The organism is Streptomyces sp. NPDC033136, from assembly GCF_055578235.1.
The window spans coordinates 111,724-169,394 of the sequence record NZ_JBVIPD010000005.1 but is presented as its reverse complement, the minus strand read 5'-3'; the positions used below and the strand labels follow the sequence as shown (position 1 = coordinate 169,394).

Below are 57,671 nucleotides of genomic sequence, written 5' to 3'. Positions count from 1 at the left end.
CACAGTTATTGAACTGTCACACCTTTACTTTCTCTTGACCAACGGGCGTACAACTTTCCGCGACTTCCCGGAACGATCTGGCGCCGGGGTGACCAGCGGTCCTTCAATGGTCGGCACGATGGCGATGCAGCTCCCGTTCATCCGCCCGAGCCGGATGACAAGGACCTCCCCCCACCTCGCCGGCGGCCCGTCCGCCGCCGACGACGAGGTGCTGCTCGACGCGCCCGACGCGCGGCTGAGTCCGGCACTGGTCGCCGCCGCCCGCGGCGACCACGGACCGGCCGCCGCACTGCTCCTCGCCACTCGGGCGGCCTCCGAGTGGGAGCGGCGCGACCGGTACGTGACCCGGCTGGCCGCCTTCGCGCACTCGCGCCCCGAGTGGCTGGACGCCTGGCTCGTCACCGCCCCGCAGGACCCCGACGCGCTGCTGGTCGGGGCCCAGCTGGCGGTGGACCGCGCCTGGCGGTCACCGGCCCGGGCCGAACTGCTGCGCGAGGTGAGCCCGCTGATCACGGCCGCGGCCCGGGGCGACCGGCGGGATCCGGTGCCGTGGCGGCTCGCGCTCGACCACGCCCGGGGCGCGCAGGCCGGGCACAAGTACTTCGAGGAGCTGTGGGCGGCAGCCGTACGCCGGGCCCCGCTCCACCACGGCTGCCATACGGCGGCCCTGCGCTACCTGGCCACCTACTGGCACGGTTCGCACCACGAGTGCTTCGACTTCGCCGACCGCGCCGCCCAGGACGCGCCCGCCGAGGCCCTCGTGCAGGCCCTGCCGCTACGGGCGGCCTTCGGCTACCTCACCGACGACTGCGGGCCCGAGGTGCCGCGCGAGCGGCTGGACACGGCCGCGGACCGGGCGATCGCACTGTCCCCGCTGCTGCCGGCGGCCGACCCCTGGCCTGCCCGGATGCGCAACCTGCTGCTCTTCGTCCTGGTCCGCCTGGAGCGCTGGGAGGATGCCCGGGACCAGCTGCGGCTGAACGGCCCGTACGCCACCTCGTTCCCGTGGGACCGGGTCTCGGACGACCCGCTCGGCCACTTCCTGCGGGTCCGCGCCGACATCCGGGCCGGGGCGGCCGGCACCCCCTCCCGGCATCCACGGAGTGAACGGGGCGGACGAGTCCGCTCCAGCGACCATTAGGCTTTTGCGTCGTGACCACCGTCCGGCTCCCCCTCTTCCCCCTGAACTCGGTGCTGTTCCCGGGGCTCGTGCTCCCGCTCAACGTCTTCGAGGAGCGGTATCGCGCCATGATGCGCGAACTGCTGAAGACGCCGGAGGACGAGCCGCGCCGGTTCGCCGTCGTGGCGATCCGTGACGGCCACGAAGTGGCCGCGACCGCGCCCGGCATGCCCGACCCGACGGCCGTGCCCGAGCGCGGGCCCGCGGCCGGTTTCGGCCCGGACCCGGCCAGGGCGTTCCACAAGGTGGGCTGCATCGCGGACGCGGCGACGGTCCGGGAGCGCACCGACGGCTCCTTCGAGGTGCTGGCGACGGGCACGACCCGGGTGAAACTGCTGTCGGTCGACGCGTCCGGGCCCTTCCTGACGGCCGAACTGGAGCCGCTGACGGAGGAACCCGGCGACGGGGCGGCGCCGTTGGCCGAGGGGGTGCTGCGGTCCTTCCGCCAGTACCAGAAGCGGCTGGCGGGCGCGCGGGAACGATCCCTGACGACCGGGGCCGATCTGCCCGACGAGCCGGGCGTGGTGTCGTACCTCGTCGCGGCGGCGATGATGCTGGACACCTCGGCCAAGCAGCGGCTGCTCCAGGCCCCCGACACGGCCTCCCGCCTGCGCGACGAGCTGAAACTCCTTCGCTCCGAGACGGCGATCATCCGTAGTCTGCCGTCGTTGCCGGCGTCGGACCTGACGCGCGGCCCGATGAGTCTCAACTGAGCGGATCGGCATGGCGAAGAAGGCGAAGAAGCAACAGCCGGGCGGCACGCCCGCGACGGTGGCCCTCACGGCGGCGGGCGCGGCGTACACGGTCCACTCCTACGACCACGACCCGGCGCACCCGTCCTACGGCGAGGAGGCGGCCGAGGCGATGGGTGTCTCCCCCGACCGTGTCTTCAAGACCCTGGTCGCGGACGTCGACGGCACTCTGACGGTCGCGGTGGTCCCGGTGGCGGGCCAACTGGATCTGAAGGCCCTGGCGGCGGCGGTGGGCGGCAAGCGCGCGACGATGGCCGACCCGACGCTGGCGGAACGCACGACGGGTTACGTCCGGGGCGGCATCTCCCCGCTGGGCCAGCGCAAGAAGCTCCCGACGGTCCTGGACGCCTCGGCGTCGGCCCACCCGACGATCTGCGTGTCGGCGGGGCGGCGGGGCCTGGAGGTGGAGCTCGCCCCGGAGGACCTGGCCACACTGACGGGAGCGGTGCTGGCTCCCATCGGGCGTGCTTAGCCTGCGGGCAGTGCTGTCGCACGCACCTGTCGGACACACTCATCCTGCGGGCAGTCATGCCGCCGGTGCGGCACGGGTGGGCGATGGGGGCACCCCCCTGCCCGAGCGAGGTCGAGAGCTGGAGGGCACCCCGCCGCGCCGGGCTGCGAAACCCCCGTCGCCAGCACCCAGCACCCACGCCGGGCACCAAGCGGTGCCAGGCCGCGCCCCCTAAGCAGCCGGCGGCGCCCCGTACGGCCCGTCGGCGAACTCCGGCTCCGGGTCCCGGGGCCCGAAGAGCGCCGTGAGCCCGAGATGCAGCACCAGCGCGGCGAGCGGCCAGGCCAGCAGCGCCCCCTTCGCCCCCAGCTTCAGCGGCGCGGAGAACGTCACGCCCCGCCCCACCTCCCGCGCGTGCGCGATGACGTCCTGCGGAGGCCCCAGCCACACCCCGACCCGCCAGGCGAGCAGCGAACCGAGCAGTCCCCCGACGGCCAGCCCCACTACCAGCGGCACACCCCCACGCCGCCGCAGCAGGAAGACCACCAGCGCGCTCACGGCGCCGAAACCCAGCCCGAGCAGCGTGAACGTGCCGTCCACGCCCACGGCCTGCTCGCCCTCGGTTTCCTTGAGGTAGACGACCCAGTTCCCCTCCGCCGCCTCCCCGACCAGCGGCACGTGCGGCGCGAGCCACCACCACAGCACTCCCAGCAGCACCCCGGCGAGCGCCATGGCCAGGGAGACCACACCGGCCTCCCGCACTTCCGTCTTCATGCCGGGGCCGTCCTGTCCGTACCAGCCGTACTCGGCGTACTCGGCCTGCTGGGACCCGGGAGCCGCAGCCCCGGACGCCGAGGCCGGCGGCTGCCACGAACCCTGTGCGGAACGTTCATGAGGTGGCGGTGGCGGAGTCAGTGGTGCGGTCACCCTGCCATCGTGCCAGGCCCGCCTGTGCGCCGCGTCACCGGACGACCCCTCCCCGCTGCTCACCGGACCGCCGCCCGGCGGTACGCCCAGGTCGCCACGGCCAGCGAGACGACGCCCACGACCCCGCACACGGCGAGGTCACCGAGCACGAAGGCCCAGTCGGGGTCCGCCCCGAACGTCCGCGCGAAGGCCTCCACGCCGTACGTCGACGGCAGCAGGTCCCGCGCGAACCGCACGGCCTCCGGCATCCGGTCCGCCGGCAGCACACCCAGCAGCAGCGCCGCCGACATGCCCAGCTGCCCGAGCAGCGTGGCCAGCTCCGGCCGGGGCGCGAGCAACCCCAGGGCCGCCCCGAGTCCGGCGAGCGCGGCGCCCGCGAGCGGGATCACGGCCATGAGGATCCACAGATGCGCCAGCGGCAGCCCGAACAGCACGCAGCCGAACACCGCCGTGACGACGGTCCCCGGCACGGTGAACGACGCGTACGCGCCCGCCGCGCCCAGCACCACCGCCGCCGGCGGCACCGGCAGGGTCGCGTAGTGGTCGAGCCCGCCGCTGGCCCGCAGCTGCCCGAAGTACTGCGCGAGCAGGTTCAGCGCGACGAAGGCGACCACCAGGACCGACGACCCGGCGACGACCGCCTGCGCCTCCGCCCCGTCGTCCACGACCCCGCGCATCAGGATCATGATCCCGACCGACTGGAAGGTCGCCACGAACAGCAGCGGGATCCGCGCGACCCGCGCCCGGGACAGCTGCGCCCGGTACACGGCCGCCAGCGAAGGCCACAGCCGCGCCCGAGGTCCGAGCTCGGCCGCGCCCGCGGCGGGCTCCTCAGCGGCCAGGGCACTGCCCGGCAGGACATCGGCGGGTACGACACTCACGTCGCGCTGCTCCCCTTCGTCGGGTCCACTGCGGCAGTCGCCCTGTTCGGTACGTATGTGACGGCCCGCGCACTCAAGGCCGGCGCGTTCCGGGCCGTCATGTTCCGGTCCCGCGCGTTCCGGGCCACCGCGTTCCGGGCCCGCCCACTCAAGGCCTGCGTGCCTCTCACGCCTTCACCAGCCCTTGCTGCGCGGCACCGCCCAGGGCCAGGTAGACGTCCTCCAGGCTCGGCGTGGTCAGGGTGAAGTCGTCCAGGGCGGCGAAGGCGGCCCCGCCGGTGACGGTCGCGACGACCGCCCGGGCCTCCTCGGGCCCGAGCCGCAGCGTCCAGCGGCGGCCCGACTCCGCGGCGCGGTCCCGCAGCGCGGCCACCTCCGGGACGTGCAGCGGAGCCGCGTCCCGCCACACCAGGTCGACCCGCACCTCACCGGCGACCTGCTCCTTGAGCCCGGCCGGGGTGTCGCAGGCGATCACCCGCCCCCGGTCCAGGACGGCCACCCGGTCCAGCACGGTCTCGGCCTCGATGACGTTGTGGGTGACGAGCAGCACGGTGGTCCCGTGCTCGGCCCGCCGCCGGTCGACCGCCGACCACACGGCCCGCCGCGCCACCGGGTCCATCCCGGAGGTCGGCTCGTCGAGCACCAGCAGCGGCCGCTCCCCCACCAGCGCCGCGGCGAAGCACGCCAGGCGCCGCTGGCCCCCGGAGAGCTTCTTCAGCGGCCGCCCGGCCAGTGGCGTGAGCCCCAGTTCGTCCAGGACGGCGTCCCGCTCGGCCCGCGCCCGGCGGATGTCCAGGCCGCGCAGCCGCCCGGTGGTCTCGGCGGCGAGCGACACGGTCAGCTCGTCGAGGGCGGTCGACTCCTGCCCGAGGTAGGCGAGGATCCGCGCGGCCCGCTCGGGGTGGCGCACGATGTCGTGCCCGAGGATCTCCACACTGCCGCGGTCGGGCCGCATCAGCCCGGTCAGCTGCCGTACGAGGGTGGACTTGCCGGCGCCGTTCGGCCCGAGCAGGCCGAAGATCTCGCCGCGGCGGATGTCCAGCCGTACGTCGTCCGTGGCCCGGACCTCGGGTGTTCCGGGCGCGCCGCGCCGGCTCCGGACCGCCGGATAGGTCTTGGTCAGCCCGCGCACGCACACGACGTCACCATCGTGCCGAAATGCCTGTGCCGCGCGCGTACTCACAAGGGACGAGACTACGGGGTCGGCGACCCCTGTCCGCTCTCGGGGCGGTCCAGGGCGGGAAATCCGTCGGCGACGTTCTCAGTCGCCGGCGGGGGCGTGCTCCACGCCCGTGCGGACGCCGATCTCCTTCCAGAACCCGGCCCGGATGGCGTAGCGGTCCCGTTCGTCGATCTGGTCGTCCTTGTGGGCGAGGAGGCCGAAGCGGGCGGCGTAGCGCAGCAGCTCGCCGTCGACGCGGTGCGGGATGCGCGGATACATCGCGGACAGTTTCGGCAGGTGGCTGTGGTCGCCGAGGCGTTCCACCCAGCGCCGTGCGAAGACCTGGCCCACCTCGGAGGGGTCGCCGCCGACCGTGGTGATGTCCTCCTCGCGGTCGGCCCACCGCTGCTCGGCGGTGGTCAGCTGGGCCAGCGTCGGCATCGAGGCGGCCTCGGGGGGCTCGGCCGTGGGCCGGTCGACCCAGCCTTTGTCGGAGGACCACCGGAGGGTGGCGGAGGCGGGGGGCTGGGCGGGCTGGGTGCCGGGGGTGCGCAGGGCGGCCAGGTCTTTGGGCGTGGGGACCCCTTTGGCGGCGGGCATCCGCTCCTCGGTGCCGTTCTGCCCGGGGCCGGCCGCCGGGTGCGGGGGCCGCGGGGCGGGCCGCTCGGCCGGGGCGGCGAGGGCGGAGTCGGGCAGCGGCGCGGAGAGGATCGCGGCGATCTCGGGCCGGGGCGCGGACTGCGGGGCGCACACCCCGGCGTGCTCCTTGGCGCGGACGGCCTTGGTGATCCAGGTCCGGTCCAGGACGCGCCGCTCGTCGGCCTCGGCGACGAGGTCCTCGGACTGGTTGTAGTCGCCGTCGGCGGCCTGCACGGCCCACAGGTGGACGGCGACGCCGTGCTCCTTGGCGGCCATCATGCCGGGCAGCAGATCACCGTCGCCGGTGACCAGGACGATGTCGGAGCAGGCGCGGTTGCGGGCCAGTTCGGTGAGCTCGGCGTGCATCGCGGCGTCCACGCCCTTCTGCGCCCAGCGGCCGTCGCTGCGGGTCAGGGCGCCGAGCCGGACGGTGACCCGGGGCATCACGCGCAGCCTGCGGTGCTCGGGCTGCGGGACGCGGTCGGGGGCGCCGTCGAACCAGTAGATACGCAGCAGCGGCTGCTGCGTATCGGACTCGGCGCGCTCGCGCAGCCCCTGGATGAGGGCGGCGTGGTCGACGGTGATGCGGGACCGCGAGGGCTCCCCGGCGAGGAGACTCGCCGCGGCTCCCAGCAGATACCCGGCGTCCACCAGGACGATGCAGCGGTCCACACGACTCACCCTCTTCCCAGGAGGCTTGCTTCAGGGCTCGCTTCGAGTCTGCCCGACGGCGCGGAGGTTAACGGCCGGAACTCGATCTTCGGCGTGGCGTTTCGCTCCGCCCTGCTCCGACTACCCCTGTCACGCAGGGTAATTGCCCGACATGCGATCGTTGTCGGCCTGTGTGAATCTGGTCCCGGCCCTGGCCCCTAGATCCCCCACAGGAGGCATCACCATGGCCAAGAACAAGAACCGTGACCGTAAGCAGCAGCGTCCGACCGAGCGCGGGCAGCGGGCGGACCGCAGCCCCGCGTCCGAGGCGGAGCCCCAGCCCGAGGTCGAGCTGACCCCCGGCGATGTGGCGTCCCGCAAGCGGAAGCGCAGCTTCGGCCACAACTGACATCTGTGTAACGGGTTGTTGAGACCCACGCACATGCGCGAGGGGCGTACCAGGTACCGGGTACGCCCCTCACGCGCGTCGAGAGCCCTCCGCGGCCTCGGTCATCCCGCCAGGCAGGACGGCCCGAGCAGCACCTTCAGGTCGCCGAAGAGCGCCGGGTCGGGCTTCACCCGGTGCCGGTCCAGGCGCAGCACGGTCGTCTTGGTCGGGCCCTGGAGCCTGATGCGGACCTCGCTGTCGCCCTTGTGGTGGCTGAGGACCTCGCCGAGGCGGCTGACCAGCGGCGGGGTGACCCGGGTGGCCGGGATGGTGAGGACCACGGGCGCGTTGGTGCCCGCGTTGGACAGGTCCGGCACCATCAGCTCCATCGCGACGAGCCGGGGAATGTCCTCGCGCTTGTCGAGGCGGCCCTTGACGAACACCACGGCGTCCTCGACGAGTTGGGTCGAGACGAGTTGGTAGGTCGCGGGGAAGAACATGCACTCGATCGAGCCGGCGAGGTCCTCGACGGTGGCGATGGCCCAGGCGTTGCCCTGCTTGGTCATCTTGCGCTGCAGGCCCGAGATGATGCCGCCGATGGTGACGACCGCGCCGTCGGAGTGCTCACCGCCGGTCAGCTGGGAGATGCCCGCGTCGGCCTTGTCGGACAGGATGTGCTCCAGGCCGAACAGCGGGTGGTCGGAGACGTACAGACCGAGCATTTCCCGCTCCTGGGCGAGCAGATAGGTCTTGTCCCACTCGTCGGGGGAGAACTCCACGTCGAGGCCGAAGCCCGGCTCGCTGGTCTCGGCCTCGCCCATGCCGCCGAAGAGGTCGAACTGCCCCTCGGCCTCCTTGCGCTTGACCGCGACCACGTTGTCGATCATCGGCTCGTAGTGCGCGGTGAGGCCCTTGCGGGTGTGGCCCATGGCGTCGAAGGCGCCGGCCTTGATCAGCGATTCGGTGGTGCGCTTGTTGCAGACCACCGCCTCCACCTTGTCGAGGTAGTCCGGGAAGGACGTGTACTTCCCCTTGGCCTTGCGGCACCGGATGATCGACTCGACCACGTTCGTACCGACGTTGCGGACGGCGGAGAGGCCGAAGAGGATCACGTCGTCGCCCTGGGCGGCGAAGTTGGACATCGACTCGTTGACGTCCGGCGGGAGCACCTTGATGCCCATGCGGCGGCACTCGTTGAGGTAGACGGCCGACTTGTCCTTGTCGTCCTTCACGGACGTGAGCAGCGCGGCCATGTACTCGGCGGGGTGGTTCGCCTTGAGGTACGCCGTCCAGTACGAGACGAGTCCGTACGCGGCGGAGTGGGCCTTGTTGAACGCGTAGCCGGCGAAGGGGACCAGCACGTCCCACAGCGCCTGGATGGCCTCGTCGCTGAAGCCCTTCTTGCGGGCGCCCTCCTGGAAGAGGACGAAGTTCTTCGCCAGTTCCTCGGGCTTCTTCTTGCCCATCACGCGGCGGAGGATGTCGGCCTCGCCGAGCGAGTACCCGGCGATGATCTGGGCGGCCTTCTGCACCTGCTCCTGGTAGACGATCAGGCCGTGGGTGACGTCCAGGACCTCCCTGAGCGGCTCCTCCAGCTCGGGGTGGATCGGCGTGATCTCCTGCTGCCCGTTCTTGCGGAGCGCGTAGTTCGTGTGGGAGTTCATGCCCATCGGACCCGGGCGGTACAGGGCCGACACGGCGGAGATGTCCTCGAAGTTGTCCGGCTTCATCAGCCGGAGCAGGGAGCGCATGGGGCCGCCGTCGAACTGGAAGACGCCGAGGGTGTCGCCGCGCTGGAGCAGTTCGAAGGTCGTGGGGTCGTCGAGCGGGAGGCTCAGGAGATCGATGTCGATCCCCTTGTTGGACTTCACCATCTTGACGGCGTCGTCCATGATCGTCAGGTTGCGCAGGCCGAGGAAGTCCATCTTCAGCAGGCCGAGCGACTCGCAGCTCGGGTAGTCCCACTGCGTGATGGTCACGCCGTCGGTGTGCCTGACCCAGACCGGGACGTGGTCGGTGATGGTCTCGCTGGACATGATCACGCCGGCGGCGTGCACGCCCATCTGCCGGACCAGGCCCTCGACACCCTTGGCGGTGTCGATGACCTTCTTCACGTCCGGCTCGTTCTCGTACATCGCCCGGATCTCGCCCGCCTCCGAGTAGCGGGGGTGCTCGGGGTTGGTGATGCCGTCGAGGTTGATGCCCTTGCCGAGGACGTCGGCGGGCATGGCCTTGGTGAGGCGGTCGCCCATGGCGTACGGGTAGCCCAGCACGCGCGCGGAGTCCTTGATCGCGTTCTTGGCCTTGATGGTGCCGTACGTGCCGATCATGGCGACCTTGTCGGCGCCGTACTTCTCCGTCACGTACCGGATCACCTCGACGCGCCGGCGCTCGTCGAAGTCGATGTCGACATCGGGCATGGAGATGCGCTCGGGGTTGAGGAACCGCTCGAAGATCAGGCCGTGCGGGATGGGGTCGAGGTCGGTGATGCCGAGAGCGTAGGCGACGATCGAGCCGGCCGCGGAGCCTCGGCCGGGGCCGACCGCGATGCCCTGCTTCTTGGCCCACATGATGAAGTCGGCGACCACGAGGAAGTAGCCGGGGAAGCCCATCGAGATGATGGTGTCCATCTCGTACTCGACCTGCTTCATGCGGTCGTCCGGGATGCCGTCCGGGAAGCGGCGGTGCATGCCGCGCAGGGTCTCCTCGCGGAACCAGCTGACCTCCGTGTACCCCTCGGGGATGTCGAACCTGGGCATCAGGTCGCGCTTCTCGAACATGCCGGTGGTGTCGACCATCTCCGCGATCAGGCGGGTGTTGGCGCAGCCCTCCTGCCAGGCGTCCGAGGAGTCGATGGCGTACATCTCGTCGGTGGACTTCAGGTAGTAGCCGGTGCCGTCGAACCTGAAGCGGTCGGGGTCGGAGAGGTTCTTGCCGGTCTGGATGCACAGCAGGGCGTCGTGGGCGACCGACTCGTGCGCGTACGTGTAGTGCGAGTCGTTGGTGACCAGCGGGGGGATGCCGAGCTTCTTGCCGATCTCCAGGAGGCCGTCGCGGACCCGGTGCTCGATCTCGATGCCGTGGTCCATCAGTTCCAGGAAGTAGCGGTCCTTGCCGAAGATGTCCTGGTAGTCGGCGGCGGCCTTGAGGGCCTCGTCGAAGTGGCCGAGGCGCAGCCGGGTCTGGACCTCGCCGGAGGGACAGCCGGTGGAGGCGACGATCCCCTCGGACCACTGGGCGATGGTCTCCTTGTCCATCCGGGGCCACTTCTGGAGCCAGCCCTCGGCGTAGGCGTCGGAGGACAGCCGGAAGAGGTTGTGCAGGCCCGTCTCGTTCACGGCCCACATCGTCTTGTGGGTGTAGCCACCGGAACCGGAGACGTCGTCCCGCTTCTGGTGCGGCTGGCCCCACTGGATCTTGCGCTTGTTGCGGCGCGACTCGGGCGCGACGTACGCCTCGATCCCGATGATCGGCGTGACCCCGGCCTTCTGCGCGGAGTGGAAGAAGTCGTACGCCCCGTGGAGGTTGCCGTGGTCGGACATGGCGATGTGCGTCATGCCCATCTCGTTGCACGCGTCGAACATGTCCTTCAGCCGCGCGGCACCGTCCAGCAGCGAGTACTGGGTGTGGACGTGCAGGTGCGTGAACGGCGGCTTTGACACGGCTGCGGCCTCCAGAGAAAACATGGATCGAATGGGGCCCGACAGGCTGCGGACAGTCTGGGGGACAGCGTCGAAGTCTATGCCTCGGCGGTGACACGCGGAGGGCTGACCCGCGTACCTTCGGGCGAGGATCGCGGGCACTCCCGCGGACCACCGCACGTTAGGCACAGGGCGGACCAGCCGTCCTGAGACGTCTGTACCAGGAGGCACCCAGCGATGTCGTTCCCGCAGCTCGACGACGAGCACCGCGGTGAGGAGATCCTCGCCGTCTTCGACACCGCCTTCGGCCGGCTGCTGGCCGCCGATCCGGCCGCGTTCCGGGTGAAGTTCCGGAAGATGGCGACCTCGGCCTTCGCCTTCTACCGGGGCACGGCGTGCCTCTTCTACCACGATCTCGACGAAGAGAAGCGAGGCGGGCCGTTCCTCGACGAGCGCACCTCGCGCGTGTGGATCCACGGCGACCTGCACGCGGAGAACTTCGGCACGTACATGGACGCCAACGGCCGCCTGGTCTTCAACGTCAACGACTTCGACGAGGCCTACGTCGGCCCCTTCACCTGGGACCTGAAGCGCTTCGCCGCCTCCATCGCCCTCATCGGATACGCGAAGGCGCTCAGCGACGAGCAGATCTCCGAGCTGGTGACGATCTACGCGGTCGCGTACCGCGAGCGGATCCACGCCCTGGCGACGGGCGCGAAGAGCGATGAGGTGCCGCCGTTCACGCTGGACACGGCGCAGGGCCCGCTGCTGGACGCGCTGCGTGACGCCCGCTCGCTGACCCGCTTCGGCCTGCTGGAGTCGATGACGGAGATCCGCGACTTCGAGCGCCGCTTCGCGCCCGGGGGCGGCTCCGTCGAGCTGGACGCGGCCACGCGCTACAAGGTCCTCGACGCCTTCGACGGCTATCTGGAGACGCTCCCGGACAGCTCGCTGGCCCGCCCGGACTCCTACCGGGTGAAGGACGTCGTCGGCCGGCGCGGCATCGGCATCGGCTCGGCGGGGCTGCCCTCGTACAACATTCTCCTGGAGGGCCACAGCGACGCCCTGGAGAACGATGTCGTGATCTACATCAAGCAGGCCCAGACCCCGGCGGTCTCGCGGCACCTCACGGACCGGGCGATCCGCGACTACTTCCAGCACGAGGGGCACCGCACGGTCATCTCCCAGCGTGCCCTCCAGGCGCACGCCGACCCGTGGCTGGGCTGGACCGAGCTGGACGGCGCGGGCCAGCTGGTCGCCGAGGTCTCGCCGTACGCGGTGGACCTGGACTGGGGCGACATCGACGACCCGGAGGAGATCGCCCAGGTGGTGGCCGACCTCGGCCGGGCCACGGCCACGATGCACTCGGCTGCGGACGACCAGTCCGGCGAGTCCCTGGTGCCGTTCTCCACGGAGCGTGCCATCGACGCGGCGATCGCGGCCGACGAGGAGGGCTTTGGGCCCGTGCTGGTCGACTTCGCGCACCGCTACGGCGCCCGCGCGCGGGCCGACCACCAGACCTTCGTGGACCTGTTCCGCAACGGCCGGATTCCGGGTCTGTGACGGAACCACCTCGCTCAGGCATCCTTTAGGGGTCCCTTACGGAACCTCATGACACACTCTCCTATCGCTATGGACATATCCGGGATCCAGCTCAGAGCCGTGCGCGCGGCGCTGTTCACGGCCGTGGTCGTGACGCTCAGCACCGCGTCGCACGTGCTGCTGTCCCGGGCCCCGTTGCCGTTGAACACGGTGGCCCTGCTCACGGCCGCTGTGTTCGCCCTCGCCTATGCCCTGGCCGGACGTGAGCGGACCTTCGGCCGGATCGCCGCCCTGCTGATCCCGCTGGAGCTGGCCGCCGACACGATCCTCACCACCGGCCAGCACGTCTGCTACGGCAAGGCGGGCGGTCCGGTCGCCGGCCCTCTGGCCTCGGTCGGCTGGGACGTGCTGTGCGGCGACGGGACGCCGGTGGGAATGCCGCTGGCGCAGGTCGTCGGCGCCGACCCCGACAGGCTCGGCGGTCTCCTGGCCCACGCCGGCCCGGGCGTGGCCTGGCTCCTGCTCGGCGCACACGTCGGCGTCGGCCTCATCGCGGCCGCGTGGCTGCGCCGGGGTGAGCGGGCGCTGGCCCAGGTGCTGCGCGCGGTAGCGGCGACCACCTTCCGTCCGCTGCTGCTGGCGGTCGCCGCGGTGGCCGTGCGCCGGACCGCTCCGGTCCGCCGCCTGCCCAGCCCCGCCCACCGTGCGACCTCCGTCCTCAGCCGCCTCTTCGTGCACTCCATGGGACAGCGTGGACCGCCGTGCTCGCCCGTCTTCGCCTGCGTGTGAACAGCACTGAGCACCACAGACCACCCCTACGTATCCCGCACACACAGGTGTGCGCCTCCCCATGGAGATTCTCAGCATGAGCAAGCGGAACAGCCAGGCGGCGAAGACAGCGGCCCGGGAGCGGCTGCGCGTGGAGCGCGAGCGCGAGGCGAAGCGGGCCAAGGCGAGGCGGCAGATCATCGTCGCCCTGTCGGTCGTCGGCGTCCTCGCGGCGGCAGGCGGCGTGGGTTACGCCATCGTCCAGGCCAACAAGCCCGACAGCTGGGAGGCCGCGAAGAACGCCAAGCTCGTCAAGCCGGCCAACACGTCGGGCAAGGACGGCACCACTGTCGTCATCGGCAAGGACAGCGCCAAGAAGACCCTCGTCATGTACGAGGACCCGCGCTGCCCGGCCTGCGCCCAGTTCGAGCAGACCGTCGGCTCGACCATCGACAAGGACGTCGAGGACGGCAAGTACAAGATCCAATTCGTCGGCGCGACGTTCATCGACCGCAATGCTCCGGGAGAGGGCTCCAAGAACGCCCTCAGCGCGCTGGGTGCCGCCCTGAACGTCAGCCCCGAGGCCTTCCTGGACTACAAGACCGCGCTGTACTCGGCGAAGTACCACCCCGAGGAGACGGACGACAAGTTCAAGGACGACGACTACCTGATCAAGGTGGCGAACTCTGTCGAGGCCCTGAAGGACAACAAGCAGTTCCAGACGGCGGTGAAGGACGGCACCTACGACAAGTGGGCGCTGGTCCTGAGCGAGAAGTTCGACACCGACGGCGACAAGTACGAATTCCAGGGCACGCCGACGCTCCTCATGGACGGCAAGAAGGTCACCGGCAGCAACGGCCAGAGCGCGCCGATGACCGTCCCGGACTACACCGCGGCGATCGACAAGGCCCTCAAGGGCTGAGTCCCCGGCCCTGGATTCCGGGCCGGTGAGGACTTGCCGACCCGCACCTTTCGTAGCGGCCCGCCAGGACTCAGGCGGGCCGTTCCGGTGTGAGCCCTCGAGGATCGCGGACGGCGACAGTCCGCTGAAGAACGGGCCAACTTTGCGGGTTCGCCCGCCTCTTGTTCATACCGATCAGTAACCTGATCGTCCGTGACCAGTCGATACAGATCATCGAATACGTCAGAGGACCTCAACTCCCTCACCCCGCGCCGCCGTACGGTCGTCAAGGCCGCGGCGGCGTCCGCTGTTCTGGCCGGGCCGCTGGCGGTAACCCTGCCCGCACGCGCCGTCGGCCAGGCGCCCGCCTTCCTGCACGGCGTCGCCTCCGGTGACCCGTTGCCGGACGGCATCCTGCTGTGGACCCGCGTGACCCCGGTCCCGGAGGCGATACCCGGCTCCGGGCTCGGTCCGGACACCGAGGTGAGCTGGATCGTCGCCAGGGACAAGGCGTTCGGCACCGTCGTCGCCAAGGGCTCCATCACCGCGACGGCCGCCTCCGACCACACCGTGAAGGCCGACATCCGCGGCCTGGAGCCGGGCACCGACTACTGGTTCCGCTTCTCCGCCGGCGGCACCGACTCCCCCGCCGCGCGCACCCGTACCGCCCCGGCGGCCGACGCGGCCGTCACGGGTCTCCGCTTCGGCGTGGTCTCCTGCGCCAACTGGGAGGCCGGCTACTTCTCCCCGTACCGTCACCTCGCCACCCGCGGCGACCTGGACGCCTGGCTGCACCTGGGCGACTACATCTACGAGTACGGCACCGGCGAGTACGGCACCCGCGGCACGGTCGTCCGCCCGCACGCCCCGGCCCACGAGATCGTCACGCTCGCCGACTACCGCGTCCGGCACGCGCGGTACAAGACCGACCCGGACCTCCAGGCGCTGCACGCGGCGGCCCCGGTCGTGGCGATCTGGGACGACCACGAGGTCGCCAACGACGCCTGGTCGGGCGGCGCGGAGAACCACACCGAGGGCGCGGAGGGTGCCTGGTCCGCCCGCCAGGCCGCCGCCAAGCAGGCCTACTTCGAGTGGATGCCGGTGCGCCCGGCGCTCGCGGGTACCACCTACCGCCGGCTGCGTTTCGGCAAGCTGGCCGACCTCTCGCTGCTGGACCTGCGTTCCTTCCGCTCGCAGCAGGTCGAGGTCGGCAACGGCGAAGTGGACGACCCGGACCGCACGCTCACCGGCCGCGCCCAGCTCGACTGGCTCAAGGCGGGCCTCAAGTCCTCCGACACCACCTGGCGGCTGGTCGGCAACTCGGTGATGATCTCGCCGTTCGCCGTCGGTTCGCTCTCCGCCGACCTGCTCAAGCCGCTGGCCAAGCTGCTGGGCCTGCCGCAGGAGGGCCTCGCCCTCAACACCGACCAGTGGGACGGCTACACCGACGACCGCCGCGAGATCCTGGCGCACCTGCGCGCGAACGGGATCCGCAACACGGTCTTCCTCACCGGTGACATCCACATGGCGTGGGCCAACGACGTGCCGGTGAACGCCGGTACGTATCCGCTGTCCCCGTCGGCCGCCACGGAGTTCGTCGTCACCTCGGTCACCTCGGACAACCTCGACGACATCGTCAAGGTCCCTCAGGGCACGGTCTCCGCGGTCGCCGCTCCGGTCATCCGCGCCGCCAACCGGCACGTCCACTGGGTCGACACCGACCGCCACGGCTACGGCGTCCTGGACATCACCGCCGAGCGCGCGCAGATGGACTACTACGTCGTCTCCGACCGCACGAAACGCGACGCGACCACCAAGTGGGTCCGCTCGTACCGCACCCGCAGCGGCACGCAGAAGGTCGAGCGCGTCCACGACCCGGTGTAACCAACGTCACTTCGCAGGCGGGCCCCGGAGGCCTCACGTCTCGTCGCTGGTGAACCGCCGGAGAAGTGCGGACGACGACCGCTCAGAGAGTCTCGAGGAAGCCGAGCGCCACCCGCCAGGTGGCCTCGGCGGCCTCGGCGTCGTAGTCCGGCAGGTCGGGGTCGGTGTAGAGATGGCCGGCCCCCCTGTACCGGTACACCTCGACGTCGGCGCCGGTACGGCCCATCTGGAGGTACCAGGCGCTGAGCCAGTCGTCCGTCTCGAAGGGGTCCGGCTCCGCCACGTGCAGCTGGACCGGCAGGTCCTCCGCCGTGACGCCCGGCGCGATGTCCGACGTACCGTGCAGGAGCAGCAGACCGCGCGCCTTGTCGTCGCCGAGGGCGAGGGTCTGCGCGATGGAGGCGCCGAGCGCGAACCCAGCGTACACCAGCCCTCTCTCGGAGTAGGGCGCGGCGGCCAGCACGGCCCGCTTCAGCAGCTCCTCCTTGCCGATCTTCTCCTTGTGCTCCATGCCCTCCTCGACCGCCTCGAACGTGCGCCCCTCGAAGAGGTCGGGCGTCCACACCTCGTGTCCGGCCGAGCGCAGCCGGTCAGCTGCCTGGAGCACCGCGGGCCGCAGTCCATGGGTCGAGTGGAAGAGCATGATGTTCATGAGGCCATGGTGCCAGCCGGGTGTGACGGGCCGGGATCACGGCACTACCCCGGATGCCGCCGAAGTCACATGTTCATGGCCCCCGGGAGCCGGTTAGGTTCGGGGGCATGGAGAACCTGCTACGACCGCTGATCGTGGTCGGTGGCTCGGTCGTGCTCACGCTGGCGATCGGCTGGGCCACCGACTTCCTGCTGCGCAAGGCCGACGCACGGCACCACGAGACCCCGCTGTGGGGTCTGCTGCGCCGTGGCCGCATCCCCTACCAGCTCGTGCTGTGCGCGGCCCTGCTGAGGGGGTCGTACGACGAGGCACAACTGCTGGAGAGCCGCGAGGAGGCCGCCGGCCGGGTGCTGACCCTGGTGCTGATCGGGTCGGCCGCCTGGCTGGTGATCCGTATCGCGTCGGCGATCGTCGAGTCGTCGTACAGCCGGTACGCCAACGCCCGGGCCCACCGCGACCCGGCCAGGGTCCGCCGGGTGCGCACCCAGGTGACGCTGATCATGCGGGTGGTGTCGGCGATCGTCGGGGTGGTGGCCGCGGCGAGCATGCTGCTGACGTTCCCGGCGTTCCGCGCGGCGGGGGCCTCGCTGCTGGCCTCGGCCGGCATCCTCGGCATCGTCGCCGGTGTCGCCGCCCAGTCCACGCTGAGCAACATGTTCGCGGGGTTCCAGATCGCCTTCGGCGACATGGTGCGCATCGGGGACACCGTGGTCGTGGACGGCGAGTGGGGCACGGTGGAGGAGATCACCCTGACGTTCCTGACCGTGCGCACCTGGGACGAACGCCGGATCACCATGCCGGTGTCGTATTTCACGTCCAAGCCGTTCGAGAACTGGTCGCGCGGCACGCCGCAGATGACCGGCACCGTCTTCTGGCACGTCGACCACGCGGCGCCCCTGGACGCGATGCGCGAGAAGCTCCGCGACATCCTGCGCGAGTGCCCGGCGTGGGACGGCCGCGCCTACAACCTGTCCGTCACGGACACCACCCCGAACACCATGCAGGTGCGGGCCCTGGTAACGGCGAAGGACGCGGACGACATCTGGACGGTACGGGTCGCGGTCCGCGAGCAGATGGTCCGCTGGCTGGCCGACGAGCATCCGTACGCCCTGCCCCGGGTCAACACGGCGGACGCGGTCCTGCCGCCGTCCCTCAACGGCCACCGCCCGTCCCAGGACGGCGTGCCGCTCCAGAAGCGCCGCTTCCACGGTTCGAGCCGGCCGGAGCGCTGACGGCACGGGCCGGCGGCCGCTCTGACGGGAGCGCCGACCCCACAACCAGGAGGGGCTGCCCGCGAGCGCGGGCAGCTCCTCCTCGCGTCGGCCCGGTCAGTGACCGCGCTCGGCACCGCCGTTGACCTGGATGATCTGGGACGTGATGTGCCCGGCGCCCGGGGAGGCGAGCCAGTGCAGGGTCTCGGCGACGTCTCCGGGCGTCCCGGCCCGCCCGTTCGAGGTCTCGCCGATGAGCCGCGCACGCCGCTCCTCGGCCATCGCGTCCCCGAAGAACTCGGTGTCCTCGATGTAGCCGGGCGCGACCACGTTCACGGTGATGCCGCGCGGCCCCAGCTCCCGGGCCAGATCATGGGCGTACGGATGCAGCCCTGCCTTGGCGGCCGCGTACGCCCCGCTCCCGGACCCCCGGTAGGCGGCGATGGAGCTGAGGAACAGCACCCGCCCGCCGGGCTCGGCGAGCCGCGGCTTCAGCGCCTCGGTGAGCAGGACGGCCGTCAGGGTGTTGAGCCGGAAGTTCACGGTCCACGTATGGGCGACGCCCTCGAGCGGATCGTCGCCCCCGGCGTCCGGTTCGAGCAGCCCGCTGCCGCCGGCGCTGTGCACGAGCACGTCCACGGCCCCGAACTCCCGCTCCACGAACCCGGCGACGCCCCGCACGTGCTCGGGCTCGGCGAGATCGGCCGCATGGGTCAGCGCGCCCGGCACCCCGGCCTTCTCCAGCACCTCGGCGCGCCGCCCGAGCAGCAGCACCCGATCTCCGCCCGCGGCGAACACCCGAGCCGCCGCGAGTCCAATTCCCGTGCCTCCGCCACTGATTACCACGTTTCGTACCATATGAGCGACCTTATGACGCCCCGGCCGACCGCCGTCAAGTGACCGCCCGTGTCCGCCGGCCGACGGCGGGCAAGGGCGGTCACCGGGGGCAGGTCACCGCAGGCTACGGACGTCGAGGTGCCGCAGCACCCGGTCCACCACCTCGGGATCCGCCCCCGGTTCACTCCGCGCCGCCAGCACCTCGTGCCGCGCCGCGCTCAGCATCTCCTGCTGGATCCGGCGTACCCGCTTCACCCGCCGGGCCCCCTCCCGGTACACCTCCCGCCGCTCGTCCTCCGCCAGTTCGGGGCTGATCCGCACTCCGATGTCGTAGGCCCGCCGCAGCATCTGCTCGGACAGCTCCTCCGGCAGTTCCTCGGTCCCCTCGATCTCCCGCAGCCTCCGCTTCGCCGCCTTCGACGCCCGGACGGCCAGCGTCTTCGCGAGCTCCCTCTCGTGGTCCGTGTCGGCCTTCACCCCGAGCCGCCGCACCAGCCAGGGCAGCGTCAGCCCCTGCACCACGAGCGTCGCCATGATCACCCCGAACGCGACGAAGATGATCTCGTCCCGGCTGGGGAACGGCCGGCCCGCTTCGGTCTCCAGAGGAATCGCCAGCACCAGCGCGACGGAGGCGACCCCCCGCATCCCCGCCCACCACATGACCACGGTCTCGCGCCAGCTCACCGGGATGTCCTCGTCGTAGTCCCGCCGCGCGTGCAGCCGCTTGGTCAGCCAGGTCGCCGGCAACAGCCACAGCAGCCGCACGAACACGACCACGCACACCATGATCGCCGCCCAGCCGAGCAACTGGCCCCAGCGGCCCTCCGCGGTGCGCAGGGCGTTGTGCAGTTCCAGCCCGACCAGCCCGAACGCGACGCCGGTGACGAGGGTGTCGACGATGTTCCAGAACGTGTGCCCGGTCAGCCGTGTCATGACGTCGTCGGCGTCCGAGCCGTACTCCGCGAGGAACAGCGCGGTGGTGAGCACGGCGAGCACCCCGGACCCGTGCAGTTCCTCGGCCATGACGTAGGAGGCGTACGGCACCAGCAGGGTCAGCCCGATCTGCAGGGTCGCGTCGCCGAGCACGTCCATCAGCTTGTTCGCGCCCCAGCCCAGCACCAGGCCCACGGCCACCGCCACCACGGCCGACAGCACCAGGTCGAACCCGGCCTGCCAGGGCGAGAACGTCCCGCTGACGGCGGCGGCGATGGCCACGTGGTAGAGGACGATGGCCGTCACGTCGTTGAAGAGCCCCTCGCCCTCCAGGATCGACACCAGCCGGCGCGGCAGTCCCAACTGCCCGGCGACGGCGGTCGCCGCGACCGGGTCCGGGGGTGCGACCAGGGCGCCGAGCGCGAACGCCGCGGCGAGCGGCAGGCCCGGGACGATGGCGTCGGCGGCGGCGGCCACGCAGGCCATGGTGACGAACACCAGCGCCACGGCCAGCAGGAAGATGGGTCTCTTGTTCGCTGCGAACTGCCGCCAGGACGTGCGCCGTACGGCGGCGTACAGCAGGGGCGGCAGCAGCAGCGGCAGGATCAGGTCCGGCGGGATCTCGACGTTCGGCACGAACTCGAGCAGCGCGAGGACGATGCCCAGGAGCGTCATCAGCACCGGCGCGGGCACCCCGAGCCGGTCACCGACCGGGACGCTGATCACGGCCCCGAGCAGCAGCACGAACAGCAGGGCCAACTGATCCACGGTCAGCGCTCCGGAAGGTCAGCGTTCACACGACTGATCTCAAGCGTGCCACGCAACTCCCGGGGCAAACCGTTCCGGCACCTGCCACGACGGGCTAGAGCGAACGCCGCATCCCCTGGTGCGGAATGCCCGCTTCCAGGTACTCCGGTCCATACGGTTCGTAGCCGAGCCGCTCGTAGAAGCCCCGTGCGTGGGTCTGCGCGTGCAGATCCATGGCCGCGAGCCCACGCGCGCGTGCCGCGTCCTCGAGGGCCCGCACGAGAGCGACGCCGACACCGAGCCCGCGCGCGTGACCCGTCACGGCGAGCCGGCCGAGACAGCCCACGGACGGGCCGACGCCGGTCTGCGCCACGGCCGCGTCGCCGTGCAGCAGCCGCCCGGTCCCGAGCGGCGCGCCGTCCTCCCGGACCGCCAGCACATGGACGGCCCCCGCGTCGTACGCGTCGTACTCCAGGTCCTCCGGCACACCCTGCTCGCCGACGAAGACCTCCTTGCGGACCGCGAAGCACGCCTCGCGGTCGGCCGGATCCTCGGCGACCCGCACGACGTACGTCCCGGTGCTCACGCGTACGTCTCCTCCCGGACCTGGTCCAGGGCGCTGCGCAGGTCCTCCGGGTAGTCGCAGGAGAACTCCGCCCACTGCCCGTCCCCGGGGTGCTCGAAGCCGAGCCGCACCGCGTGCAGCCACTGGCGGGTCAGCCGGAGGCGCTTGGCGAGCGTCGGGTCCGCGCCGTACGTCAGGTCGCCGACGCAGGGGTGCCGGTGGGCGGCCATGTGGACGCGGATCTGGTGGGTGCGGCCGGTCTCCAGCTTCACGTCGAGCAGGGACGCCGCGCGGAAGGCCTCGATCAGGTCGTAGTGCGTGACGGACGGCTTGCCCTCGGCGGTGACCGCCCACTTGTAGTCGTGCTGCGGGTGCCGTCCGACGGGCGCGTCGATGGTGCCGCTCATCGGGTCGGGGTGGCCCTGGACGAGCGTGTGGTACCGCTTGTCGACCGTGCGCTCCTTGAACTGGCGCTTCAGCGACGTGTACGCGTACTCCGACTTGGCGACGACCATCAGCCCCGACGTGCCCACGTCGAGCCGGTGCACGATGCCCTGGCGCTCGGCGGCCCCGGACGTCGAGATCCGGTACCCGGCGGCGGCGAGGCCGCCGATGACGGTCGGCCCGGCCCAGCCCGGCGACGGGTGCGCGGCCACACCGACCGGCTTGACGATGACGACCACGTCATCGTCGTCGTGCACGATCTCCATGCCCTCGACCGGCTCGGCCACCACCTGCACCGGCGCGGGCGCCTGCGGCATCTCGACCTCCAGCCAGGCGCCGCCGTGCACACGCTCCGACTTGCCGACCACCGACCCGTCGACCATGACCTTCCCCGCGGCGGCGAGCTCGGCCGCCTTGGTCCGGGAGAAGCCGAACATGCGGGAGATGGCGGCGTCGACGCGCTCGCCCTCCAGGCCGTCGGGCACGGGCAGGGTACGGATCTCGGGAATCGTGCTCACCCGTCGAGTATGCCGGACGGCTCCGCCGGGGCTGTACGCGCGCTCAGTCCTTGTGGACGGTCCCGTCCGGATCGAGTCCCTTGAACGACAGCAGCACGATCAGGATGCCTCCGCAGACGATCGCCGAGTCGGCCAGGTTGAAGACGGCGAAGTGCTTGGGCGCGATGAAGTCCACGACCGCGCCCTCGAAGACACCCGGCGCCCGGAAGATCCGGTCGGTGAGGTTGCCCAGCGCACCGCCGAGCAGCAGGCCCAGCGCGATCGCCCAGGGCAGGCTGTAGAGCTTGCGGGCCAGCCGGACGATCACCACGATCACCGCCGCCGCGATCATGGTGAAGATCACCGTGAAGGCCTCGCCGAAGCCGAAGGCAGCGCCCGCGTTGCGGATCGCCTCGAACTTCAGCCAGTCCCCGATGATCTCGATCGGCGGGTGGTGCTCCAGCTTGGCCACCACGATCATCTTGCTGATCAGGTCGAGGGCGTAGGTGAACAGGGACACCGCCAACAGCACCGCGATCCGGCGTCTGCCCCGGGCCGGGCCGGTCGCGGCCTCGGGCTCGCCGGCGGTGGACGCCCCGGCGGCCGCCGCGGCCGCCGCGTCGGTACCGGACTCGCCGGCCGGGGCGCCGGCGCCCTCGGAGCCGGGCCGCTCCTGCCCGTCCCCGGACGCGTCCGGTGTGTCCGGCGTACCGATGATGCGCTCCGCCTCTGCCACGTGAGTCCCTCGCCTAGGTGCCTGACCCGGGCCTGTCCGACACGTTCCCGTCGTCCGCCCGCAGGGCGGGCCCCGCGGCGTCCGGTGCGTGCGATCGCAAGGCGCCGGAGCGCTCTCGTGGCGATGCCACGTGGGCGGTTCGGCAACGCGGCTGGGGTCCCCCTGCCCGAAGAACTCGGGGGAGTGCGTGCCGGGCGTCGCGGGGCGGGCGGGCATGTGTCGGACAGGCCCCGGGACGAGGGTACGACACCCGCTGCTCGACGCACGTGCTCAGGAGGCATTCGGCGCCGGTCAGTACCGGCGTTCCTGCTTCTGCTTGCACTCCACGCACAGCGTCGCCCGCGGGAAGGCCTGCATCCGGGCCTTCCCGATGGGGTTGCCGCAGTTCTCGCACAGGCCGTAGGTGCCCGAGTCGAGGCGTCCCAGGGCACGCTCGGTCTGGACGAGCATCTCGCGCGCGTTTGCGGCCAGGGCCAGCTCGTGCTCACGCGTGATGTTCTTGCTGCCGGTGTCCGCCTCGTCGTGCCCGGCGCCGTCCCCGGAGTCCCGCATCAGACCGGCCAGCGACCGCTCCGACGACGTGATCTCCTCCCGCAGCCGCGCCTCCTCGGACATCAGCTCCGACCGTGCCTCCTCGACCTCCTCCGCCGTCCAGGGGTCCTCACCCGGGCGTACCGCGAGCTCACCGGGCTCGACCGCGCCCCGTGCCTTCGGCACCGCGGTCTTGGCCGCCGTGGCTGTGCCAGGAGTCTTCTTCGCGCCCACCGTCGTCGCTCCCGTCTGCTGCGCGGCCTCGGCCGCACCCGCTTTCTTGGCCGTGCTGCTCCCGGCCGTGTCCTGTGTGACCGCTCCGGTCCGGGCGGTGCCCTTCCCGGTCGCGCCCTTCGTGGTGGTGCTCGTGCCTGCGGCGCCCTGCCGGGCAACGTCCTCGGCGCCCTTCCTCGCGGCGACGGCCTCCCCGGCCTTCGCCTTGCCGTCGGCGGCCTGCCCGGCCGTGGCCTTTTTGTCCGCCGCCTTCCGGGGGGCCGGTTTCCTGACGGCCGCCCCCTCACCGGCGGCGGCCGCCTTCCTGGAGGTGGCCGTGGCTCTGGCCGTGGCCGGGGCCTTCTCGACCGGGGCCTTCTCGGCGGCGGGTTTCTTCGCCGTTGCCTTCTTCCCGGCCGCTTTCCCGGCCGCCGTCTTGGCCGCCTTCCTGGCCGGCGCCTTGACCGATGCCTTCTCGGTCCCGGCCTTCTTCGCTGCCGCCTTCCTGGCCGGCGCCTTCCCGGTCCCGGCCTTCACCGCCGCCCTCTCCGTCGCCGCCTTCTCGGCTGCCGCCTCCCTGGCCGGCGCCTTCCCGGTCCCGGCCTTCACCGCCGCCCTCTCCGTCGCCGCCTTCTCGGCTGCCGCCTCCCTGGCCACGGTCTCCTCGGCCACGGCCTTCCTCGCCGTCACCTTCCTCACCGCCGCCTTCGCCCCCTTCGGTCCCCCGCTCGCCTTCGCTCCGGCCCCCGCCACCGCCCTCCCCGCCGAGCCCCCCTGCGCGGACTTCTTCCCGCCCACGTCCTTGGCCGCACCACCGGAGGCCTCCGCGGACCTGCCGGACGCCGGCTGCTGTACGGCGGTCTTCTTCGCCACCATGGCCGCGGCCCCTTCGCATATTGTGATCTTGCTCCCGAATCGTGCTGGGACGATAAATCGACTCGAGTCCCGCGGCAACGGGGCACACCGCCCGATTCGCCCGCCTCGCGCACGCCGCGCGGCGAGCATGCATCCGTTGTGCCCAGCTCCCCGCCCGGTAATCCGTCAGGCGGGACGTCCCAGGATCCGAACACGCATACCACGCTATTCGGGTCATCAAACCCATAAGACACTCCGCGCGCCACCCGGCCCCCGGCGGCACCGAAAAGCGGTCGGCCGCTGTCCGCCCGGCGCCGTACACTGGGCGAAGCGAAAAGCGTGGATGGGGACGAGTAGCGGCGTACGCAGCCCAGAGCGACCCGGGGACGGTGGAAGCCCGGGGGCGAGCGCGACGTGAAGATCACCCCGGAGCCGCCGGAAGAACGCCTTGGACAGTGGGTACCGCCCACGGGCCAGGAGGGCCAGTAGAACCGGCATCGCGACCCCAATGAGGGGGCTCGCCGGCACACACCCCGTGCCGGAGGGCCAAGGAGGGTGGTACCGCGGGAGCGCGCCGACGGCGGCGCAAGGCACAGACGAAGCTCTCGTCCCTCCGGACGGAAGGCAGCAAGTCCGCCGGAGGAAGCCCGCTGATGACATCGCCGACGTACCGCCAGGTGCCCGCCCAGGTCGACCTGCCCGCCCTCGAGCACGCCGTGCTCGACTTCTGGCGCGAGCAGAAGATCTTCGCCCAGAGCCTGGAGCAGTCCGAGGGCCGCCCCGAGTGGGTGTTCTACGAGGGCCCGCCCACCGCCAACGGCATGCCCGGCGCCCACCACATCGAGGCGCGTGTCTTCAAGGACGTCTTCCCGCGCTTCCGCACCATGCGCGGCTACCACGTGGCCCGCAAGGCCGGCTGGGACTGCCACGGCCTCCCGGTGGAGCTCGCCGTCGAGAAGGAGCTCGGCTTCTCCGGCAAGCAGGACATCGAGAGGTACGGCATCGCCGAGTTCAACGCGAAGTGCCGCGAGTCGGTGACCCGGCACACGGACGCCTTCGAAGAGCTCACGACCCGCATGGGCTACTGGACCGACCTGAACGACCCGTACCGCACGATGGACCCCGAGTACATCGAGTCGGTCTGGTGGTCGCTGAAGGAGATCTTCGGCAAGGGCCTGCTGGTCCAGGACCACCGCGTCGCTCCCTGGTGCCCCCGCTGCGGCACGGGCCTGTCGGACCACGAACTGGCGCAGGGTTACGAGACGGTCGTCGACCCGTCGGTCTTCGTCCGCTTCCCGCTCACCTCCGGCCCGCTCGCCGGCGAGGCCGCGCTCCTGGTGTGGACGACCACGCCCTGGACCCTGGTCTCCAACACGGCGGTCGCCGCCCACCCCGAGGTCACCTACGTCGTCGCGACGAAGGGCCCGGAAGGTTCGGAAAAGCTCGTCGTCGCCGAGCCCCTCGTCGCCAAGGCCCTCGGCGAGGGCTGGGAGACCACCGGCCAGTCCTTCACCGGTGCCGAGATGGAGCGCTGGACGTACCAGCGCCCGTTCGAGCTGGTGGAGTTCCCGGAGCCGGCGCACTTCGTCGTCAACGCCGACTACGTCACGACCGAGGACGGCACGGGCCTGGTCCACCAGTCCCCCGCCTTCGGTGAGGACGACCTCAAGGTCTGCCGCTCCTACGGCCTGCCGGTCGTGAACCCGGTTCGCCCCGACGGCACCTTCGAGGCGGACGTCCCGCTCGTCGGCGGCGTCTTCTTCAAGAAGGCGGACGAAAAGCTCACCGAGGACCTCCAGCAGCGCGGCCTGCTCTTCAAGCACATCCCGTACGAGCACAGCTACCCGCACTGCTGGCGCTGCCACACCGCGCTGCTCTACTACGCCCAGCCCTCCTGGTACATCCGCACCACGGCGATCAAGGACCGCCTCCTCGCGGAGAACGAGGGCACCAACTGGTTCCCGGACACGGTCAAGAACGGCCGGTACGGCGACTGGCTGAACAACAACATCGACTGGGCGCTGTCCCGCAACCGCTACTGGGGCACCCCGCTGCCGATCTGGCGCTGCGAGGACGACCACCTCACCTGCGTCGGCTCCCTCACCGAGCTGACCGAGCTGACCGGCACCGACCAGTCGGGCCTGGACCCGCACCGCCCGTTCATCGACGACGTCACGTTCGCCTGTCCCCAGGACGGCTGCGGGAAGACGGCCACCCGCGTGCCCGAGGTGATCGACGCCTGGTACGACTCGGGTTCGATGCCGTTCGCGCAGTGGGGCTACCCGTACAAGAACAAGGAACTGTTCGAGGCGCGTTACCCGGCGCAGTTCATCTGCGAGGCCATCGACCAGACCCGCGGCTGGTTCTACACGCTGATGGCCGTCGGCACGCTCGTCTTCGACAAGTCGTCCTACGAGAACGTCGTCTGCCTCGGCCACATCCTCGCCGAGGACGGCCGCAAGATGTCCAAGCACCTGGGCAACACCCTGGACCCCATCCCGCTCATGGACCGGCACGGCGCGGACGCGGTCCGCTGGTTCATGGCGGCCGGCGGCTCCCCCTGGGCGGCCCGCCGCGTGGGCCACGGCACGATCCAGGAGGTCGTCCGCAAGACCCTCCTGACGTACTGGAACACGGTCGCCTTCCAGGCCCTGTACGCCCGTACGACGGGCTGGGCCCCCTCCGGGGCCGACCCGGCCCCCGCCGACCGCCCGGTCCTGGACCGCTGGCTGCTGTCCGAACTGCACGCGCTCACCGACCAGGTCACCCAGGCCCTCGACGCCTACGACACCCAGCGCGCCGGCAAGCTGCTGTCCGCGTTCGTCGACGACCTGTCCAACTGGTACGTGCGCCGCTCCCGTCGCCGCTTCTGGCAGGGCGACAAGGCGGCTCTGCGCACGCTGCACGAGGTCGTCGAGACGGTCACGCAGCTGATGGCCCCGCTGACCCCGTTCATCGCCGAGCGGGTGTGGCAGGACCTGATCGTCCCGGTCACCCCGGGCGCCCCCGAGTCGGTCCACCTGTCGTCCTGGCCCGAGTCGGACCTCACCGCCATCGACCCGGAGCTGTCGAAGCAGATGGTGCTGGTGCGCCGCCTGGTGGAGCTCGGCCGTGCCACGCGTGCGGAGTCGGGTGTCAAGACGCGTCAGCCGCTCTCCCGCGCGCTGATCGCCGCGACCGGCTTCGAGACGCTGGACTCCGAACTGCGCACGCAGATCACGGAGGAGCTGAACGTCGAGTCCCTGGCGACGCTCAGCGAGGTCGGCGGCAGCCTGGTCGACACCACGGCGAAGGCCAACTTCCGCGCGCTGGGCAAGCGGTTCGGCAAGCGCGTCCAGGACGTGGCCAAGGCTGTCGCGAACGCCGACGCGGCCGCCCTGTCCCTGGCCCTGCGCGACGGCACGGCGGCGGTCGAGGTCGACGGCGAGACCGTCACGCTGGCTCCCGACGAGGTCATCATCACGGAGACCCCCCGCGAGGGGTGGTCGGTGGCCTCCGACTCGGGCGCGACGGTCGCCCTGGACCTGGAGATCACCGAGGAGCTGCGCCGTGCGGGCCTGGCCCGTGACGCGATCCGCCTGATCCAGGAGGCCCGCAAGAACAGCGGCCTCGATGTGGCCGACCGCATCGCGCTGCGCTGGACGGCGGCCGACCCGGCCGTCACCGAGGCACTGACCGAGCACGCCCCGCTGATCGCCGACGAAGTCCTCGCCACGGACTTCGCCCAGGGCGAGGCGGACGACACCTACGGCGAGCCCTTCACCGACGAGGGGCTGACGCTGACGTTCCGCCTGCGCAAGGCGTAATCCTCAGGCCGAAGGCCCGGACCCGCCAAAGATCTTGGTGGGTCCGGGCCTTCGGCGTTGCGTGCGCAGAACACGGTTGCGTACGCACGAACGCGGTTGCGCGGGCACGAACGCGCCGGGCAAAAGGGCGAGGCCCCGGGTGGTGACCCGGGGCCTCGCCCTGAACGCTGCCGACGTCTACGCCGTACTACTGGCCATCAGGCCTTCAGTTGTCGTCCTCGTCGATCAGGAAGCCTCGCATGGGCGAGGGTGCCTGGCCCATCGGCGACGGGCCCTGCGGACGCACCGGCGCCATCGGCTGGGTCATCGCCGGGGACATCTGCTGCTGACCGCCGTAGGACGGACCGGACGGCGAGGGGGGACCGCCCATCGTCTGGTTGCCACCGCCGTACGACGGAGCGCTCGCGCCGGCCGGAGCCATGGAAGGCGCCGGGGACGGCGGCAGGGACGCGGCCGCCGGAGTGCGCGGCGGAGCCAGCGAGTCGTCGGCCTGAGTCTCCAGCTGACGCAGCTGCGACTCCAGGTACGACTTCAGGCGCGTGCGGTACTCGCGCTCGAAGCCGCGCAGGTCCTCGACCTTGCGCTCCAGCGTGGCGCGAGCGGACTCCAGGGAGCCCATCGCGACGCGGTGCTTCTCCTGCGCGTCCCGCTCCAGGGCGTCGGCCTTGGCACGGGCGTCACGCTCCAGACCCTCGGCACGCGAACGCGCCTCGCCCACGATCTTGTTGGCCTCGGAACGGGCCTCCGCGATCGCCTGGTCGGCGGTCTGCTGAGCCAGCGAGAGGACACGGGCGGCGCTGTCGCCACCGGGGCCTCCCTGGCCGGGGCCGCCCATCGGACCGCCCATGGGGCCACCCATCGGGCCACCCATCTGCTGCTGCATCGGGGGCTGGCCCATCGGGCCCGGGCCCTGACCCATCGGGCCGGGACCCTGGGGGCCGCCCTGACCGCCGGGACCGGCGGGCAGCTGCGGGGCACCGCTCGGCAGCTGGGGCGGACCACCCATGGGGCCACCCATCTGCTGCTGCGGCGGGCCCGATATGCCGGCGGGGACAGGACCACCCGGACCGCGCATGCCCTGCTGCTGCTGTTGCTGCTGTTGTTGCTGCTGCTGTTGCTGGTCCTGCTGCTGCTCCGGAGGCTTGCGCATGTTCTGCTGGTTCTGCGCGGCAGCGCGCGTGGCCGCAGCCAGTTTGGCGCGCAGATCCTCGTTCTCGCGGAGCAGGCGGGTCAGTTCGGCTTCGACCTCGTCGAGGAAGGCATCGACCTCGTCCTCGTCATAGCCTTCTCGGAGGCGGACGGTCGTGAACTGCTTGTTCCGCACGTCCTCGGGGGTCAACGGCATCTCTTCACCTCAACGTAGTCGTCGGCATTCGGCAAGACGGATAGGTCACATCGCTCATCACAGCCGGCTCACGATCGAGATCAGGATGTAGACGATGATCATCAGTACGAAGAAGGACAGGTCGAGCGCCACGCCCCCGAGACGCAGCGGCGGAATGAACCGCCGCAGAAGCTTGAGCGGTGGATCAGTGACAGTGTAGGTGGCCTCAAGAACGACCACCATCGCCTTGCCGGGTTGCCACGAGCGGGCGAACTGGAAGACGTAATCCATGACCAACCGGAAGATGAGCACGATGAGGAAGCACATCAGCGCGATGTAGACAACATCCAATGCCACGCTCATGACCTCTTGCTTCCCTCTCCCCTGTGCCCTGCTGTGTAGTGCTGTGTACTGCTTTTCCGGTGGTGCGTCTCAGCTCTGGTTGAAGAACCCGCCCTCTGCGATGCGGGCCTTGTCCTCCGCCGTGACATCGACGTTAGCAGGCGACAACAGGAACACCTTCTGCGTCACCCGCTCGATACTGCCGTGAAGACCAAACACCAAACCGGCCGCAAAGTCGACAAGTCGCTTCGCATCTGTGTCGTCCATCTCAGTCAGATTCATGATCACCGGGGTGCCCTCACGGAAGTGTTCCCCGATGGTACGGGCCTCGTTGTAGGTCCGCGGGTGAAGCGTGGTGATCCGGTAAGGCTCTCGTTCCGACACGACCTTGGGCATGATCACCGGTGCGTTCTTCTCCAGACTTGCGCGTTCTTGTGTGATGGACGCCACGGGCGCGATGCGTGCCGGGCGGCTGGATTCCGCGGCGAGCGAAGCGGAGCGGGCGGCCGGCTCGCGGGGCGCAGGCGGCTGCACGACTCGCACCTCTTCGTCCCTTTGGGGCTGATGTGAGACGTGCGACTGGTGGGACGGCTCGTGCCGTCGGCGATCCCGCTCGGGCTCCGGGTCCAGTTCGGGTTCGAAGTCGTCGTCGGGGTCGAATCCGCGGCCGTCGTACCCATCGTCCTCCACGAGGCCGAGGTAGACCGCCATCTTGCGCATCGCGCCGGCCATGCTCTGAGTCCTCCGCTCTGTGGTGGATCAGCTGACGACTGCCAAGTGCCCGCGATCCACGAGGTCCTTGATCCGCCTATCGGCGGCAATGACCATATTTTCTGCTGTGGTCCGACTTCTTGGCGACGTTACCCGAGCCTGGGGCGGACTCCGAGTACCGCACTGCCGACGCGCACATGTGTCGCTCCGGCCGCCACGGCCTGTTCGAGGTCCGCACTCATCCCTGCCGAGACCATGGTGGCAGTCGGATGACTCCGGCGCAGGTCGGTCGACAAAACCATCAACCGCTCGAACGCCGCCTGTTCGCGTCCCGCGTATTCCCCGGTGAGCGGTGCGACGGTCATCAGTCCGCCGAGTTTCAACCCGGGAGCCCCGGCGACGAGGCCGGCCAACTCCGCGATGCCGTCGGGCGCGATGCCGCCGCGCTCACCCCGGCCGCTGACCCCGGCGTCGAGTGCGACCTGGAGGAGGCACCCAAGCTCCCGGCCGACCCGGACGGCCTCCTTCGACAGAGCTGTGACGAGCTTGGAACGATCGACGGACTGCACGAAATCCGCGTAACCGGCCACCGATCGCACCTTGTTGGTCTGGAGTTGACCCACGAAGTGCCATGTGAGGGGCAGATCCGAGCAGGCGGCGGCCTTCGGGGCCGCGTCCTGGTCACGGTTCTCGGCGACGTGCCGCACACCGAGTTCCGCGAGAATTCGCACATCGCTCGCGGGGTAGGTCTTGGTGACCACGATCAGGGTCACCTCTTCGCGCCGACGCCCCGCCGCCGCGCACGCTCCCGCGACGCGCCGTTCCACTTTCGCCAGATTTGCGGCGAGTTCGTCCTTACGGTCCGTCATGCCCCATCAGTCCAGCCACACATAGCCCGCGAGCCGCCCGGTGGTGCGGTCGCGTCGGTACGAGAAGTGATCGCGCGACTCCAGCGTGCACACCGGCGACTGCCCCCGGTCGCGCACCCCGAGCCGTTCCAGCTGGGCGTGCACCCCGGCGCTCACGTCGACCGCCGGCGTTCCCCAACTCGTCTCGGCGTACGCCGCCGGCTCGATGGCGGACACCTCGGCGCGCATCGCCTCGGGCACTTCGTAACACCGGCCGCAGACGGTGGGACCGGTGCGGGCGACGATCCGGGAGGGCTCGGCGCCCAGGTCCGTCATCGCGCGTAGCGTGGCCGGGACGACACCGGCGATCAAGCCCGGCCGGCCCGCGTGGGCCGCGGCGGCGACTCTGGCGACCGGGTCGGCGAGCAGCACCGGCACGCAGTCGGCGGTGAGCACGGCGAGGGCGAGCCCCCGGCGTGTCGTGACGATCGCGTCAACCGCCGGGATCCCGGACGAGGATGTCCACGGCCCGTCCACCACCGCCACGTCCGCCCCGTGCACCTGGTTCATCCAGACCACCCGGTCCGGCTCGACACCCAGCGACTTGGCGGCCAGCTCGCGGTTGGCGCGTACGGCGCCGGGGTCGTCTCCGACCGCTCCGCCGAGGTTGAGCTCCTCATACGGAGCGGCGCTCACCCCGCCCCACCGGTCGGTGAAGGCGAAGTGGGCGCCGCTCACGCTTTCGCGCTGTCCTATCACGTCAGAAGAATCACTTGAGGAAGTCCGGTACGTCCAGTTCCTCGGCCGCGCTGTCCGAGTAGGTCCGCGGTGCCGGCGGGACCGGCGGGGCGACCGGGATGTCCTTGACCGGCTCCGGAGCGGGCTCCGGGTCCTCCTTCGGGGTCACGCTGCCGAGCGAGCCGAAGGACGGGCGGCCCTCGGTCTGCCGGGCCGGGGCCGGCTCCTCGCGCTTGGCCGAGGCCGAACCGATCACGTTCTCCCGGCGGGCCGGCGGCTGGCCGCCGTCGAAGCCGGCCGCGATCACGGTAACCCGGACCTCGTCGCCGAGGGCGTCGTCGATGACCGCGCCGAAGATGATGTTGGCCTCGGGGTGAGCGGCCTCGCTCACCAGCTGGGCGGCCTCGTTGATCTCGAACAGACCGAGGTCGGAGCCGCCGGAGATGGAGAGCAGCACACCGCGGGCGCCGTCGATGGACGCCTCCAGCAGCGGCGAGGAGATCGCCATCTCGGCGGCGGCCACCGCGCGGTCGTCACCACGGGCGGAGCCGATGCCCATCAGGGCCGAGCCGGCCTCGGACATGACCGACTTGACGTCGGCGAAGTCGAGGTTGATGAGGCCGGGGGTGGTGATGAGGTCGGTGATGCCCTGGACACCGGAGAGCAGGACCTGGTCGGCCGACTTGAAGGCGTCCAGCACCGAGACCTGGCGGTCCGAGATGGACAGCAGCCGGTCGTTCGGGATGACGATGAGGGTGTCGACCTCTTCGCGGAGTTCGGCGATGCCGTCCTCGGCCTGGTTCGCGCGGCGCCGTCCCTCGAAGGTGAACGGGCGCGTCACCACACCGATGGTGAGGGCACCGAGCGAGCGGGCGATGTTGGCCACGACGGGCGCGCCGCCGGTGCCGGTGCCGCCGCCTTCACCGGCTGTCACGAAGACCATGTCGGCCCCCTTGAGGACCTCCTCGATCTCCTCGCGGTGGTCCTCGGCGGCCTTGCGGCCCACGGCCGGGTTGGCTCCGGCGCCGAGTCCGCGGGTGAGTTCACGGCCGACGTCCAGTTTGACGTCGGCGTCGCTCATCAACAGAGCTTGCGCGTCGGTGTTGATGGCGATGAACTCGACGCCCTTGAGACCGACCTCGATCATCCGGTTGATGGCATTGACACCACCGCCGCCGACACCGATGACTTTGATGACTGCGAGGTAGTTCTGCGGTGCTGCCACGTCGAAGGCCTCTCGCCTCGAGTTACGTGTCGCCGAATCACCGTGACGCGCTGCGCCCCGCGACCCGACGACTGATGCCGAATGGGACGGTCCGTATCGCCGACCCGAACCCTAACCCTGAAGTTTAGGGTTACCAGTGTGTCTGTTCCTTGGAGTCTTCTGAACAGGACACTAAGTCGACAAGTGGCGCACGTTCAACGAACACGCCGAACCTCCCGTTTTTCTTTTCACCCTATGTGATCAGCCGTAGCACTGCCCAACCAGGGTGCTGGCCTGCGCTGATGTGCGTCAACTCCCTGATGACGCGGGCGCGGTGGGGACACTCACATCGAAGTACCGCGCATCGGGCGAGGCTTTCATCAGGGCGGTGAGTGTACGGGCCTTCGCGGCACCCTTCTCGCTGCTTCCCCAGATGACCGTGCGGCCGTCGCTCAACTCCAGCCGGATGTCGTCATAGGAACGGACCTTGACGGTCCGTGTGCCGCGCGCGACGGCGGCCGGAACGGCGCGGGCGACGCCGACCGCCTCGCGCACCAGCCGGGACTCGCCGAAGCGGCGCAGGCTCGCGGCGGCGGAGCCGGACCTCGACAGCGTCAATTCCAGTGCGGGCACGCCTTTCGGCGCCTCGGAAACCGTAGCGAAACGGACACCTTCACCGTCCACTTCGACGAACTTTCCGCCCTTTTGGACAATCAGAACCGGAGTCCGCTCGACCACTTCCAGGCCGATTCCATGGGGCCAGGAACGGACCACGTCAACCGAGTCAATTCGGGGCAGCTTTTGGCGCAGTCGCGTCTCGATCGCATCGGTGTCGACGGAAATCAGCGGCTTCCCGAGGGGGACGTCGGCGGCGGCCTCGACCTGAGCCGTCGTCAGAACCCGTGTCCCCGAGACGGAGACCCGCTCGGCGCGCAGCCAGTCGGAGCCGTAGAAGAGCCAGACCGCCGGGATGCCCAGGAAGACCAGGGCGAGGCCCAGGATGACGAGCGCGCGGAGCCGGGCCCGCCTCGAGCGCAGACGGGGCGGCGGGCCGGACGACTCCTGCTGGCGTTCACCGCGCTCGGCGGTGGTCGATCCGGCCACGCTCCCTGCCTTCCGTCATACGGTCCTATCGGTGTGCACGGCTGGCGGCGATCGCCTCGTACACCATGCCGACGAGCAGGTCGTCGGCGTCCCGGCGGCCGAACTCGGCGGCACTGCGGGACATCTGGTACAGCCGGTGCGGGTCGGCGAGCACGGGCAGGACGTTGTGCTGGACCCACTCGGGGGTCAGCTCCGCGTCGTCCACCAGCAGACCGCCGCCGGCCTTGACCACCGGCTGGGCGTTGAGCCGCTGTTCGCCGTTGCCGATGGGCAGCGGGACGTAGGCGGCCGGGAGCCCGACGGCGGAGAGTTCGGCGACGGTCATCGCGCCGGCGCGGCAGAGCATCATGTCGGCCGCGGCGTACGCGAGGTCCATCCGGTCCAGGTAACTTACCGGGATGTAGGGGGGCATCCCCGGCATCTGCTGGACGTGCGGCAGTTCGTTCTTCGGTCCGACCGCGTGCAGGATCTGGATTCCGGCCTGCTGGAGCCAGGGCGCGACCTGCTGGACGACCTCGTTCAGGCGGCGGGCGCCCTGGGAGCCGCCGGTGACCAGCAGCGTGGGCAGGTTCGGGTCGAGCCCGAACGCGGCACGGGCCTCGGGGCGTACGGCGGCCCGGTCCAGGGTGGCGATGGAGCGGCGCAGCGGGATGCCGATGTAGCGGGCGCCCCGCAGCTTGCTGTCCGGGGTGGAGACCGCGACCTGGCTGGCGTACCGCGAGCCGATCTTGTTGGCCAGACCCGGGCGGGCGTTCGCCTCGTGGATGATGATCGGCACACCGAGGCGCTTGGCCGCGAGGTAGCCGGGCAGGGCGACGTAGCCGCCGAAGCCGACCACGGCGTCCGCCTTGGTGCGCTCCAGGATCTGCTCGGTCGCCTTGATGGTGCCGCGCAGCCGGCCCGGGACGGTGATCAGCTCGGGGGTGGGCTTGCGCGGCAGCGGTACGGCGGGGATCAGCGCGAGTTCGTACCCGCGCTCGGGTACGAGACGGGTCTCGAGGCCGCGTTCCGTCCCCAGGGCCGTGATCCCCACGGTCGGATCCTGCCTGCGCAGGGCGTCCGCGAGGGCGAGCGCGGGCTCGATGTGGCCCGCGGTTCCTCCGCCGGCGAGTACGACATGCACCGAAATTCACCGCTCTCCGGACGAGCGCGCCGCCGAGGCGCGCCGTCGCATCGTGTTCCATCTCCGGGGACTCCGGCCGGAACCGGTTCCCCCAGCCCCCCGCTTTCTACCAAAGCGGGGTTGCCGCATCGCAAGCGCCGCCCGCGCAGCGGGCTCGTCGCGCGCGAAGGCGATCAGCAACCCGATGGCGAACATGGTCGGCAGCAGGGCGGATCCTCCGTAGGAGAACAGCGGGAGGGGGACGCCGGCGATCGGCAGCAGACCGAGCACCGCACCGATGTTGATCACGGCCTGGGCCGTGATCCAGGTGGTCACGCCTCCCGCGGCATACCTCACGAACGGGTCCTCCGTGCGTCCGGCCACGCGGATACCCGCATAGCCTAGAGCCGCGAAGAGGGCGAGTACCGACAGCGTCCCCGCCAGGCCCAGTTCCTCACCGGTGACGGCGAAGATGAAGTCGGTGTGGGCTTCGGGGAGTTGGCCCCATTTCTCCACACTCGCACCCAGCCCGGAGCCGAAGATTCCGCCCGAGGCGAGGGCGTAGATGCCGTGCACGGCCTGCCAGCAGTCGACCGGGCCGGACTGGGGTTCGGTGGCGCCGAGGCACTGCAGGCGGGCCATGCGGTTGGGGCTGGTCCTGATGAGGAGCAGGCCGAGCAGGGCGGCGACCGACAGCACACCGGCGAACAGCCGCGTGGGGGCGCCGGCCAGCCAGAGCAGACCGAACAGGATGGCCGTGAGGATGATCGCCGTTCCCATGTCGCCGCCGATCATGATCAGACCGAGCAGCATGAAGGCGGCCGGGACCAGCGGGACCAGCATGTGCTTCCACTGGGTCAGCAGCCTCTTGTCCTGCTTGCGGGCGAGCAGGTCGGCGCCCCACAGCACGAGGGCGAGCTTGCCGAACTCGCTGGGCTGGATCTGGAAGGAGCCGCCGAGGGCGATCCAGTTCTGGTTGCCGTTGACCGATACCCCTATCCCGGGGATCTGCACCAGGACCATGAGGAAGACGGCGCCCGCGAGGATGGGGTAGGCCAGCGCGCGGTGCAGTTTCACCGGCATCCGTGACGCGGCGAGCAGCAGGCCGGCTCCGATCGCCGCCGCGAGCAGCTGCTTGCGGAAGAAGTACGAGCCCGGCAGCGACATCTGCAGCGCGGTGATCTGGGAGGCCGAGTAGACCATCACCAGCCCCAGCACGGTGATCAGCAGACTGCCGCCGAGGATGAGGTAGTAGGCCGTGAGCGGCCGGTCCCAGCCCCTGCGTGCCCGGATGTAGAAGTTCAGGACGGGGTTGTCGCGCAGGGTCCGGGAGGGGGCGGGGCGCTTGGGGGCTCGCTGGACCGGGGGCCGTCCGGTGCGGCTGGTGGGCATCGCCGCTCACCCCGCCGTGCCGGGGGGAAACGCTTCACCGCGCAGGCCCCCGGGCCGCTGCTCGGGCCCCAGCCGCATCCGTGTCACGCGTCCCTCCCTGGTATGCCCGGCAGCGCCGCCGGGCGAGGCGGACCCGGGTCAGCCCTCGGCGGAGCCGAGCTCACGAACGGCGTCCGCGAAAGCGTCCCCGCGCTTGTTGTAGTTGACGAACATGTCCATGGAGGCGCACGCCGGAGCCAACAGCACCGTGTCACCGGGGCGGGCGAGCCGCCGCGCCTCCTGAAGCGCCGCGCGCATCGCCCCAGTGTCGGTCCGGTCGAGGTCGACGACGGGTACTTCCGGGGCGTGTCGCGCGAGGGCTTCACGGATGAGCTCGCGGTCCGCGCCGATCAGCACGGCACCGCGCAGCCGCTGCGCGGACTTGGTGACCAGCTCGTCGAAGGCCGCGCCCTTGGCGAGTCCCCCCGCGATCCACACGATGGACTCGTACGCCGCCAACGAGGCTTCCGCCGCATGCGTGTTGGTGGCCTTGGAGTCGTCGACGTAGGCGACCCCGTCCACGTCCGCCACGTGCGCGATGCGGTGGGCGTCCGGGGTGAACGCCCGCAGGCCGTCCCGTACGGCCTTGGCGGGCACGCCGTAGGCGCGTGCGAGGGCCGCCGCCGCGAGGGCGTTGGCGATGTTGTGCGGGGCCGGCGGGTTGACGTCCGCGACCTCGGCGAGCTCCTGGGCGTTCTTCTGCCGGTTCTCCACGAAGGCGCGGTCGACCAGGATGCCCTCGACGACGCCGAGTTGGGACGGCGCCGGGGTGCCGAGGGTGAAGCCGACGGCCCGGCAGCCCTCCTCGACGTCGGCCTCGCGGACCAGGTCCTCGGTGGACGGCTTGTCGGTGGCATCGGCGTTGTAGACGCAGGCGACGCGATTGCCCTCGTAGATACGGCCCTTGTCGGCGGCGTACGCCTCCATGGAGCCGTGCCAGTCGAGGTGGTCGGGGGCGAGGTTCAGCACGGCGGCCGAGTGGGCGCGCAGGGACGGCGCCCAGTGCAGCTGGTAGCTGGACAGCTCCACGGCGAGGACGTCGTACCGCTCCTCGCCGAGCACCGCGTCCAGGAGGGAGACGCCGATGTTGCCGACGGCGGCGGTGCGCAGGCCCGCCGCCTTCAGGATCGACGCCAGCATTTGGACGGTGGTGGTCTTGCCGTTGGTGCCCGTGACGGCCAGCCAGGGGGCGGCGTCGGGCCCGCGCAGGCGCCAGGCCAGTTCGACATCGCCCCAGACCGGGACGCCCGCCTGCCCGGCCGCCGCGAACAGCGGCTTGTCCGGCTTCCAGCCGGGCGCGGTGACGATCAGCTCGGTGCCCTCGGGCAGGGTGCCGCCGTCACCGAGGCGCACGGTGATACCGAGCGCCTCCAGTTCGGCGGCCTGTGCCCGCGCGCGCTCGTCGGCGCCGTCGTTGACGGCCGTGACGATCGCGCCGAGTCCGTGCAGCACCTTGGCCGCCGGGACGCCGGAGACGCCGAGCCCGGCGACGGTGACGTGCTTGCCCTGGAAGTCGAAGGGCTCCGAGGAGATCACTTGTCCGCTACCCATCCCGCGTAGAAGAGACCCAGTCCGACTACCACGCAAATGCCCTGGATGATCCAGAAACGAACCACCACGAGCACTTCGGACCAGCCTTTGAGTTCGAAGTGGTGCTGGAGTGGCGCCATTCTGAAGACGCGCTTGCCGGTGAGCCGGAAGGAGCCGACCTGGATGACCACCGACATGGTGATCAGGACGAACAGGCCGCCGAGGATGGCGAGCAGCAGCTCCGTGCGGGAGCAGATCGCGAGGCCGGCGAGCACACCGCCGAGGGCGAGCGAACCGGTGTCACCCATGAAGATCTTGGCGGGCGAGGTGTTCCACCACAGGAAGCCGAGGCAGGCGCCCATCAGCGCGGAGGAGACGACCGCGAGGTCGAGCGGGTCGCGCACCTCGTAACAGGCCGTCGGGTTCGTCAGGGTCTCCGCGTTCACGCAGGACTCCTGGAACTGCCAGACGCCGATGAACGTGTAGGCGCTGAACACCAGCACGGACGCGCCGGTGGCGAGGCCGTCCAGACCGTCCGTCAGGTTCACGCCGTTCGACATCGCGAGGATCATGAACAGCGCCCAGACGACGAACAGCACCGGCCCGATGGACCAGCCGAAGTCATGGACGAAGGAGAGCTTGGTGGACGCCGGGGTCTGGCCCTGGGCGTCCGCGAACTGCAGCGACAGCACCGCGAAGGCGATGCCGACGATCAGCTGACCGGCCATCTTCGCCTTGGCTCTGAGGCCCAGCGAACGACGCTTGACGATCTTGATGTAGTCGTCGAGGAAGCCGACCAGGCCCATGCCGACCATCAGGCCGAGCACCAGCAGACCCGAGAAGGTCGGCGCCGCGTCGACGTCCGGGTCGAGATAACCCGTGATCACCTTGGCCAGGAAGTACGCGGCGACCGTCGCGAAGATGAAAGCGATACCGCCCATCGTCGGCGTACCGCGCTTGCTGGCGTGCTCGCGCGGGCCGTCGTCGCGGATGTACTGGCCGTAGCCCTTGCGGGCCAGGAGCTTGATCAGCAGCGGGGTGCCGACCAGCGTCAGGAAGAGGCCAATGACTCCTGCGAACAGGATCTGCTTCATCATCGGGCGGAAACCTCACCCTCGGCACCGGTCTCGAGCAGCGCCTGGGCAACGCTCTCGAGGCCGACCGAACGGGACGCCTTCACGAGCACGACGTCCCCCGGGCGCAACTCGCTGCGCAACAGGTCGACCGCCGCCTGTGCGTCGGACACGTGCACCGACTCCTCACCCCACGAACCCTCGTTATATGCGCCCAGTTGCAGCCAGGCGGCTTCCCTGCCACCGACCGCGACGAGCTTGCTGACGTTGAGCCGGACGGCGAGCCGTCCGACCGCGTCGTGCTCGGCGAGAGCCTCGTCCCCGAGCTCGGCCATCTTGCCGAGCACCGCCCACGTACGACGCCCGTTGCCCATCGCCGCGAGCGCGCGCAGAGCGGCCCGCATGGACTCGGGGTTCGCGTTGTAGGCGTCGTTGACGACCGTCACGCCGTCCGGGCGCTCGGTGACCTCCATCCGCCAGCGGGAGAGGGAGCCCGCCTCGGAGAGCGCGACGGCGATCTCGTCAGCGGACATGCCCAGTTCGTGGGCGACGGCGGCCGCGGCGAGCGCGTTCGACACGTGGTGCTCACCGTACAGGCGCATGGTCACATCGCTTGCACCGGAGGGTGTGTGAAGCCTGAACGAGGGCTGTCCGGTGTCCGTGAGTCGCACGTTCTCGGCGGACACGTCCGCTTCGCCGGACTCTCCGAAAAGGAGCACCTTCGCCTTCGTACGGGTGGCCATGGCCCGGACGTAGGGGTCGTCCGCGTTGAGGATCGCGGTGCCGCCCTCGGCCTCGGACGGCAGGGCCTCGACGAGTTCGCCCTTGGCCTGGGCGATCTGCTCACGGCCGCCGAACTCGCCGATGTGGGCGCTGCCGACGTTGAGGACGAGACCGACCTTCGGGGGCGTCAGGCCGGTGAGGTAGCGGATGTGCCCGATGCCGCGGGCACCCATCTCCAGGACGAGGAACCTGGTCTCCTCGGTGGCGCTGAGCGCGGTCAGCGGGAGCCCGATCTCGTTGTTGAGCGAGCCGGGCGTGAACACCGTCGGGGCCTTGCGCTGGAGCACCTGCGCGATGAGGTCCTTGGTGCTGGTCTTGCCCGCCGAGCCGGTGAGGGCGACGAGGGTGGCGCCGAGGCGGCGTACGACGTGCCGCGCGAGGGCGCCGAGGGCGGTCTGGACGTCGTCCACGACGATCGCGGGCACGCCGACGGGCCGGGTGCCGAGGACGGCCACCGCTCCCGCCTCGACGACCGCCGCCGCGAAGTCGTGGCCGTCCACGCGCTCCCCGGCGAAGGCGGCGAACAGGCTGCCCGGCCCCGCCTCCCGGGAGTCCCGGACGACCGGGCCGGTGACCTGGACGGACGGATCCGGTATGTCGTGCGTCTGCCCGCCGACGACTTCTGCGATCTCGGCGAGGGAGAGGGCGATCACAAGTTCATCCCCTGGGTCTTCTGGATTTTCATCCCTGGGTCTTCTGGATGGCTTCGCGGAGCACCTGGCGGTCGTCGAAGGGACGGACCACACCGGCGATGTCCTGGCCCTGCTCGTGGCCCTTTCCGGCGACCAGCACGGTGTCGCCGGGTTCGGCGCGGGCGACGGCGGCGGCGATCGCGGCGGCCCGGTCCTCGAAGACCTGCACCTCGCCGCGATGGTGCGCGGGCACGGACGCCGCGCCCTGGAGCATCGTGGCGAGGATCGCGAGGGGATCCTCGGAGCGGGGGTTGTCGGAGGTCAGGGTGGCGGTGTCGGCGAGCCGGGCCGCTGCGGCGCCCATGGGCTCACGCTTGGACCTGTCCCGGTCGCCGCCGCAGCCGAGGACGATGTGGAGCTTGCCCTCGGTGACCTTGCGCAGGGCCCGCAGCACGGACTCGACGGCATCGGTCTTGTGGGCGTAGTCGACGACCGCGAGGTACGGCTGCCCGGCGTCCACGCGCTCCAGACGGCCCGGCACACCGGGTACGGCGGCGACGCCGTCGGCGGCGCCCTGCGGGTCGAGGCCGGCGACGGCCAGGGCGACGATCGCGGCGAGGGTGTTGGCCACGTTGAACGGGCCGGGCAGCGGGGACTTGGCGGCGATCCGCTCGCCCTTGGGCCCGATGACGGTGAACGTCGAGTCCAGCCGGCCGACCTCGACGTCCTCGGCGCGCCAGTCGGCGTCCGGGTGGCCCTCGGCGGAGTAGGTGACGACCGGGACGGTGGCCTCGTTCGCCAGTCTGCGGCCGTACTCGTCGTCGACGTTGACCACGCCGAGCCTGCCGCGTTCCGGCGTGAACAGCTGTGCCTTGGCCTGGAAGTAGTCCTCCATGCCGGAGTGGAACTCCATGTGTTCCGGGCTGAGGTTGGTGAAGACGCCGATGTCGAAGACGCAGCCGTCGACGCGGCCGAGTACCAGGGCGTGGCTGGAGACCTCCATGGCGACCGCCTCGACACCGCGTTCGCGCATGACGGCGAACAGGGCCTGCAGGTCGGTGGCTTCGGGGGTGGTGCGCTCGGACTTGATGCGCTCGTCGCCGATGCGCATCTCGACCGTGCCGATCAGGCCGGTGGACCGGACGGTCTTCAGGCCGCCCTCGACGAGATAGGCGGTGGTGGTCTTGCCGGAGGTGCCGGTGATGCCGATCTGGAGCAGGTCCCGGCCGGGGTGGCCGTAGATCGTGGCGGCCAGCTCACCCATCCGGGCGCGGGGGTCGTCGACGACCAGGACCGGCAGCCCGGAGGCGGCGGCGCGCTCGGCGCCGGTGGGGTCGGTGAGCACGGCGGCCGCGCCGAGGCCGGCGGCCTGGTTGACGAAGTCGGCGCCGTGCAGCCGGGCACCCGGGAGGGCGGCGTACAGGTCGCCGGGGCGCACGGCGCGGGAGTCGTGGGTGATGCCCGTGACCTCGGCGGCACTCTCCGGCGTGGAAGCACCCAGCTGTCCGGCGAGTTCCGCGAGGGGTGTGGCGGAGACCTGCGCCGGCCGGGGCGGCCCGGGGTATGTCACGGGGTGGCCCTTCTGGGTGGTTTGGGACTGATCAGCGTGTGGCACGGCGGTGAGCGTACCGGGCGCACCCGCCTCCGGGCGAAGCGAGGGGGCGGGGCTGCTGTGGTTCCCGGGGTCGGGGGTGATCGTTGTCACGAGGTGGTTCCTGGTGGGTTCCGTGCTGACCGGGCTTGCGGCCGGTCAGCGCTTGAAGGTGACCGGGAGGTTCGCGGGCTTGGCGCCGGTCGGCGGGACCTGGAGGGACTTCAGTGCGAACTCCATGACCTTCTTGTAGACGGGGCCGCAGATCTGACCGCCGAAATAGCTGCCCTGGGTGGCGTTCTGGATGGCGCAGTAGACGGTGACGCGGGGCTTGTCGGCGGGGGCGAAGCCGGCGAACGAGGAGGTGTAGCCGTGGTACTTGCCGGTGGCCGGATCCACGCGGTTGGCGGTACCCGTCTTGCCCGCGACGCGGTAGCCGGGGATGCGCGCCTTGGTGCCGGTGCCCTCCTCGTCGTCCACGACGGACTCCAGCATCCGGGCGAGGGTCTTCGCCGTTTCGGCGCTCACGACCCTGGTTTTCCTGGGCTGGGGAGCGGGCGTGTAGCGGCCGTCGGGGCCCTTGGTGCCGCGGACGAGTGTGGGGTCGACGCGGACGCCGCCGTTGGCGATGGTCGAGTACACGGACGCGGCCTGCATGGCGTTGATGGAGACGCCCTGGCCGAAAGGGATCGTGTACTGCTGCGAGGTCGACCACTTGTCGGGCGGGGCGAGGATGCCCTTGGTCTCGCCGGGGAAACCGAGCCCGGTGTAACTGCCGAGGCCGAACTTGCGCAGGTAGTCGTAGAGGACCTTGTTGGCCTCGGCCTGGGTCTTGCCGAGTTGGCCGGTGGCGAGGATGGTGCCGATGTTGCTGGACTTGGCGAGGACGCCGTTGAGCGTCAGGTACCAGGTCGGGTGGTCGATGTCGTCCTTGAAGAGCCGGTCGCCGCGGTGCAGCCGGTTGGGCACGACGACGTGGGTCGAGGCGGTGGCGGCGTCCTCCTGGAGGACGGCGGCCATCGACATGACCTTGGCGGTGGAGCCGGGCTCGAAGGCGTCCTGGAGGGCCGCGTTGCCGAGGGCTGCCGGGTCGGCGTCGGACAGGTCGTTCGGGTCAAAGCCGGGTGAGTTGGCCATGGCCAGGATCTGGCCGGTGCGGGTGTCCTGGACGATGACGTAGCCGCGGTCGGCCGCGGACTCCTTCACCTGGTCGGCGATGGCGTTCTGGGCGGCCCACTGGATGTCCCGGTCGATGGTGAGTTCGACGTCGCTGCCGGGGACGGCCGGTGTCTCCGTGGAACCCGCGGTGGGGACGAGGCGGCCGCCGGACTGGGCGTAGCGGATCTTGCCGTCCTTGCCGGCCAGTTGCTTGTTCAGCTGGAGTTCGATGCCGCCGCCGGGCTTGCCCTCGGCGTTGACCCAGCCCAGTATCCCGGCGGCGAGGTCGCCGTTGGGGTACACGCGCTTGCTGGTGGCTACGGAGAAGACACCCGCGAGGACGTTGTGCGCGGACTTGTCCGTCTCCTCCTTCTTGGCGAGCGCGGTCTTCAGGTCCTTGATCTGCTTCCAGACCTGCGGGGTCTGGCGGGAGGCCAGCTTGACGTAGCGCAGGGCCTTGTTCTTCGGCCGGAGCTTCTTGACCAGGGTCTCCTGGTCCTGGCCGAGGATCGGCGCGAGGAGCGCGGCCGCCTGCTCGGGCCCGTCACCGATCTTCAGCCGGTCGGGGGCGAACATCGTGGGGTCGGCGGTGATGTCGTAGGCGTCCTCGCTGGTCGCGAGCGCCACACCGGACCGGTCGGTGATCTCGCCCCGGTCCGCGGCCAGCACCTGCCCGACGTAGCGGTTCTGTTCGGCCTTGGCGGCGTACGTGCCCGCGTCGACGGCCTGCACCTGGAACAGCCGGACGACGAAGGCGGTCAGGACCAGGGTCAGCGCGAGCCCGACCAGGCGCAGCCGGGGGCGGGGGCTGCCCAGCCGGAGCGGCTTGGGTGCCGCCGGACGGCCCGGTCCCGGCCGCCGGGCCGGACGCGCGCCGGGCCCGGGACGGCGCCGGGCGTCCGGGCGGGCGGACCTGGCGGGACCGGGCACGCGGCGGCGCGGGGGTTCCCTGTCGGACACTTCCGTCACCTGCCGGGGGTCGTCGATGCGGGGCCGTCGGTCATGGCCTCGGGGGCGAGGACCAGGGGAATGTCGGCTGCGGTCCGGCGGACGCCGGACGCGGGGCTGGGGACGCCCTTCACCGTGCCGTCGGGGGCGAGGAAGGCGGGGTCGCCGCCGGGGACCATGCCGAGTTCGCGGGCACGGCGCTGCAGGGCCTCGGGGGCGGAGTAGGCGTCGATGTCCCGCTGGAGGGCCTGTTCCTCGTCGGTGAGGTTCTTGGTCTCGCGCTGGAGGTCCTCGAGCTTGAACGCGCCTTCGCTCACGGCCGAGTTGAGCACCAGGAGGCCGATGAGACCGCCGCCGAGGAGGAGGACGACCAGGAAGACGAAGGGGGTGCGGGCCGCCTGCCCGGGGCCCGTCGGGAAGAGCCGCGCGAGACGGGCCGCTCTCCCCTTCAGTTCGGGTGTGCTGCTCACTCGCGCTCCCTCGGTCCGGCCTGCACACGCCTCACTCGACGTCCTCCCTGATGCGCTGGGCCCCCCGCAGCCGCGCCGGTGCCGCCCGCCGGTTCTCGGCGATCTCCTCCTCGGTGGGGAGTTCGGCACCGCGCGTGAGCAGCTTGAGCCGCGGCTGGTAGCGCTCGGGCACGACGGGCAGCCCGGGCGGCGCGGTGGTGGCGGCGCCCGCCGCGAACACCTGCTTGACCAGCCGGTCCTCCAGCGAGTGGTACGACAGCACCGCGATCCGCCCGCCCACGTCGAGCGCCTTCACGGCGGCCGGGATCGCCCGCTCCAGCACGGAGAGCTCGCCGTTGACCTCGATGCGCAGGGCCTGGAAGGTGCGCTTGGCCGGGTTGCCGCCGGTGCGCTTGGCGGCCTGCGGCAGCGCGCCGCGGATCAGCTCGACCAGGCGCGCGCTGGTGCTGAACGGCTCCTTCTCCCGCTCGCGCACGATCGCGCTCACGATGCGCTTGGCCTGCTTCTCCTCGCCGTACGCCCGGAGGATGCGGACCAGTTCGCCGGGCGGGTACGTGTTGAGGACCTCGGCGGCGCTCATTCCGGCCGTCTGGTCCATCCGCATGTCGAGCGGGGCGTCCTGGGCGTAGGCGAAGCCGCGGTCGGCCTCGTCGAGTTGCATGGAGGAGACGCCGAGGTCGAACAGGACGCCCTGCACGCGCGCGATGCCGAGCCTGTCGAGCACCTCGGGCAGTTCGTCGTAGACGGCGTGGACGAGGGTGGCGCGCTCACCGTGGGGCGCGAGGCGCTCGCCGGACAGGCGCAGGGCCTCCTTGTCACGGTCCAGGGCGACCAGGCGGACGCCGGGGAACCTCTCCAGGAACGCCTCGCTGTGGCCGCCGAGGCCAAGGGTGCAGTCGACGACCACGGCGTCCGGGCCCTCCAGGGCGGGTGCCAGCAGATCCAGGCACCGCTGGAGCATCACCGGGACGTGTCGGCCCTCTCCCTCCCGTCGCCCACCACCACCCTCATTCGAATGCGCTTCGCGCCCCATCGATCCTGGGCCCTCTCGATCCGGCGCGGCCGTACGCACCGCCGGGTCTCCGCCCTCCCACAGCTTCGCTGGGGACCCCTGGTGAAGGTGAGGCCTGCCGGCGCCGGAAGCGTCAGCCGACCGGGAGCGGGAGGAGGCCGAGCCGTGCGTACGCGCCGCGCACGCGGGGAGTCACCCCGGTTGTCGCCGGGGTCTCCGAAGAATTCAGTCCAGCGGGGAGAGTCTCGCCTCCCGCTTCGCGTCACTTTAGTCCACCCTGTCTTCCGGTCAATCAACCGGCCTGCGCGTCGCGACCGGCGGCACGCCGCCCTTGTGGGTTACCTCACTACAAGGGCTGATGGCGTTCTTTGTCCTCTCTCACAGCGGGACGAGAACGGTCGTGACCAGTACCGTCATGGGTATGACGACTTCTGCATCGGTTCCCACAGGCCCCGACGCCGCGACCGGCGGCACCGTCATCGACCGGCTCGCGGAGGCGAACCAGCGTTATGCGGCGGCCTTCACGGATCCCGGCATGGACGCCCGCCCCGTCCTGAACGTCGCCGTCGTGGCCTGCATGGACGCCCGACTCGACCTGCACGCCGCGCTCGGTCTGGAACTCGGCGACTGCCACACCATCCGCAACGCGGGCGGTGTCGTCACCGACGACGTGATCCGCTCGCTGACCATCAGCCAGCGCAAGCTGGGGACGCGCAGCGTCGTGCTCATCCACCACACCGGCTGCGGCCTGGAATCGCTCACCGAGGACTTCCGCACCGAGCTGGAGCTGGAGGTCGGCCAGCGTCCGGCCTGGGCCGTGGAGTCCTTCCGGGACGTCGACCAGGACGTGCGGCAGTCGATGCAGCGGGTACGCACCTCGCCGTTCCTGCAGCACACCGAGGATGTGCGGGGGTTCGTCTTCGACGTGAAGACCGGCCTGCTGCGGGAGATCGACCCGGCCTCCTGACCCGGCCTCCCGGCCTGGCCGTAGAGGGCCGCCCGCCCCGGAGCACCTGCCTCAGCTGTCGAAAGCCTGTCAGTCACACGTCCGAAGGGCCGCAAGACCGACATATCGCGGCCAGTTGTCCACAGTCGAGTGACACGAATCGGTAACGGCAGCAAGAATGCGGGAGTGACGTCGCGCGGAACTTTCCACGCGTGGTGTCCGTGGTTCGGGGTGGGCCGGCCCGCGTCATGCGGCGCCGGCCCGGGAAATTGGGGTAGCCCGTGCTCCTTGGGAGCGCGGGAAAGGCCGAGGAGGGCCGGGTGACGACCTATGACGATCGAGCGAGCCTCACTGATCTGACCGCCGTGGTGGAACGCGTGCGGGAGTCGGTGGAAGGCGTGATCGAGGGCAAACCCGAGGTCGTACGGCTCTCGCTGACCGTGCTGCTCGCCGAGGGACACCTGCTGATCGAGGACGTCCCCGGAGTCGGCAAGACGATGCTGGCCAAGGCGCTGGCGCGGTCCATCGACTGCTCGGTGCGGCGCATCCAGTTCACGCCGGACCTGCTGCCGTCGGACATCACCGGTGTGTCCATCTGGGACCAGCAGCGCCGCGACTTCGAGTTCAAGCCGGGTGCGATCTTCGCGCAGGTGGTGATCGGCGACGAGATCAACCGCGCCTCGCCCAAGACGCAGTCCGCGCTCCTGGAGTCGATGGAGGAGCGCCAGGTCACCATCGACGGCAAGACCTACGAGCTGCCCAGCCCCTTCATGGTGGTGGCGACGCAGAACCCGGTCGAGATGGAGGGCACCTACCCGCTGCCGGAGGCGCAGCGCGACCGCTTCATGGCCCGGGTCTCGGTCGGCTACCCGAGCGCGGAGGCCGAGTTGCAGATGCTGGACGTGCACGGCGGCGTCTCGCCGTTGGAGGACCTCCAGCCCGTGGCCCACGCGCACGAGATCCTCAAGCTGATCGAGGCGGTGCGCGGCGTGCACGTGGCCGAGCCGGTCCGGCGTTACGCGGTCGACCTGGTCGGCGCCACGCGCTCGCACCCCGACCTGAGACTCGGCGCCTCCCCGCGCGCGACGCTGCATCTGCTGCGCGCCGCGAAGGCGACCGCGGCCCTCAGCGGCCGGGAGTACGCGCTGCCGGACGACGTGCAGTCCCTCGCCGTCGCCGTCCTGGCCCACCGTCTGCTGCCGACCGCCCAGGCCCAGCTGAACCGCCGCACGGCCGAGCAGGTTGTCGAGGAGATCCTGCAGCGCACTCCGGTGCCGGCGGCGCCCCAGCAGCCGAGCGGCATCGGCGGCCTCGGCCGTCCGGCGCCGGCGTATCCGCAGCAGCCGCCGCGGAGGCTGTGATGACCACCGCGGGGACGGGGCAGGCGGAGGCCGACCGGGGCGAGAAGGGCGGCATCCGCACGGCCCTGGCCGGTCTGACCACCCGCGGACGCTCCTTCCTGGCCGCCGGAGTGGCCGCCGCCGTCTGCTCGTACGTGCTGGGGCAGAGCGATCTGCTGCGCGTGGGCCTGCTGCTGGCGGTGCTGCCGCTGGTGTGCGCGGCGGTGCTGTACCGCACTCGCTACCGGGTCGCGGGCAGCCGCCGTCTCTCCCCCGCGCGCGTGCCCGCCGGCAGCGAGGCCCGGGTCCACCTGCGGATGGAGAACGTCTCCCGGCTGCCCACGGGCCTGCTGATGCTCCAGGACCGGGTGCCGTACGTGCTCGGCCCCCGGCCCCGCTTCGTGCTGGACCGGGTGGAGGCGGGCGGGCGGCGCGAGGTGTCCTACCGGGTCCGTTCCGACCTGCGCGGCCGCTATCCGCTGGGCCCCCTCCAGCTGCGCCTGACCGACCCGTTCGGGATGTGCGAGCTGACCCGGTCCTTCTCGACGTCCGACACGCTGACGGTGATCCCGCGTGTGGAGCCGCTCGCCCCGGTGCGCCTCAGCGGCGAGGCCAAGGGGTACGGCGACGGACGGCAGCGCTCGCTCGCCCTGGCCGGCGATGACGACATCATCCCGCGCGGGTACCGCTACGGCGACGACCTGCGCCGCGTGCACTGGCGCTCCACCGCCCGCTACGGCGAGCTGATGGTGCGCCGCGAGGAGCAGCCGCAGCGCGCCCGCTGCACGGTGCTCCTCGACACCCGGGGCATCGCCTACCAGGGCGCGGGACCGGACTCGGCCTTCGAGTGGGCCGTGTCGGGCGCCGCGTCCGTGCTGGTGCACATGCTCGAACGAGGCTTCAAGGTACGGCTGTTGACCGACACCGGTAGCGCGGTGCCCGGCGAGGGCGGCGACGGGTTCGCGGGCGCGAGCCAGGAGTCGGCGGACGCGGCCGGACTGATGATGGACACCCTCGCGGTGATCGACCACTCCGACGGCGCGGACCTGTCCCGGGTCTACGACGTGCTGCGTGGTGGGAACGAGGGACTGCTGGTGGCCTTCCTCGGCGACCTGGACGAGGAGCAGGCGGCCGTGCTGGGCCGGATGCGGCAGCGCAGCCCGGGCGCGGTCGCCTTCCTGCTGGACAGCGAGACCTGGGTGCGGGAACCGAGCGATGGGCCCGCTCCGTTGGACGGGAGCGGGGACCGGCTCCGCATGCTGCGCGAGGCGGGCTGGACGGCCCTGGGCGTGCCGCGGGGCGCCTCCGTGGACGAGCTGTGGCGGCGGGCCGAGCGGGAGCGCAGGGGTGTGGCCGCCGCGAGCGGCGGGGAGGGACCGTGATGAGCGGCCGGATACGACTGACGCTGAGCGCGTGGGCGGCCACGCTGATGGCCGCGTGCGCCCTGCTGCCCCTCGTCGAGCCTGCCACCTGGATCGTGCAGGCGGCCTTCCTGCTGGCCGTGCAGGCGGGTGTGGGTACCGCGGCCCGCCGGGTGCCGCTGGCGCGGCCGCTGACGGTGGCGGCGCAGACCGTGGCCACCGTGCTGCTGCTGACCTTCGTGTTCGCCCGTGAGCAGGCCCTCGCCGGGCTGGTGCCCGGGCCGCAGGCCTTCGACCGTTTCGCGGTCCTGCTCCGGCAGGGCGGTGACGACATCGCGCGGTACGCGATCCCGGCGCCCCTGGAGTCCGACGGCATCCGGCTGATACTCATCGGCGGGGTTCTGGTCATCGGGCTGCTGGTGGACACCCTCGCGGTGACGTTCCGCAGCGCCGCCCCGGCCGGGCTGCCGCTGCTCGCCCTGTACTCGGTGGCCGCGGGGCTGTCCGACGGGGGCACGGACTGGCTCTGGTTCCTGGTGGCGGCGGCCGGCTATCTGATGCTGCTCCTGGCCGAGGGGCGGGACCGGCTCTCCCAGTGGGGCCGGGTCTTCGGCGGGGCTCCGCGCACCGCCGGAGAGGAGTCGAGCGGCACGGTCGCCCCGGTCCGCACCGGCCGGCGCATCGGCGCGGTCGCGCTGGGCATCGCGCTGGTGGTGCCGCTCGGACTGCCGGCGATGAACGGCGGCCTGCTGGACTCCGTCGGAGCGGGCGCGGGCGGCGGCACGGGCGGCGGCGGCACGATCTCCGCCGTGAACCCCCTGGTGTCGCTGCGGGACAGCCTGAACGCGGACGAGGACCGGCAGGTCCTGTCCGTGCGGACCAAACTGCCGGACGTCTCGGACCTGTATCTGCGGATCGTGTCCCTGGACGACTTCGACGGCACCACCTGGAAGCCGTCCCGCCGGTCCATCACCGCCGTCCCCGACGGCACCTTCCCGACGCCGGTCGGCCTCGGCCCCGGCGTGAAGCGCACGGAGGTCGACACCACGATCTCGGCGGCCGACTGGTACGCCCAGGACTGGCTGCCCATGCCGTACCCGCCGAGCGGCGTGCGGATCAGCGGCAACTGGCGCTACGAGCCGGTGGGCATGACGCTGGTCGGCGACCACGGCCAGAGCACGCGGGGGTTGACGTACCAGGTGAGGAGCCTGGACGTGGAACCGTCGGCGGAGCAGCTGGCCTCGGCCGGGCCGCCGCCGTCGGACATCCTGCGCGACTTCACGGAACTGCCCGACTCGCTGCCGCCGGTGGTGGCCCGCACCGCCCGCAACGTCACCGCGGGCGCCGCCGACCCGTACGACCAGGCGGTCAAGCTCCAGGACTGGTTCGCCGTGACCGGCGGTTTCGAGTACGACACGCAGGTGCAGGTCGGCAGCGGCTCGCAGGCGATCGCCCGCTTCCTGCGGGACAAGCAGGGCTTCTGCGTGCACTTCTCCTTCGCCATGGCGGCGATGGCCCGCTCCCTGGGCATACCGGCCCGGGTCGCGGTGGGCTTCGCGCCCGGTACCCCGCAGGGGGACGGCTCGGTGTCGGTGGGGCTGCGCGACGCGCACGCCTGGCCCGAGCTGTACTTCGAGGGTGTGGGCTGGACGCGGTTCGAGCCGACTCCGAACCGTGGCTCGATACCGCCGTACACGCTGCCGGACACCCCGGACGACGCGGCGCCGGTCCCGGAACAACCGACCCAGTCGGCTTCCGCCGCGCCTTCCGCGGCGCCCTCACAGAGCGAGAGCTGCACGCCGGAGCAGAAGAGGCTGGACGGCGGGTGCGCGAGCGAGTCCCCGCAGGCGGTCCTGCCCACGAGCGACGACGGGCCGAAGTGGTACGCGCTGCTGGCGTGGGCCCTGGCCGGCCTCGCCGTCCTGGCGGGCCCCCTGGCTCCGATGCTGTGGCGCCTGCGGTCCCGCACGGTCCGGCTGGGGGGGCACGGCCGCAGTGAGGCGGACGCGGCGCTGCACACGCTGGCCGTCTGGCAGGAGCTGACCGACACGGCCTGGGACTTCGGCATCGCGCCGGACGAGTCACAGACCCCGCGCAAGGCGGCCGCCCGCATCGTCCGGCTGGGCGACCTCGACGCGGCCGCAGCGGCCTCGGTGCACCGGGTGGCGAACGCGGTGGAGCAGGTCCTCTACGCACCGCACCCGCGCCCGGCAGCGGGCCTGACGGACGACGTCCGCCGCGCGGCAGCGGGCCTCGGCGCCGCGGTCGGCCGCCCGGCCAGGCTCCGGGCCCTGCTCGCCCCCCGCTCCGCCGTCCGCGTGGTGTGGGCGGCGTCGGCCTGGTGGTCGGGGGTACGGGAGCGCGCCGTGGCACTGCGGCCGACGTGGAGGAAGGCGTCGGGGCAGCAGGGCTGAGGGCTGAGGCGAATCGGGCTGAGGCCGGCAGGACGCGAGCGCGTCCGGCTCCGGCCTTGCCGCGTCCGACTCCGGCCGGCCTGGGCGGCCTTCGGCCGACTTCGCCGCAGCCCGGCCTGGGCGGGTCGGCGTGAGCGCCTTCTCGCTCGGCCGACTGGACTTCGCCCGGCCCTCTCCGGGTACGACCGGCGGACCTGCCGCCTCCGGCTCGGGCGGCCGGGGCGGGCGCCTTAGGCTCGGCCTGCGGCTTGCGTCTGGCCCGGGGCCGGTCGATGGCGTGCGCCTTGCCCGGGTGACCGCGCTGCGACCTGCCCCTCGCCGCTCGGCGCGTACCCCCCAGTTACCCCAGCTGCCCGGCGTACCGCCGTACACGCATGCGTCAGGGGGTGACCACCGGCTCGGTGGTCACCCCCTGACGTACGTGTTCACGTAGTCCTGGAGAGGCTGCGCGTGGTGCTAATGGCCGCCTTGCTCGTCGCGGCGCTTCTGCCAGCGCTGCTCGATGCGGTCCATCATGGAGCGCCGCTGCCGGCCCTGACGTCTGGCCTGCGGTTCTCCGGCGGTACCCGCGGCCTGTTCACCCGGCTTGGGGGCCTTGCGCCAGCCGGTCACGGCGAGTACCGCACAGCCCAGCATGACGAGGAAGCCCACGACACTGAGCCAGACCTGCTGGGCGACCATACCTGCCATGAGGAGCGCAATACCTACGAGGAAGCCCGCGACCGCCTGGTAGACCCGTCGCCGGGTGTACGTACGCAGCCCGCTTCCCTCGAGCGCCGTCGCGAACTTGGGATCTTCGGCGTACAGCGCTCGCTCCATCTGCTCGAGCATGCGCTGCTCGTGCTCCGAGAGCGGCACGGAGTCCTCCTCATCGTGCAGTCGCCGGGGCGACCCGGGGGTCTCTTCAGGATAGGCAGGGAATCGCCCCCGTGAAACCCGCCCCTCTGCGCCAACTGGCCAACCGGAACCCGCCATGGACGTCCCGGCTCGCTGAGGCTTCCATTCCCCGGCGGCCGACCCGTCATGCCGGAACGGTCTCCCTCGATCATACGGCGCCAAGCCCCCATTCGGGGGGCCTGTGGCGTACTCCATGCACAGGCAAGCCGCTGATCAGCGGTGGTGCCTCACGAGGCAGCTCAGGCCCCTGCCGTCCCACCGGACTCATCGGCCCCACCGGCTTCAGCAGTCCCGCGTGTTTCACCAGTCCCGCCGGTTTCACCACTTCCACTGGTCTCACCAGGTCCGCCGGTCTCGCCCAGCACATGAAGCTGCGTGGCCACCGAGCGGAAGGCCGGGAGCTCGGCCGCGGCCTCCTCCAGCTTCAGCAGCGCTTCCAGGGCGCCCGGCTCGGTGTCCACGAGCACGCCGGGCACGAGGTCGGCGAAGACCCGCACGCCGTGCACGGCCCCGACCCGGAGGCCGGCTCCCTCGACCAGCCCCGTGAGCTGCTCGGCGGTGAAGCGGCGCGGCACAGGGTCACCCGTGCCCCATCGTCCGTTCGGGTCGTCGAGGGCCTGCCTGGCCTCCTTGAAGTGCCCGGCGAGCGCCCGGGCGAGCACGGCACCGCCTAGACCCGCGGCGAGCAGGCTGAGGACGCCCTCCGGGCGCAGCGCGGCCACGGCGTTGCGCACGCCCTCGGCCGGGTCGTCCACGTACTCCAGGACCCCGTGGCACAGGACCACGTCGTAGCCACCGCGCTCGGCCACGTCGAAGAGACCGTGGGCGTCGCCCTGCACGCCCTGCACCCGGTCGGCGACACCGGCCTCGGCGGCTCGGCGCTCCAGGGCGAAGAGAGCGTTGGGGCTCGGGTCGACGACCGTGACCCGGTGACCGAGGCGGGCGACGGGCACCGCGAAGTTGCCGCTGCCGCCTCCGGTGTCGAGGACGTCCAGCGACTCCCGCCCCGTGGCCTTGACCCGGCGGTCCAGGGCGTCCTGGAGGACCTCCCAGACCACAGCGGTACGGAGTGAGGCGCGGGGGCGCATCGGGTCCGACACGGCAGTTGACTCCTCGGCGCGGCACCGCCTCTTGCACGGCGGCGCGAACGGGGTGCCTTCCCCGGCCCCGGCCACGGGGAGGGAAGACTTCAGGCGTCCCCCACCCTATTGCCTCGGCCGCGGCGGTCGGCATGGCCGGTCCCGGGACGGCATGAGCACGTGCCGCCGGGCGGGCCCGGGCCTCCGGCGCCCGGTCAGCCCGCGTCCGGCATGTCCCTCCCGCTGCCCGGCGCCTCCGGCCGGTCCTGGTCCGGGCGGGGCTGCGGAAGTACGGGCTGGAGGACGAGCATGCGCTCGACGAGGCGCAGGAACATCGCCACGTCCCGTATCAGGTCGTCGGCGTCCCGGACGGTGGCCGCGTCCTGGATGCCCGCCTCGGCCCGGGCGCGGCGCCGGGCGCCGGAGGCGAACAGGGCGCTCCACTCGGTCAGTTCGGGCGCGATCTCGGGGAGCACTTCCCAAGCGCTCCGGATCTTGGCGCGGGCTCGGGGCGAGGTCTCCGGCCGCCCGCGGGCGGCGAGGACGGCGGCGGCCGTGCGGAGGGCGGCGAGGTGGGCCGTCGCGTAGCGCTCGTTCGGGGTTTCCAGGACGGTGGCCTCGTCGAGACCGGCGCGGGCCTGGGCGAGCAGGTTGAGGGCGGCGGGCGGGGCCGAGGCCCGGCGGATGACGGGGTGGACGTCGCTCGCCGGACCGGTCAGTGAGGGGGCAGGGCCGGTGGCACGGCGCCGACGGGCGGCTGCTGCGTGATAGCTGGCCATGACGAACCTCCTGTCGTCTGTGTGACGGCACGTCCGTTACGAAGTGCCGTATGTGACCCATCGTGGGGTATGGCACTGACAATCCGTTCTGACCTGCGGTTTTGTCTCGCTCACAGGTTCGGGGTATTTTTTGCACTGACCAGTCAGTTCAAATTCAGGGGAGACTCGTGGGGGAACGGACGGGAGGGGTGCGGGTCGCCGCCGAGGGCCTTGGGATCAAAGGGCCACGGGGGTGGGCGGTCCGCGGGTTCTCCGTCGACGCCGAACCGGGATCGCTCGTCGCGGTCGAGGGCCCGTCAGGGTCCGGGCGGACATGCCTGCTGCTGGCGCTGACGGGGCGGATGAAAGTCACGGAGGGCACCGCGGCCGTGGGCGAGGCGAGACTGCCGAAGCAGCTGTCGGCGGTACGCCGCGTCAGCGCGCTGGCGCACGTCCCCACGGTCACCGACCTCGACCCGGCGCTGACCGTGGGCGAGCACCTGCGGGAACGGGCGCTGCTCCAGCGGCGGTTCGGCGACTCCCTGCGCGGGCTGCTGCGCCCCCGGAGCGAGCGTGCGGCCGCGTCCGGGCAGCGGGTCGACGAGGCACTCGCCGCCGTCGGGCTCGACCTGGAGGCGCTGCCCAAGGGGCCGCGCACGGCCGTACGCGATCTGGAGCGCCTGGAGGCGCTGCGGCTGTCCCTCGCCCTCGCGCTCGTCGGCCGGCCGCGGCTGCTCGGCGTCGACGACACCGACCTGAAGCTCTCGGACGGCGAGCGGGACCAGGTCTGGGCCCTGCTCAGGTCCCTCGCGGACGCCGGGACGACGGTCCTGGCGGTGTGCAGCGAGGCCCCCGAGGACGCCGTCCGGGTGGCCACCGGCGAGAGCCACGACGACAGCGACGATCAGCAGGCCGCCGAGGACGAGCAGGCCGGCCAGGGAGAGGAGAAGGCCGATGCGTTCGCCGAGACTGGCCGCGCTTGAGCTCCGCCGCTTCGGCCGGGGCAAGCTCCCGCGCGCCGCGCTGGTCGCGCTGCTGGTGCTGCCGCTGCTGTACGGAGCGCTGTACCTGTGGTCGTTCTGGGACCCGTACGGCCGGCTGGACCGGATCCCCGTGGCGCTCGTGAACGACGACAAGGGCGCGACCGCCGACGGGAAGAAGATCACGGCGGGCGACGACATCACGAAGGGCCTGCACGACAGCAAGACCTTCGACTGGCGGGAGGTCGGCGCCGCCGAGGCCCGCAGGGGCGTCGAGGACGGCACCTACTACCTGTCGCTCACCATGCCCGCCGACTTCAGCGAGCGCATCGCCTCCAGCTCCGGGAACTCCCCCGAGACCGGCGCCCTCCAGGTGCACACGAACGACGCGAACAACTACATCGTCGGGCAGATCTCCCGGACGGTGTTCGGCGAGGTGCGGCAGGCCGCGTCCGCCAAGACGTCCCGGTCCTTCCTGGACAAGATCTTCGTGTCGTTCTCCGACATCCACGGCAAGACCGTGAAGGCGGCGAAGGGCGCCGACCAGCTCAAGGGCGGCATCGGCAAGGCCGAGAAGGGCTCCAAGGACCTCGCCGACGGCCTGAAGGACGCCAAGGACGGCAGCGGCGAGCTGGCCACGGTCCTGAAGAAGCTCACCAAGGGCGCGGGCGCCCTGGAGGACGGCTCGAAGGGTGTCGCGGACGGCACGCGGAAGCTCGCCGGCAAGGTCGACGGCACCGCCGGCAAGGTCCGCCCCTTCCTCAAGGGCAACGAGAAGACCATCGGCGACACCGCCCAGCTCGTCGCCGACTCCTCCGGGGTGATCCGCAAGCACCTGGACACGCTGGTGAAGGCGGCCCCGACCGCCGCCAAGGGCGCCCGCGCGGCCTCCGGCACGCTGGACGACGTCTATGCCAGGCGCTGCGAGGACCCCGTCCTGCCCGACCCCGCCTGCGCGGACCTGAAGAAGGCCAAGGACGCCGCCGCCGACGTGACGCTTATCGCGGACGACCTCAACACGCTGACCGCGGACCAGGACGGCGACCTGGACAAGCTCGACAAGAACCTCGCCACACTGCAGAAGCAGTCCCAGGCCCTCGCCGACCGCGCACCGCACCTCTCCGAGGACCTCGACGACGCCGTCGAGAAGATCAACAAGCTGAACGACGGAGCGGCTCAGGTCGCGGCCGGTGCGAAGAAAATGCACCAGGGGCTCGGCAAGGCCAAGACCGGTGCCGTCGGCCTGGACAAGGGCGTCGGCGAGCTGAAGACGGGCGCGGAGGACCTCAACGGCGGCATCTTCAAGCTGGTCGACGGCTCCGGGAAGCTCGCCGGGGGGCTGCACGACGGGGCGGAACGGATCCCCGACTACGACAAGCAGGACCGTGACCGGCGCACCGAGGTCATGGCCGACCCCGTGCGGCTGGCCTCCCAGGACCTGCACAAGGCACCCAACTACGGCACCGGGTTCGCCCCGTACTTCATCCCGCTGTCCCTGTGGGTGGGCGCGATGGTGGCGTACATGCTGATCACGCCGATGAACCGGCGCGCGCTCGCCGCGGGCGCCTCCGCGTGGCGGATCGCGCTGGCGGGCTGGCTGCCGGTGGTGGCGATCGGGGTGCTGCAGACGGTGGCCCTGATGTCGGTGCTGCACTGGGCGGTCGGCCTGGAGATGGTGCGGGCGGCCGGGACGGTGGGCTTCCTGTTCCTGGTGACGGCATGCTTCGCGGCGATCGTGCAGTGGCTGAACGCGCGCTTCGGTGCGGCGGGCCGGATCCTCGTCCTCGCCCTGCTGATGCTCCAGCTGACCTCGGCGGGCGGCACGTACCCCGTGCAGACCAGCCCCGGCTTCTTCAACGCGCTCCACCCCTTCCTGCCGATGAGCTACGTCGTCGAGGCTCTGCGCAGGCTCATCACGGGCGGTGGTCTCGAACCGGTGTGGCACGCGTGCGTGGTGCTGACGGCGTTCACCGCGGGCGCCCTCGCGCTCACCGCCGTGGCGGCCCGCCGGCGTCAGGTGTGGACGCTGGACCGGCTGCACCCGGAGCTGTCCCTGTGAACCCTTCGGTGACATCCCCCGGAAAGGTTCCTGTGACAATCA

Annotated in this window: 47 protein-coding genes; 16 read left to right on the top strand and 31 right to left on the bottom strand. The window is 71.3% G+C overall.

Annotation, left to right across the window (positions count from 1 at the left end):
* Nucleotides 1–106 precede the first annotated feature (106 nt).
* From ACZ5TL_RS11360 to ybaK, 3 genes are read left to right on the top strand one after another with little or no spacing between them, the layout of a single operon-like run.
* On the top strand, nt 107–1,141 hold the full coding sequence (locus ACZ5TL_RS11360) for a hypothetical protein (protein ID WP_468589189.1): 1,035 nt from the start codon (nt 107–109) through the stop codon (nt 1,139–1,141).
* An 11-nt stretch (nt 1,142–1,152) separates the two neighbouring features.
* The gene (locus tag ACZ5TL_RS11355; protein ID WP_468589188.1) at nt 1,153–1,893 is read left to right on the top strand and encodes an LON peptidase substrate-binding domain-containing protein; all 741 of its coding nucleotides are present in this window, start codon (nt 1,153–1,155) and stop codon (nt 1,891–1,893) included.
* 10 nt (nt 1,894–1,903) lie between these two features.
* The gene (ybaK, locus tag ACZ5TL_RS11350) at nt 1,904–2,404 is read left to right on the top strand and encodes a Cys-tRNA(Pro) deacylase (RefSeq protein WP_468589187.1); all 501 of its coding nucleotides are present in this window, start codon (nt 1,904–1,906) and stop codon (nt 2,402–2,404) included.
* A gap of 210 nt (nt 2,405–2,614) precedes the next feature.
* Here the strand turns inward: ybaK and ACZ5TL_RS11345 are convergent, their stop codons facing one another.
* From ACZ5TL_RS11345 to ACZ5TL_RS11330, 4 genes are all read right to left on the bottom strand, one after another.
* Nucleotides 2,615–3,310, bottom strand: coding sequence for an AAA family ATPase (locus ACZ5TL_RS11345; RefSeq protein WP_468589186.1), 696 nt, complete (start codon nt 3,308–3,310; stop codon nt 2,615–2,617).
* A 59-nt stretch (nt 3,311–3,369) separates the two neighbouring features.
* Nucleotides 3,370–4,191 carry an ABC transporter permease gene (locus ACZ5TL_RS11340; RefSeq protein ID WP_468589185.1) on the bottom strand — a complete coding sequence of 274 codons (822 nt, stop codon included), beginning with the start codon at nt 4,189–4,191 and terminating at the stop codon, nt 3,370–3,372.
* Between the two features lie 166 nt (nt 4,192–4,357).
* Nucleotides 4,358–5,323 (bottom strand): ABC transporter ATP-binding protein, encoded by a 966-nt coding sequence (locus ACZ5TL_RS11335; RefSeq protein WP_468589184.1) that lies wholly within the window; start codon nt 5,321–5,323, stop codon nt 4,358–4,360.
* Between the two features lie 129 nt (nt 5,324–5,452).
* On the bottom strand, nt 5,453–6,664 hold the full coding sequence (locus ACZ5TL_RS11330) for an NYN domain-containing protein (RefSeq protein WP_468589183.1): 1,212 nt from the start codon (nt 6,662–6,664) through the stop codon (nt 5,453–5,455).
* 223 nt (nt 6,665–6,887) lie between these two features.
* On the opposite strand from ACZ5TL_RS11330, the gene ACZ5TL_RS11325 reads away from it, so the two are divergent.
* Nucleotides 6,888–7,052: a hypothetical protein gene (locus ACZ5TL_RS11325; protein WP_468589182.1), complete on the top strand. Its 165-nt coding sequence runs from the start codon at nt 6,888–6,890 to the stop codon at nt 7,050–7,052.
* A 101-nt stretch (nt 7,053–7,153) separates the two neighbouring features.
* On the opposite strand, the gene dnaE is transcribed toward ACZ5TL_RS11325, so the two are convergent.
* Nucleotides 7,154–10,693: a DNA polymerase III subunit alpha gene (gene dnaE, locus ACZ5TL_RS11320; protein ID WP_468589181.1), complete on the bottom strand. Its 3,540-nt coding sequence runs from the start codon at nt 10,691–10,693 to the stop codon at nt 7,154–7,156.
* 216 nt (nt 10,694–10,909) lie between these two features.
* On the opposite strand from dnaE, the gene ACZ5TL_RS11315 reads away from it, so the two are divergent.
* The 4 genes from ACZ5TL_RS11315 (at nt 10,910) to ACZ5TL_RS11300 (ending at nt 15,767) form a co-directional block, all read left to right on the top strand.
* The gene (locus ACZ5TL_RS11315) at nt 10,910–12,235 is read left to right on the top strand and encodes a DUF2252 domain-containing protein (RefSeq protein WP_468589180.1); all 1,326 of its coding nucleotides are present in this window, start codon (nt 10,910–10,912) and stop codon (nt 12,233–12,235) included.
* Between the two features lie 69 nt (nt 12,236–12,304).
* The gene (locus tag ACZ5TL_RS11310) at nt 12,305–13,003 is read left to right on the top strand and encodes a hypothetical protein (RefSeq protein WP_468589179.1); all 699 of its coding nucleotides are present in this window, start codon (nt 12,305–12,307) and stop codon (nt 13,001–13,003) included.
* A gap of 76 nt (nt 13,004–13,079) precedes the next feature.
* Nucleotides 13,080–13,904, top strand: coding sequence for a DsbA family protein (locus ACZ5TL_RS11305; protein ID WP_468589178.1), 825 nt, complete (start codon nt 13,080–13,082; stop codon nt 13,902–13,904).
* A gap of 192 nt (nt 13,905–14,096) precedes the next feature.
* Nucleotides 14,097–15,767, top strand: a complete 1,671-nt coding sequence (locus tag ACZ5TL_RS11300; protein WP_468589177.1) for an alkaline phosphatase D family protein — start codon at nt 14,097–14,099, stop codon at nt 15,765–15,767.
* Nucleotides 15,768–15,849: 82 nt separating this feature from the next.
* Here the strand turns inward: ACZ5TL_RS11300 and ACZ5TL_RS11295 are convergent, their stop codons facing one another.
* On the bottom strand, nt 15,850–16,419 hold the full coding sequence (locus ACZ5TL_RS11295; protein WP_468589176.1) for a dienelactone hydrolase family protein: 570 nt from the start codon (nt 16,417–16,419) through the stop codon (nt 15,850–15,852).
* A gap of 107 nt (nt 16,420–16,526) precedes the next feature.
* Between ACZ5TL_RS11295 and ACZ5TL_RS11290 the strand changes: the two genes are divergently transcribed.
* The gene (locus ACZ5TL_RS11290; RefSeq protein WP_468589175.1) at nt 16,527–17,651 is read left to right on the top strand and encodes a mechanosensitive ion channel family protein; all 1,125 of its coding nucleotides are present in this window, start codon (nt 16,527–16,529) and stop codon (nt 17,649–17,651) included.
* Nucleotides 17,652–17,747: 96 nt separating this feature from the next.
* On the opposite strand, the gene ACZ5TL_RS11285 is transcribed toward ACZ5TL_RS11290, so the two are convergent.
* From ACZ5TL_RS11285 to ACZ5TL_RS11260, 6 genes are all read right to left on the bottom strand, one after another.
* Nucleotides 17,748–18,488, bottom strand: coding sequence for an SDR family NAD(P)-dependent oxidoreductase (locus ACZ5TL_RS11285; protein WP_468589173.1), 741 nt, complete (start codon nt 18,486–18,488; stop codon nt 17,748–17,750).
* A gap of 93 nt (nt 18,489–18,581) precedes the next feature.
* Nucleotides 18,582–20,168: a Na+/H+ antiporter gene (locus ACZ5TL_RS11280; protein ID WP_468589172.1), complete on the bottom strand. Its 1,587-nt coding sequence runs from the start codon at nt 20,166–20,168 to the stop codon at nt 18,582–18,584.
* Nucleotides 20,169–20,262: 94 nt separating this feature from the next.
* On the bottom strand, nt 20,263–20,733 hold the full coding sequence (locus tag ACZ5TL_RS11275) for a GNAT family N-acetyltransferase (protein ID WP_468589171.1): 471 nt from the start codon (nt 20,731–20,733) through the stop codon (nt 20,263–20,265).
* Nucleotides 20,730–21,674 carry an RluA family pseudouridine synthase gene (locus tag ACZ5TL_RS11270; protein WP_468589170.1) on the bottom strand — a complete coding sequence of 315 codons (945 nt, stop codon included), beginning with the start codon at nt 21,672–21,674 and terminating at the stop codon, nt 20,730–20,732. Before ACZ5TL_RS11270 ends, ACZ5TL_RS11275 begins: the two co-directional genes overlap by 4 nt.
* A gap of 43 nt (nt 21,675–21,717) precedes the next feature.
* Entirely contained in the window at nt 21,718–22,389 is a 672-nt protein-coding gene (gene lspA / locus ACZ5TL_RS11265) for a signal peptidase II (RefSeq protein WP_468589169.1), read from the bottom strand.
* A gap of 291 nt (nt 22,390–22,680) precedes the next feature.
* A complete protein-coding gene (locus ACZ5TL_RS11260; protein WP_468589168.1) occupies nt 22,681–24,009 on the bottom strand; it encodes a TraR/DksA family transcriptional regulator in 1,329 nt (442 codons plus the stop codon).
* Nucleotides 24,010–24,641: 632 nt separating this feature from the next.
* On the opposite strand from ACZ5TL_RS11260, the gene ileS reads away from it, so the two are divergent.
* The gene (gene ileS, locus ACZ5TL_RS11255; protein WP_468589166.1) at nt 24,642–27,794 is read left to right on the top strand and encodes an isoleucine--tRNA ligase; all 3,153 of its coding nucleotides are present in this window, start codon (nt 24,642–24,644) and stop codon (nt 27,792–27,794) included.
* A 205-nt stretch (nt 27,795–27,999) separates the two neighbouring features.
* Here the strand turns inward: ileS and ACZ5TL_RS11250 are convergent, their stop codons facing one another.
* The 16 genes from ACZ5TL_RS11250 to rsmH all read right to left on the bottom strand — a co-directional run bounded on the left by ACZ5TL_RS11250 (nt 28,000) and on the right by rsmH (nt 45,816).
* The gene (locus ACZ5TL_RS11250) at nt 28,000–29,139 is read right to left on the bottom strand and encodes a DivIVA domain-containing protein (protein WP_468589165.1); all 1,140 of its coding nucleotides are present in this window, start codon (nt 29,137–29,139) and stop codon (nt 28,000–28,002) included.
* Nucleotides 29,140–29,196: 57 nt separating this feature from the next.
* Nucleotides 29,197–29,481, bottom strand: a complete 285-nt coding sequence (locus tag ACZ5TL_RS11245) for a YggT family protein (RefSeq protein ID WP_468589164.1) — start codon at nt 29,479–29,481, stop codon at nt 29,197–29,199.
* A gap of 69 nt (nt 29,482–29,550) precedes the next feature.
* Complete coding sequence (locus ACZ5TL_RS11240; protein ID WP_468589162.1) at nt 29,551–30,192, bottom strand: cell division protein SepF; 642 nt, start codon at nt 30,190–30,192, stop codon at nt 29,551–29,553.
* A gap of 128 nt (nt 30,193–30,320) precedes the next feature.
* Nucleotides 30,321–31,040, bottom strand: coding sequence for a YggS family pyridoxal phosphate-dependent enzyme (locus tag ACZ5TL_RS11235; RefSeq protein ID WP_468589161.1), 720 nt, complete (start codon nt 31,038–31,040; stop codon nt 30,321–30,323).
* Nucleotides 31,041–31,046: 6 nt separating this feature from the next.
* Nucleotides 31,047–31,778: a peptidoglycan editing factor PgeF gene (gene pgeF / locus ACZ5TL_RS11230; protein WP_468589159.1), complete on the bottom strand. Its 732-nt coding sequence runs from the start codon at nt 31,776–31,778 to the stop codon at nt 31,047–31,049.
* A 10-nt stretch (nt 31,779–31,788) separates the two neighbouring features.
* Complete coding sequence (gene ftsZ / locus ACZ5TL_RS11225) at nt 31,789–32,982, bottom strand: cell division protein FtsZ (RefSeq protein WP_468589158.1); 1,194 nt, start codon at nt 32,980–32,982, stop codon at nt 31,789–31,791.
* Nucleotides 32,983–33,270: 288 nt separating this feature from the next.
* A complete protein-coding gene (locus ACZ5TL_RS11220; protein ID WP_468589157.1) occupies nt 33,271–34,065 on the bottom strand; it encodes a cell division protein FtsQ/DivIB in 795 nt (264 codons plus the stop codon).
* A gap of 25 nt (nt 34,066–34,090) precedes the next feature.
* A complete protein-coding gene (gene murG, locus ACZ5TL_RS11215) occupies nt 34,091–35,188 on the bottom strand; it encodes an undecaprenyldiphospho-muramoylpentapeptide beta-N-acetylglucosaminyltransferase (RefSeq protein WP_468589156.1) in 1,098 nt (365 codons plus the stop codon).
* Nucleotides 35,189–35,194: 6 nt separating this feature from the next.
* On the bottom strand, nt 35,195–36,559 hold the full coding sequence (ftsW, locus tag ACZ5TL_RS11210) for a putative lipid II flippase FtsW (RefSeq protein ID WP_468589155.1): 1,365 nt from the start codon (nt 36,557–36,559) through the stop codon (nt 35,195–35,197).
* A gap of 138 nt (nt 36,560–36,697) precedes the next feature.
* Complete coding sequence (murD, locus tag ACZ5TL_RS11205) at nt 36,698–38,149, bottom strand: UDP-N-acetylmuramoyl-L-alanine--D-glutamate ligase (protein WP_468589154.1); 1,452 nt, start codon at nt 38,147–38,149, stop codon at nt 36,698–36,700.
* Complete coding sequence (gene mraY / locus ACZ5TL_RS11200; RefSeq protein WP_033312746.1) at nt 38,131–39,222, bottom strand: phospho-N-acetylmuramoyl-pentapeptide-transferase; 1,092 nt, start codon at nt 39,220–39,222, stop codon at nt 38,131–38,133. Before mraY ends, murD begins: the two co-directional genes overlap by 19 nt.
* Nucleotides 39,222–40,637, bottom strand: a complete 1,416-nt coding sequence (locus tag ACZ5TL_RS11195) for a UDP-N-acetylmuramoyl-tripeptide--D-alanyl-D-alanine ligase (protein WP_468589153.1) — start codon at nt 40,635–40,637, stop codon at nt 39,222–39,224. The genes mraY and ACZ5TL_RS11195 overlap by 1 nt, the downstream gene beginning before the upstream one ends.
* Nucleotides 40,638–40,665: 28 nt before the next feature.
* The gene (locus ACZ5TL_RS11190; RefSeq protein ID WP_468589152.1) at nt 40,666–42,186 is read right to left on the bottom strand and encodes a UDP-N-acetylmuramoyl-L-alanyl-D-glutamate--2,6-diaminopimelate ligase; all 1,521 of its coding nucleotides are present in this window, start codon (nt 42,184–42,186) and stop codon (nt 40,666–40,668) included.
* A 180-nt stretch (nt 42,187–42,366) separates the two neighbouring features.
* A complete protein-coding gene (locus ACZ5TL_RS11185) occupies nt 42,367–44,325 on the bottom strand; it encodes a peptidoglycan D,D-transpeptidase FtsI family protein (protein WP_468589150.1) in 1,959 nt (652 codons plus the stop codon).
* Between the two features lie 5 nt (nt 44,326–44,330).
* Nucleotides 44,331–44,783 carry a cell division protein FtsL gene (gene ftsL, locus ACZ5TL_RS11180; protein WP_468589149.1) on the bottom strand — a complete coding sequence of 151 codons (453 nt, stop codon included), beginning with the start codon at nt 44,781–44,783 and terminating at the stop codon, nt 44,331–44,333.
* A 31-nt stretch (nt 44,784–44,814) separates the two neighbouring features.
* The gene (gene rsmH, locus ACZ5TL_RS11175) at nt 44,815–45,816 is read right to left on the bottom strand and encodes a 16S rRNA (cytosine(1402)-N(4))-methyltransferase RsmH (protein ID WP_468589148.1); all 1,002 of its coding nucleotides are present in this window, start codon (nt 45,814–45,816) and stop codon (nt 44,815–44,817) included.
* 400 nt (nt 45,817–46,216) lie between these two features.
* Between rsmH and ACZ5TL_RS11170 the strand changes: the two genes are divergently transcribed.
* From ACZ5TL_RS11170 to ACZ5TL_RS11155, 4 genes are all read left to right on the top strand, one after another.
* Nucleotides 46,217–46,762 (top strand): beta-class carbonic anhydrase, encoded by a 546-nt coding sequence (locus tag ACZ5TL_RS11170; protein ID WP_468589147.1) that lies wholly within the window; start codon nt 46,217–46,219, stop codon nt 46,760–46,762.
* 299 nt (nt 46,763–47,061) lie between these two features.
* A complete protein-coding gene (locus ACZ5TL_RS11165; protein WP_468589146.1) occupies nt 47,062–48,102 on the top strand; it encodes an AAA family ATPase in 1,041 nt (346 codons plus the stop codon).
* A complete protein-coding gene (locus ACZ5TL_RS11160; protein WP_468589145.1) occupies nt 48,102–49,463 on the top strand; it encodes a DUF58 domain-containing protein in 1,362 nt (453 codons plus the stop codon). Before ACZ5TL_RS11165 ends, ACZ5TL_RS11160 begins: the two co-directional genes overlap by 1 nt.
* Nucleotides 49,463–51,856, top strand: a complete 2,394-nt coding sequence (locus tag ACZ5TL_RS11155) for a transglutaminase TgpA family protein (RefSeq protein ID WP_468589144.1) — start codon at nt 49,463–49,465, stop codon at nt 51,854–51,856. The genes ACZ5TL_RS11160 and ACZ5TL_RS11155 overlap by 1 nt, the downstream gene beginning before the upstream one ends.
* A gap of 456 nt (nt 51,857–52,312) precedes the next feature.
* Here ACZ5TL_RS11155 and ACZ5TL_RS11150 read toward each other — a convergent pair whose 3' ends face one another.
* From ACZ5TL_RS11150 to ACZ5TL_RS11140, 3 genes are all read right to left on the bottom strand, one after another.
* A complete protein-coding gene (locus tag ACZ5TL_RS11150) occupies nt 52,313–52,714 on the bottom strand; it encodes a DUF3040 domain-containing protein (RefSeq protein WP_468589143.1) in 402 nt (133 codons plus the stop codon).
* A gap of 278 nt (nt 52,715–52,992) precedes the next feature.
* A complete protein-coding gene (locus ACZ5TL_RS11145) occupies nt 52,993–53,853 on the bottom strand; it encodes a methyltransferase (protein ID WP_468589142.1) in 861 nt (286 codons plus the stop codon).
* A 194-nt stretch (nt 53,854–54,047) separates the two neighbouring features.
* Nucleotides 54,048–54,611, bottom strand: a complete 564-nt coding sequence (locus ACZ5TL_RS11140) for an SAV_6107 family HEPN domain-containing protein (RefSeq protein ID WP_468589141.1) — start codon at nt 54,609–54,611, stop codon at nt 54,048–54,050.
* A 167-nt stretch (nt 54,612–54,778) separates the two neighbouring features.
* Here ACZ5TL_RS11140 and ACZ5TL_RS11135 point away from each other — a divergent pair, with 167 nt between their 5' ends.
* A complete protein-coding gene (locus tag ACZ5TL_RS11135) occupies nt 54,779–55,573 on the top strand; it encodes an ATP-binding cassette domain-containing protein (RefSeq protein WP_468589140.1) in 795 nt (264 codons plus the stop codon).
* Complete coding sequence (locus ACZ5TL_RS11130) at nt 55,545–57,629, top strand: YhgE/Pip family protein (RefSeq protein ID WP_468589139.1); 2,085 nt, start codon at nt 55,545–55,547, stop codon at nt 57,627–57,629. The genes ACZ5TL_RS11135 and ACZ5TL_RS11130 overlap by 29 nt, the downstream gene beginning before the upstream one ends.
* Nucleotides 57,630–57,671 lie beyond the last annotated feature (42 nt).

Excerpts from the sequence above, each read along its gene's own strand:
- ACZ5TL_RS11360 (WP_468589189.1), top strand. The coding sequence starts at position 107 with ATGGTCGGCACGATGGCGATGCAGCTCCCGTTCATCCGCCCGAGCCGG.
- ybaK (WP_468589187.1), top strand. The coding sequence starts at position 1,904 with ATGGCGAAGAAGGCGAAGAAGCAACAGCCGGGCGGCACGCCCGCGACG.
- ACZ5TL_RS11325 (WP_468589182.1), top strand. The coding sequence starts at position 6,888 with ATGGCCAAGAACAAGAACCGTGACCGTAAGCAGCAGCGTCCGACCGAG.
- ACZ5TL_RS11315 (WP_468589180.1), top strand. The coding sequence starts at position 10,910 with ATGTCGTTCCCGCAGCTCGACGACGAGCACCGCGGTGAGGAGATCCTC.
- ACZ5TL_RS11310 (WP_468589179.1), top strand. The coding sequence starts at position 12,305 with ATGGACATATCCGGGATCCAGCTCAGAGCCGTGCGCGCGGCGCTGTTC.
- ACZ5TL_RS11305 (WP_468589178.1), top strand. The coding sequence starts at position 13,080 with ATGAGCAAGCGGAACAGCCAGGCGGCGAAGACAGCGGCCCGGGAGCGG.
- ACZ5TL_RS11295 (WP_468589176.1), bottom strand. The coding sequence starts at position 16,419 with ATGAACATCATGCTCTTCCACTCGACCCATGGACTGCGGCCCGCGGTG.
- ACZ5TL_RS11290 (WP_468589175.1), top strand. The coding sequence starts at position 16,527 with ATGGAGAACCTGCTACGACCGCTGATCGTGGTCGGTGGCTCGGTCGTG.
- ACZ5TL_RS11285 (WP_468589173.1), bottom strand. The coding sequence starts at position 18,488 with ATGGTACGAAACGTGGTAATCAGTGGCGGAGGCACGGGAATTGGACTC.
- ACZ5TL_RS11260 (WP_468589168.1), bottom strand. The coding sequence starts at position 24,009 with ATGGTGGCGAAGAAGACCGCCGTACAGCAGCCGGCGTCCGGCAGGTCC.
- ileS (WP_468589166.1), top strand. The coding sequence starts at position 24,642 with ATGACATCGCCGACGTACCGCCAGGTGCCCGCCCAGGTCGACCTGCCC.
- ACZ5TL_RS11250 (WP_468589165.1), bottom strand. The coding sequence starts at position 29,139 with ATGCCGTTGACCCCCGAGGACGTGCGGAACAAGCAGTTCACGACCGTC.
- ACZ5TL_RS11245 (WP_468589164.1), bottom strand. The coding sequence starts at position 29,481 with ATGAGCGTGGCATTGGATGTTGTCTACATCGCGCTGATGTGCTTCCTC.
- ACZ5TL_RS11240 (WP_468589162.1), bottom strand. The coding sequence starts at position 30,192 with ATGGCCGGCGCGATGCGCAAGATGGCGGTCTACCTCGGCCTCGTGGAG.
- ACZ5TL_RS11235 (WP_468589161.1), bottom strand. The coding sequence starts at position 31,040 with ATGACGGACCGTAAGGACGAACTCGCCGCAAATCTGGCGAAAGTGGAA.
- ftsW (WP_468589155.1), bottom strand. The coding sequence starts at position 36,559 with ATGCCCACCAGCCGCACCGGACGGCCCCCGGTCCAGCGAGCCCCCAAG.
- murD (WP_468589154.1), bottom strand. The coding sequence starts at position 38,149 with ATGGGTAGCGGACAAGTGATCTCCTCGGAGCCCTTCGACTTCCAGGGC.
- mraY (WP_033312746.1), bottom strand. The coding sequence starts at position 39,222 with ATGAAGCAGATCCTGTTCGCAGGAGTCATTGGCCTCTTCCTGACGCTG.
- rsmH (WP_468589148.1), bottom strand. The coding sequence starts at position 45,816 with ATGGGGCGCGAAGCGCATTCGAATGAGGGTGGTGGTGGGCGACGGGAG.
- ACZ5TL_RS11170 (WP_468589147.1), top strand. The coding sequence starts at position 46,217 with ATGACGACTTCTGCATCGGTTCCCACAGGCCCCGACGCCGCGACCGGC.
- ACZ5TL_RS11160 (WP_468589145.1), top strand. The coding sequence starts at position 48,102 with ATGACCACCGCGGGGACGGGGCAGGCGGAGGCCGACCGGGGCGAGAAG.
- ACZ5TL_RS11155 (WP_468589144.1), top strand. The coding sequence starts at position 49,463 with ATGAGCGGCCGGATACGACTGACGCTGAGCGCGTGGGCGGCCACGCTG.
- ACZ5TL_RS11140 (WP_468589141.1), bottom strand. The coding sequence starts at position 54,611 with ATGGCCAGCTATCACGCAGCAGCCGCCCGTCGGCGCCGTGCCACCGGC.
- ACZ5TL_RS11130 (WP_468589139.1), top strand. The coding sequence starts at position 55,545 with ATGCGTTCGCCGAGACTGGCCGCGCTTGAGCTCCGCCGCTTCGGCCGG.